The organism is Amycolatopsis orientalis DSM 43388 (assembly GCF_000411975.1).
Taxonomy (GTDB): Bacteria; Actinomycetota; Actinomycetes; order Mycobacteriales; family Pseudonocardiaceae; genus Amycolatopsis; species Amycolatopsis orientalis_D.
In genome coordinates, this window is sequence record NZ_ASXG01000071.1 from 1 (window position 1) to 55993 (window position 55993).

The following is a 55993-nucleotide window of genomic DNA, read 5'->3' on the forward strand; positions in this document are numbered from 1 at the left end:
AGCCTGACTGCGCCGATGGTACTGCAACCGAAGGGTTGTGGGAGAGTAGGACACCGCCGAACTCAACCTGAAAGTCTGGGCCCCGGTTGAGAACCCCCGCTGGTTCTCCCGGGGCCCAGACTCATGTCCAGGCCCGCACGCCCCGCCGCCACGGCGCGGGTGTGCGGGCCCTGTGTCGTGTTCGGGTCACCGCGGGAGCCCGCGGCCTCGCACGGGGGAGGAGAAGACCAGCGAGGTGGTCGTCTCGCCGTAGCGTTGGGCCTTTTCCACGAAGTGCTCCAGCTCCGCCGTCGTGCGGCAGTGCACGCGGAGCAGCCAGCACTCGTCGCCGGTGACGTGATCGGCGTCAGTGATCTCCGGCAGCGGCAGGATCGTCTCGCGGAAGCGCGGCCCGTCCAGGCTGCGAACCCGGACCCGCACCATCGCCTGGATCGGGCGGCCCAGCTTCTCCGGGTCGACGCACGCCGCGTAGCCCGTGATCACCCCACGCTGTTCCAGCCGGCGCACCCGCTCGGTCACCGCCGGCGCGGACAGCGAAACCCGGCGGCCGAGTTCCGAGAACGTCAGGCGGCCGTCGCTCTGGAGCAGCTCCAGCAGGTGCCGATCAACATCGTCCAGGTCCACTGCGGCACCCTCTCCGAAACTCCAAGCCACCACCCCGTCCAGACCAGGAAAACCCTGGCGAAGACAGCCGTACACCTGGATCTTCCCCTGTCCGGGACCAGCACCGGAACGGGAGGATCAACACCGTGAAACCTCGCATCCTCTCCCTTCCCCACGAACCCTCCAGCGCCGTCGACTACTTCGGGCGCGAACTCGCCTTCGAGGTCGACCCGGTCGACCTCGCCCAGGATCTCGTCGACGGACGCACCGACGGCTACGTCCTCGTCGAGACGCGCAGCCCAGGGGCGTACGCCGAAGCTCACCTGCCGGGCGCGATCTGCTTGCCGTACCGGGAAATCACCGAGGAAAGCACTCGCGACCTCGACCGGGACCTCGTCTACGTCTGCTACTGCGAGAGCATCTACTGCAACGCCGCCACCCAGGGCGCGTACCGGCTCGCGCGGCTCGGATTCACGGTGAAACGACTGTCCGGCGGCATCACGACCTGGCTCGCCCACGGCTATCCGACCGAGGCCGGGCAGCCCGTACCCTGGACGGCGTGACCCGTCTCCTCATCATCCAGCCCGATGCCAGCGATCCGATCGGCCCGCTCGGGGAGTGGCTCACCGAAGCCGGCGCCGAACTCGACGTGCGGCTGCCGCCGGAGCAGGAGCTGCCGTCGAGCCTCGACGGGTACGACGGGTTGGTCTGCCTCGGCGGCGGCATGGGTGCGCTCGACGACGCCAAGCACCCGTGGCTGGTCGACGTCCGGAAGCTGCTCGCCGCCGCGGCGGGGAAGGCCGTGCCGACGCTCGCGATCTGTCTCGGTGCGCAACTGCTCGCCGCGGCAACCGGCGGGCAGGTCGCGGAGGGCGAGTCCGGGCCCGAGGTCGGGCCGGGGCTCGTCTCCAAGAAGGACGCCGCGTGGGTCGATCCGCTCTTCGCGGACATGCCCTTCCTTCCGGACGTCCTGCAGTTCCACCGCGACGTGATCACCGTTCTGCCGCAGAGCGCCGAGCTGCTCGCGTCCACTCCGAAGTACCCGCACCAGGCGTACCGGATGAGCCGTTGTGTCTACGGTGTCCAGTTCCACATCGAGACCACGCCGGAAGTCGTCCGGGCTTGGGCACGAGCGGAGCCGGAAATGGCAGAACTCACCCGTCCGGGCGCGTTGGAGGACGAGACCCTGACCTCTGCGCACGCGGACATCGCCGAGACCTGGCGTCCGTTCGCGCGCCGGTTCGTCCAGTTGGCCGCCGGTCAGCTCGAGCCGGCTCCGGAAAGTCAACGTCAGTTGCCGTTGGCTTAACGGATGACGTCGGGATCACTTACGGCGCGTTAACGGTTCACCCAAACGGTCAGGTACCTTGCGAGAGGTATTTCCGTAGGGTTCGGAGGTCGGGGTGGACCCCTCGCTGCTCGTTGTCGTCGTGATCTGCACGGCGCTGGTTTTCGATTTCACCAACGGCTTCCACGACACGGCGAACGCGATGGCGACCTCGATCGCCACCGGAGCACTCCGGCCCCGCGTCGCCGTCGCGATCTCCGCGGTGCTGAACCTGGTCGGCGCGTTCCTGTCGGTCGAGGTCGCGAAAACGATTTCCAGCGGTCTCGTCGACGAGACGAGGATCGGGCCCGCCATCGTGTTCGGCGGGCTCATCGGGGCGATCGTCTGGAATCTCTTCACCTGGTACGTCGGCCTCCCGTCGAGTTCGTCGCACGCGCTGTTCGGCGGCCTGATCGGCGCGACCTGGGTGTCCGCGGGAGCGGACTCGGTGCACTTCGGCAAGATCGTGGACAAGGTGCTCGTGCCGGCCGCGGCGTCGCCGGTGATCGCGGGAGTGGCGGCGGCCGCGGTCACCTTCCTCGTTTACCGGTTCCTGGTGCGCAAGCGCGGCGGGCGCGGATTCCGAGTCGGACAAATCGTCTCCGCGTCGCTGGTATCGCTCGCACACGGCACCAACGACGCGCAGAAGACCATGGGTGTCATCACGCTGACACTCGTCGCGGCGGGCAGTCTCCCCGCCGGGTCCGCGCCGCCGGTCTGGGTGATCGTCAGTGCCGCGTCCGCGCTGGCGCTCGGCACGTACCTCGGCGGCTGGCGGATCACCCACACCCTCGGCAAGGGCCTCACCGACATCGAGGGCCCGCAGGGCTTTTCCGCGCAGACCAGCAGCGCGGTCGTGATCCTGCTGTCCTCGCACCTCGGCTTCCCGCTTTCCACCACGCACGTCTGCTCGGGCGGCATCATCGGCTCCGGCATCGGACGCCGCGAGGCTCCGGTGCGCTGGCGGATGGCCGGCCGGATGGTGCTCGCGTGGCTGTTCACGCTGCCCGCGGCGGCGATCGTCGGCGCGGTCGCGGGCAAGATCGCGTCGCTCGGCGATGCCGGGACCATCGGGGTCGGCGCCGCCGGCCTCCTCTTCGCCGGCGCGATTTACCTCCTGTCCCGGCGCAAGCCCGTCACCGCGCACAGCTTCCAGGTCCCCGAACCTTCTGCCGCGGACACCGAACCGGACCGCCTGGCTGCCTGAACCGGCCCGGGTCCGGCTACGGTGTGAGCGATGGCAGAACGCGCGCGGACCACAGCTTCGGCGGCCAGGTACGGCTTCACTGACACCCGGGCCGACGGTCAACTGCGCGCGGCGGGCTGGTGGACCGAAGGCGGACCCGCCGACGGTGCCACGGACGTCCTCCTCGCCCTTTCCCGTGCCGCGGATCCCGACCTCGCGCTGGCTGGGCTCGACCGCATCCGCGAGGCGGACGAACCCGGCTGGCTGGAGCTGGACCGCACGCTTCGCGAAAACCGCACCTTCCGCGGCCGGCTCCTGGGCGTGCTCGGCACCTCCACCGCGCTGGCGGATTTCCTCGTCGCCAACCCCGGCGAGTGGCGCTGCCTCGCCGACAACCGCTGCACCGACCCGGCGACGTTCGCCGACCGGCTGCTGGAGCGGGTTCGGCAGGACGACGGGACGTACCTCACCGGGACCGCGGCCGAGCAGGCGCTGCGCGGCGGGTACCGCGGGCTGCTGCTCGGCATCGCCGCCGCGGACCTCGGGCACCTCGTCGAGCCTGGGCTGGAACACCCGCAGTTCCGCGACGTAGCGAGCGAATTGACCACGCTCGCCGAGGCGGCGCTGCAGGCCGGGCTCGTCGTCGCCGAGCAGGAGGTCGGGGCGTCCGCCGAAGGCGCGCTCGCTGTGATCGCGATGGGCAAGACCGGCGGTCGCGAGCTGAACTACGTGAGCGACGTCGACGTCATCTTCGTCGGGGCCGGCGACCTTTCCGTCGCGACCCGGCTGGCCAGCACGATGATGCGGGTGGTCGGCAACGCGTGTTTCGAGGTCGACGCGGCACTGCGGCCGGAAGGCAAGAGCGGCGCGCTGGTGCGCACGCTCGAAGGGCACACCGCCTACTACCAGAAGTGGGCGAAGACCTGGGAGTTCCAGGCGTTGCTGAAGGCGCGTCCGGTGGCCGGCGACGCGGAGCTGGGCCGGCAGTACGCGGAGATGGTCGCGCCGATGGTGTGGTCGGCCGCGGACCGCGAGAACTTCGTGACCGAGGTCCAGCAGATGCGCCGGCGGGTGGAGGAACACGTCGCGTCGGAGCATCTCGAACGTGAACTTAAGCTCGGCCGCGGCGGGTTGCGTGACGTTGAATTCGCCGTGCAGCTGCTGCAACTCGTGCACGGCCGGGTCGATCCCGCACTGCGCTCACCGTCCACTTTGGAAGCTTTGGCGGCGCTCGGCGACGGCGGGTACGTCGGCCGAGCGGATGCCGCGGAGATGGGTTCGTCGTACGAGTTCCTGCGCACCGTCGAGCATCGGCTGCAGTTGCGCCGGTTGCGGCGGACACACCTGTTCCCGGCCGCGTCGGATACCGATGAACTGCGGATTCTCGCGCGTGCCTGCGGAATCCGGGCGGCTCGCGGGCGCAGCCAGGGCGAGGCGCTGTTGGCTGAGTTCCGTCGGCACGCGCAGGGGATCCGGCGACTGCACGAGAAGGTCTTCTACCGTCCGCTGCTGCAGTCGGTGGCGAATGTGCCGACAGAAGCGTTGAGGCTCACCACGAAGCAGGCCGCCAGCCGGCTGGCCGCGCTCGGGTATGCCGCGCCGGAAGGGGCGCTGCAGCACATCAAGGCGCTGACCTCCGGGGTGTCGCGGCGCGCGGCGATTCAGCAGGCGTTGCTGCCGGTGTTGCTCGATTGCCTCGCTGACACGCCAGATCCGGACGGCGGTCTGCTGTCGTATCGCAAGGTGTCGGAGGCGCTTCAGGACACGCCGTGGTACCTGCGGGTGCTGCGTGACGAGGGCACTGTCGTCGAGCGGCTGGCGTTCCTGCTCGGGACGTCGCATCTGGTTCCGGACCTGCTCGTCCGCGCGCCGGAAGTGTTGCAGCTGCTGGGAGATCCGGCCCGGCTGACCGGACGCACGCCCGCCGAAGTGGCGACCTCGCTTCGGGCCGCCGTACGCCGTCAGCCGGGGCTGAACGCTGCGGTCACTGCTGCTCGGTCGTTGCGTCGGCACGAGCTGCTTCGCGTCGCGTGCGCGGATTTGCTGGGCTTGCTGGACGTTCCGGCGGTCTGCGAAGCGCTGTCGAGCGTGTGGGTGGCGGTGTTGCAGGGAGCGTTGTCGGCGGCGTATCGGCAACGGCAGGCCGAACTGGGGCGTACTCCGGCGACGATCGCGGTCATCGGCATGGGGCGGCTCGGCGGGGCGGAACTGGGCTACGGCTCGGACGCCGATGTCCTCTTCGTCTGCGAGCCCGCCGAAGGGGTTTCGGACGGCGAGGCGGTGCGGTTCGCCTCGTCGGTCGCGGAGACGGTGCGGAAGATCCTCGGTGCGCCGAGTGCGGACCCGGCGCTGATCGTCGACGCGGATCTCCGGCCGGAAGGCCGCAGCGGGCCCCTGGTGCGGACGCTGGAGTCGTACCGGGCGTACTACCAGCGCTGGGGCGAGGTGTGGGAGTCGCAAGCGTTGCTGCGGGCCCGGTTCGTCGCCGGGGACGACGAGCTCGGCCAGCGGTTCATCGAGATGATCGACCCGCTGCGCTATCCGGAAGGCGGGCTCGACCCGACGGACGCGCGGGAGATCCGGCGGATCAAAGCCCGGGTGGAGACCGAACGGCTCCCGCGCGGAGCCGACCCGACGCGGCACACGAAGCTCGGCCGCGGCGGGCTCGCCGACGTCGAGTGGACCGTCCAGCTTCTGCAGTTGCAGCACGCGCACGAGGTGCCTGGCCTGCGGACGACATCGACGCTCGACGCGCTGAGTGCCTTGGCCGAGTCCGGTCTCGCCTCGGCGGAAGCCGCGGACTCGTTGCGGGAGGCCTGGCTGCTGGCGACACGCGTGCGCAACGCGACGATGCTGGTACGCGGCAAGGCAGCGGACGAGGTGCCCGGCAGCGGCCGCGACCTGGCCGCGGTGGCGCGCGTGTTCGGCTACTCAGTGGACGACGACCCCGGCGAGTTCCTCGACGCCTACCGCCGTGTGACGAGGCACGCGCACGCCGTGGTCGAGGAACTCTTCTACGACAATTAGCCTGGGCGTTGTGACCGACCGCGAACCGTTCCGCACCCGCATCAAGGTGCGTCACTACGAACTCGACACGTTAGGCCACCTGAACCACGCCGTGTACCACTCGTACGGCGAGGTTTCGCGGCTGGAAATCTTCGAAGCCGCAGGCGACGCGAACCTGCGCGAAGCGCGGCTCGCGCCGGTGCTGCTGGAATCGAACATCGTCTACCGGCGGGAACTGCGTGCCGGCGACGTGGTGGACGTGACCTGCGACGCCTCGTTCGGCGACGGCAAGGTGTTCTGGATGACCTCGCGCATCATCAAACTGGACGGGACGCTGTCGGCCGAGATCAAGTGCACGCTCGGGCTGATGGACCTCGAGAAGCGCAAGCTGGTGCCGGATCCGAAGGGGCACTTCGAGCGGGCCGGGATTGATCTGAAGGTGCTGTCCACTTCGGAGTGACTCTCAGACGCGAGCGGGCATCGGCGCCTCGTCCCGCAGGATCCGGTGGTAGAGAGTTCGCGAGGCCCGGCACGGCTCCACCCCGAGTTCGGAGCTCAGGACGCGTTTGGCTCGGTGGAACGTCTCAAGCGCCTCTGCCCGGCGGTGGATTCGGTGCAGCGCGCTCATCAGCTGCCGGTAGGAAGTCTCGTGCAGCGGGTACCGCCGGATCAGCTCGCGCAGCAACGGGATCGTCTCCCGCTCCCGGCCTTGCGCGTACCGGGCTTCCACGAACCGGGCTTCCACGAACATCTGCGCGCATTCCATGTGCAATTCGTCCAGCCAGCTGGTGTACACGTGACTCCTGGCACGGTGCTGGACGCGGTGCGGGCCTACCGGGAAGCGTTCCGGCCGTCCGAGGTGTTGTCGGAACCGTATGTCCTGGTCTCTGCCGACGTGGTCGTCGCCGCCGATGACGAGACTGCCCGCCGGTTGGCGTCGCCATACGGGCGCTGGGTGCTCAGCATCCGGTCGGGGCACGGCGCGATCCCGTTCCCCAGCCCGGACGAAGCCGCGGCGCACCGCTGGACTGATCAGGAACGGGAACTTGTCGCGGACCGCGTTTCGACCCAGTTCGCGGGCGTTCCGGAAGCGGTCGCGGAGAAGCTGGGCGCGCTCCGCCGCGCGACCGACGCGGACGAACTTCTGATCACCACGATCACGCACCGCCACGCCGACCGCGTCCGGAGCTACGAACTCCTGGCCCGCGCCTGGGAGAAGCAGGATTGGTGAAGCCGCGGCCGGCGTTTGGTGGAGGCGATGGCGAGCGAAGGCCGGTCAAACCGGCTGCGGCGCACCGCGCCCGACTGCGCGCAACAGCAGTTCCCGCAGGTGTTCCTGGTCGGCTGCAGTCAGTTCCCCGAGCGGTGACTCGAGAGACATCTCCTCCTGCAGGCGGGCGCGCTGTGCTTGCCCGTGGTCGGTGAGGACCAGCTGCTTCGCGCGCCGGTCGTGCGGGTGCGGGAGCCTTCGCACGAGGTCGAGCTTCTCCATTTTGTCGATCACGAACGTGATGTTCGACGGCTCGCACGACATCCGCTCGGCCAGCTGCCGCATCGTCAACGGCGCGCGCAGTTCGTGCAGCGCCATGGCCTGCGGTGCGGTCAAGCCGAGACTGGCGGCGCAGTCGTGCACATGGTCCTGGATTCGCCGGGACAGCTCGTTGACCAGCCCGCACAACTCGCGGGCGGAAAGCTCGGCGTTCGGTTCCCGGGTTCCCATGCGTCGAGTCTAACCCGGAACAACAGGCTTGAATACTTGCAGCTTTAAACATTCATGCTTTAACCTTATGCATCAGGATCTCCTCCTCGTTCTCACCTGAGAGGCATTGACCGATGACAGAAGGCCACGACACGGCCACGGCCGAGCCCGCCGCCGGTGCCGCCCCGCCCGGCGCCCCGCGGATGACGCCCCGGCAGCGGCTCATTCTGGCCGTATTGCTCGGGGCTCAGTTCATGATCGCCGTCGACTTCTCGATCCTCACCGTGTCTCTTCCGGTGATCGGCAACGAGCTGGGCTTCTCCCTCGGCGGGCTGCAGTGGATCTCCACCGCGTTCGCTCTCGCGTCGGCCGGGTTCATGCTGCTGTTCTCCCGGATCGGCGACCGCATCGGGCGCAGGCGGCTTTTCCTCGGCGGTCTCGCGCTGCTGACGCTCGGTTCGCTCGTCGGCGGGCTGGCGCCCAATCCGGCGATTCTCCTGGCCGCCCGCGTGTCGCAGGGTCTCGCCACGGCCGCGGTGATGCCGGCCGCGCTGGCGCTGCTCACCACGTCGTATCCGGAAGGCCCGCTGCGCAACCGCGCGCTGAGTTCCAACGGAGCGCTGCTGTCCCTTGGCTTCGCCGTCGGGGCTCTGCTGGGCGGTGTGCTCACTGATGTACTGAGCTGGCGCTGGAACTTTCTCGTCAACGTCCCGGTCGGCATCATCATCCTGATCTGCGCGCCGCTCGTCATCGCGCCGAGCCGCGGCGAGCAGGCGAAGCGGCTCGACCTGCCGGGCGCGATCACCGTTACGCTCGGCCTGCTCGCCTTGATCTACGGGCTGACCGGAGCGCAGACCAAGGGATGGGGCAGTGCGGAAACCCTGGTCACCCTGGCGATCGCGGCCGTGCTGCTGATCGGGTTCATTTTCATCGAACTGCGAGTCCCCGACCCGCTGGCCCCCTTGCGAGTGCTCACGCGGACGACGGTGAAGTGGGGCAACCTTGCCGGCCTGGTCACTTTGTCCATGCAAAGCGGGCTTTCCTTCCTGCTGACCCTGTACATGCAGGAAGTGCTGGGGCTCTCGGTCCTATCGACCGGCCTCGCGTTCGCGCTCGTCGGTCTCGGAGTGTTCTGCGGCGGCCTGCTGGCCCCCAAGGTGGTCGCGCGCTTCGGCCCTCGCGGCACGCTTCTGCTCGGCTTGGTCGTGCAGGGCATCGCGACCGGGGCGCTGTTCTTGATCGGCGAGCAAGCGGGCATCGGCATGACGATCCTGCTCGTCGGGTCAGCGATCGGCGGATTCGGTCACGTATGGGCAGTGGTGTCCTACACGATCACCGCGACGTCCGCGCTGCCTGACCGCGAGCAGGGGCTCGCCACCGCACTCACCTCGATGACGCAGCAGATCGGTTTCACCGTCGGCATTCCGGTCTTGAGCGCGATCGCGGCGGCACAGATCGGCGAGCCTTCCGCGGCGGAACGTCCGCACGCGATCCTCGGCGGCGTCACCTCCGCCATCCTCATCGACGGCCTGCTGTGCATCGCCGGCGCACTGTTGATCGGCTTCTTCCTGCGGGCCAAGCACATGGCGGCCGCGAAGTCCTGAACCCAGGCGATCCGATGCGGCCGTGCCTTTCCGGGCACGGCCGCGTCGTGTTGCCTCAGGCCCGCCGCATCCCGTGCCACACCAGGTCCACCACGCTCTCGGTCTCGGCCTTCCAATCTCCTTCCGGAGCAAGGAAAAACAGTCCGCCGAGGCCGCGCATCAGGGTTTCCGTTTTCAGGTCCGGGCGGATCGTGCCCGCTTCCGCGTTCGCCTCGCGCAGGGTGTCCAGCGCGGCGAGCATCCGCGCGTACGCCTGTGTCGGCAGTTCGCTCTGCGACGCGCGCAGCGCGTTGGCCAGCCCGCGTTTCGTCATCATGTAGTGCGCCAGGTAGTCCACGATCCAGACGCGCAACGCCTGATCGGGGGAATGGTTGGCGAGTAATTCGGGCACGATTTCGACGAGCTGGTTCACCTCGCGCTCGTAGACGGCCAGCACCAGCGACTCCGGCGTGGGGAAGTGCCGGTACACCGTGCCGACGCCGACGCCGGCTTCCTTGGCGACCGCGTTGAACGACACGTCTCCTGCCCGGCTCACGGTTTCGGCCGCCACCGCCAGGATCCGTTCGTGGTTGCGCCGGGTGTCCGCCCGTCGCGGGCTCACCGGCATCGCGCCTCCCGCGTTGCTTCGCCTGCCTGGCCTGGAGCTGCTCCAGCACCAGCTGGAGCAGCTCCACTTCGTTGCGTAGCGGATTCTAATCCGCTAGCCTCGGGCAAAGCGAGCCAAGCGGATGAATATCCGGTTTACCCCGGACGGCTCGCGTTCCCGAAGGGCCGTCACCACCACCATCACGCCGCAGGACGTCCGCCGCGGACGGACTGCGGGAAAGCGAACCCTACTGTGGACATTTCCCTTGAAGTCAATGGAAGAACCGAGCAGCTCAGCGTCGAACCGGGAGTGACCCTCCTGGACGCGCTGCGCGAGCGGCTGGGCATCACCGGCCCGAAGAAGGGCTGCGACCGCGGGCAGTGCGGTGCCTGCACCGTGCACGTCGACGGCAAGCCGGTGCTGTCCTGTCTCACTCTCGCGGCCGCCGTGCGCGGTCCCGTCACCACCGTCGAAGGACTGTCCACTGAGGACGAACTGCACCCGGTGCAGCGGGCGTTCGTGGACCAGGACGCGCTGCAGTGCGGGTTCTGCACGTCCGGGCAGGTGATGTCGGCGGTCGCCGCGGTGCGCGACGACGTCTCCGACGTCCGCGAGTTCATGTCCGGCAACCTGTGCCGGTGTTCGGCGTACCCGAACATCGTGCGCGCCGTGGAGCAGGCGAGGCAGGCCGATGCGACCGTTTGAGCTGACCGCACCCGCCACCGTCGAGGACGCGCTGGGCAGCGCCGGCACCTACCTGGCCGGCGGCACCACCCTGGTCGACCTGATGAAGCTCGACGTCCTCACGCCGCAACACGTGCTGGACATCAACGACCTGCCGCTGCGGGGCATCGACACCGCCGACGGCCTGCGTTTCGGCGCGCTGGAGCGGATGGGGGACATCGCGGCGCACCCGGGCGTGTACCCGGCGATCTCGCGCGCGCTGCTGCTCAGCGCGTCGCAGCAGCTGCGGAACATGGCCAGCATCGGCGGAAACCTGATGCAGCGCACGCGATGCTCGTACTTCCGCGATGTCGCGATGCCGTGCAACCGGCGCTCGCCGGGCAGCGGGTGTTCGGCGATCACCGGCGTCAACCGGATGCACGCGATCTTCGGCACCAGCGACTCCTGCGTGGCCACGCACGCCAGCGACGTCGCGGTCGCGCTGGTCGCGCTCGACGCGGAGGTCGTGCTGGCCGGGGCCGAGGGCACCCGGACGGTCGCGCTGGCCGACTTCTACCGGCAGCCGGGCGGCACCCCGGAAATCGAGCACGACCTGCGCCCCGGCGAGCTGATCACCGAGGTGCGCGTGCCGCGGCTCGACTGGGCGGAGAACTCGACGTACGTCAAGATCCGCGACCGGCAGTCGTACGAGTTCGCGCTGTGCTCGGCGGCGGTCGCGCTCGACGTGCGCGACGGAAAGATCGCCGACGCCCGCGTGGCGGCCGGCGGGGTCGGGACGGTGCCGTGGCGGCTGCCCGCCGTGGAAGAGGCGCTGCGCGGCGCGGAGCTGACCGAAGACGCTTTCGCCGCTGCCGCCGCGGTGGCCGCGGAAGGGGCGAAGCCGTTGTCCGGCAACGTGTTCAAGCCTTCGCTGCTGAAACGGACGATCGTCCGCGCGCTGCTCGAACTGACCGAAGGGAGCCGGGTATGAACGCGCGGCTGGACGCTCCGCGGAAAGTGACCGGCCAGGCCGATTACGCGCTGGACCGCACGTTCCCCGGCATGCTGTACGGGTACATCGTGCTCAGCACGATCGCGCACGGCGAGATCACCGCGATGGACGTGACCGCGGCGAAGAGCGCGCCCGGGGTCGTGAGCGTCTACAGCCCGTTCGACCCGCTCGAACTGCATCCGTTCAAGTCCCAGCTGATGGGGGACGTGTGGCTGCCGCTGCACGACCGGGACGTGGTGTTCTACGGGCAGCCGATCGGGCTGGTCGTCGCGGAGACGTTCGAGCAGGCCCGGGACGCGGCGGGGATGATCGAGGTCTCCTATCTGGAAAAGCCCGCGCTGACGTCGATGGAGGACGGGCTCGAGACCGCGGAGGACGCGCCGGAAAGCCGCGGCAGCGCGCCGTCGATCGAGGTGCTCGCCGACGGCGTCGAATCCATCGCGGACGCGTTGGCGCAGAGCCCGGTCGTCGTCTCGGAGACCTACCGCACCGCGACGCAGAACCACGCCGCGATGGAGCCGCATTCGGCGGTCGCGAAGTGGGACGGCGGCGAACTCACGCTGTACAGCGGAAACCAGGCCAGTTACCTGCAAGCCGTGGAAATGGCCGGGGTGCTGGGCATTGAGCCGTCGGCCGTGCACGCGGTGAACCCGTACGTGGGCGGGGCGTTCGGCGGCAAGGCGGGCACCTCGGCTCCGGCGATGCTGGCCTCGGCCGCCGCCCGGGCGCTCGACCGTCCGGTGAAATGCGCGCTCACCCGCGAGCAGGTGTTCACCGCGACCGCGAACCGGCCGGCGACGGTGCAGAAGATCGCGCTGGGGGCGGACCGCGACGGCACGCTGATCGCGGTGCAGCACGACTCCTGGTCGGCCACGTCGATGAGCCGGTCCTTCGTGGAGCCGACGTCGCACGGCACCTCCCGCGAGTGGTACGCGACGCAGAACCTGTCGATCAGCCAGAAGATGGTGCCGCTGCACATCCCGCCGGGCACGTTCATGCGCGCGCCGGGGGAGGCGTCGGGTTCGTTCGCGCTGGAAAGCGCCATCGACGAACTCGCGATCGCGCTCGACATGGACCCGATCGAACTGCGCAAGCGCAACAGCTCGCTCGCGCCTCCCGGCGTCGACCTGCAGTGGTCGAGCAAGCACCTCGACGAGTGCTACGAGATCGGGGCGCAGCGGTTCGGCTGGGCGAACCGGTCGCCGCGCGGGCACGTGGACGGCGACTGGCTCGTGGGCATGGGCACGGCGACCGCGATGTTCCCGGGGCTGCGCTTCCCGGCGACGGTCGAGCTCACGCTCAACGCGGACGGGACCGCGGACGTGTCCACCGGCGGGGCGGATCCGGGCACCGGGCTGCTCACCGTGCTGGCCACGATCGGGGCCGAATCGCTCGACATCGACCCGGAGCGCGTCACCCCGCATCTGGGCGACTCGCGGTTCGCGCCGGGCGGCATGTCCGGCGGTTCGACCGCGACCGCGAGCACCGGCACCGCGATCATGCTCGCGGCCACCGAACTGCTCGACGAACTGGTGGCGCTCGCCGCCGAGCCGGGCGCGCCGTTCGAGGGCGAGGTCGTCACGTATGCCGAGGGTTTGCTGCACGGCAACCACGGCACCATGCCGTTCGGCGAGCTGCTGCGCGCGATCGGCCGGGAATCCTTGTCCGCCAAGGGTTCCTCCGCCCCGGGCGAGGAGATGACGAAGCATTCGTTCAGCTCGTTCGGCGCGCAGTTCTGCGAGGTCCGGGTGCACCGGCTGACCCGCGAGGTCCGCGTGTCGAGGATGCTGGGCGTCTTCGACGGCGGCCGGATCATCAACCCGACGCAGGCGCGGAGCCAGTTGTCCGGCGGCATGATCTGGGGCGTGTCGGCGGCCCTGCACGAGGGGCTGGAAGTGGAGCCGAGCGGACGCCCGGCGAACGCGGACTTCGCGAGCTATCTGCTGCCGGTCAACGCCGACATCCCGGAGATCGACGTCCAGTTCGTCGAGTACCCGGACACGCTGCACAACGCGGTCGGAGCCCGCGGAGTCGGCGAGATCGGCGCGGTGGGCATGGCGGCCGCGGTGGCGAACGCCGTGTGCAACGCGACCGGGATCCGGGTGCGGAGCATTCCGATCATGATCGAGGATCTGCTGGTGGAGTGACCGGCCAGGGGGCGTCCGCGCGCGGACGCCCCCTGGCCGGGTCGCTCGGCGGGCGGTGGATCGGGCCCGCTAGACCTGTGCCGCGCCGCCGATGTCATCTCTGGTGCTGGCGAAGCCTCGCTTCACCGCACACCCCGGGCTGAACCGCCCGCAGCTGATGCGAACCCGTCGCGGGTTTCGGGAGCGGCTCAGCCGGGCAGCTGGGCCCCGTCCGGGAAGTCGGTGGACTGGCTCAGCTCGGCCCATTCCTGGATTTCCTTGTCGACCGCGGCGCGGCCGTTCGTGACGAGGCGGAGGGCGTCGGAACCGAGGACCAGGTGCGCGGGCGGGTTCGGCACGTCGAGGATGTGCAGCACCGCCTGCGCGGCCTTCTGCGGGTCGCCGAGCTGGTTGCCGTTGGCCGCGAGGCGGTGTTCGCGGATCGGGTTCATCACCTGGTCGTAGTCCGGCACGGAGCGTTCGGTGCGGACCATCGACCGGCCCGCCCAGTCGGTGCGGAACGAACCCGGCGCGACCGCGGTGACGTGCAGGCCGAACGGGGCGACCTCCTTGCCGACGGTTTCGAGAATGCCTTCGACGGCGTACTTGCTGCCTTGATAGAAGGACGTGCCCGGCACGGTGATCAGCCCGGCCATCGACGTGACGCCGAGGATGTGCCCGCGCCGCCGCTGCCGCAGATACGGCAGCACTGCCTTCACCGTCGCGACCACGCCGAATACGTTCACCTCGAACTGCGCGCGCAGCTCGGCCATTGTCGACTCTTCGAAGACGCCTTCGTGGCCGTAGCCGGCGTTGGCGATCACGACCTCGATCGGGCCCACCTCGGCCTCGATCTCGTCGACGGTCCGGAACACCGCGTCGTCGTCGGTGACATCAAGGATGCGCGCGAGGGATTTGCCGGGCTGGATCCGCTCGAACTCCGCGGCGTCGGCCTGCTTGCGCACGGTGCCGACGACGGTGTGACCTGCCTGGAGCGCGGCCTCGGCGAACGCCCGGCCGAGGCCCGAGCTGACGCCGGTGATCAGGAAGAGCTTGGTCATGCCCTGAACTCTACACCGTGTCGAGAAAAATCTGCACCGTGTCAAAAATAGTCGGAGTGATAGAACGTGCTGGTGGAAGACCGAGAACCCCGCCGCCGCCGGACGGCTCCGACCAAGGGCGACCTGCGTGAACGCGCGATTCTCGACGCGGCGGAGCAGCAGCTGAACACGACCGGCGGCGCGTGCATGACCGTCGCGACGATCGCGCAAGAGGCCGGGATCACCCGGGGTGCGCTCTACTTCTACTTCGGGTCCAAGAACGAGGTGCTCGCCGCGCTGGTCGAGCGAACGGTGACCAAGCTGCGCACCGAGGTCGACGCGGTGGACGCGGCCGCCGCGGTGCCCGGCGACGCCGTCCGGCAGGGGATCGAGCGGACCGCCCGGATGTGGCGTGCGCACGGAACGGTGATGCGCACGGCGGTCGAACTGTCGCCCTCGGTTCCGGCGATCGACCAGGCGTGGCGCTCGGCGGTCGTCGCACTCGCCGACACCATGAGCGGGGTGGCCGAGCGCGCCGGGCTGCCGTCCGAAACCGCGAAAGAGGTCGCCTCAGCGCTGGTCTGGATGACCGAACGCGTCTTTTATCAGGCGTTTGTCGCGGACAGTTCGCTGGACGACGCCGCCGCGACGCTGACTCGGGTGTGGCTGGCGGCGCTCGGCCTCCCGAGCTAGCCCGCGGCGGGGTTGCGGGGCCGGTCGAGGTCGTGCCCGTGCGGACCAGGCGGGGGCGACATTGGGGCAACGATGGCTCTCCGCCGAACTTCGGAGCAACGTCATTCTCTGCTTCGCGTCTTGGGGTTTAGAGATTCGCCAAAAGACACGGGGAGCAGGAAATGGGATTCACCGCGATGAAGTCGATGAAGCTGGTCATGGTCGGCGGGGCGGTCGCCGCGACCGCATTGCTTTCCGCGTGCAGCGGAAACAACGTCGACGGAAACGGTTCCGCGGCGAAGGGCATTTCCGAGGCAGCGGCGGTCAAGCCGAACCCGCAGGGCGGTTCGGCCGGTGCGGCGGCCACCTCGGCCACCTCGGACGGTGATGTCAACTGCAGCAAGCTCGGCGGACAGGTGGGTCCGGCGGGCGGCAAGCAAATGGATCTGATCGCGGTGCAAAGCGCCAACGGAAGCATTCCCGGCTGCGTCGAAGCGTTCAATGTGATGACGAAGTACTACGAATTGGCCCCGACACAGGGCGAAGGTCCCGGCCATCGCGTTCTCGGCATTGAAGGGCACTGGGATTGCGCATTGGGCGCGGAAGAAGAATTCGCGCAGGGTGTGGTGAACTGCGGCAAGGACGGCGGCACCGAATTCATGATCAAGACCGCACCGGCCTCCGGCGGCGCCGGTCAGCCCGCCGTCCCGACGCGCCGCTTCCCGAACACGACGCAGACCGTGCAGTTCACCGGCTTCGACCGCTCGGTCAACATGGCTCAGTTCCAGCTGATCACCTGGAAGAACGGCGGCCCGGACGACGGCAAGTTCGTTCCCGCCGACTCCAAGACCTACCGCCTCCCGGTGAGCAAGACCGCGCAGGTCTTCGGCGCGGCGGAACTGTGCCCGGCCGGCGAGGTCTCCCTCGACTCGCAGGGCCGCGGCACGAACCCGTGCACCGAGCAGGCGCTGATGGAGTCGCTGACCGGGCCGAGCCCGCTGCACGCCGAGATCCACGTCGACAAGAACGACACCATCGATGTCGTCAAGGAGCTTTACCGCCCCTGAGCGGACCAGTGACGCGAACCGGCGGCCAGGAACACCCCCCGGCCGCCGGTTCGCGTTACGCGTCGAGTTTCTTCTGCCCGGCGTCGTAACTTCGCAACGCAGCACCCACGGCCGCAGCGACCGTGATCTCGTAGACCTCGTCCTCCTGGTATTTCGTGGTCAGCTCGGCGAAATCGGCGTCGGTGAGCCGGTACGACGCGTCACGGACCTTCTCCGCGAACGGCTGCAACGGCGCGGGCAGGCCGTCCCCGGTCGCCGCTGCGCCGCGGAGCGCCTGGTCGGTCACCGCGGGCGCGGCGAACACCGAATACCGCATGTTCTCCACCGGATCCGCATGCGTGCCCGCCGGGCCGCCGGCGAGCAAGAAACCGGGGAACCGGTAGCCGAACCGGTGCAGGGCCCGGGTTCCGCTCTCCAGCTGGCCCTCGCGCAGCACGAAACCGAACGCGTTCGCGAGCCGGTTCACGATGTTCCACACCAGATTCACCCGCAGCGCTTCCCGGATCGCCGCGGACGGCAGATCCGGCACCACGATCTGGTCCGGATACAGGGTGACGGTCTCCAAGAACGCCCGAATCGTACGTACCTCGGGCCGTGCCTCGTCCGGCCGGGCCGGGTCGATCTCGCCGTGCCCGGCGATGCGGGTCAGCTCCGCGTGCGAGTCGATGCAGAACGGGCACTCGTGCAGCAACGCCGTGGACATGGCGAGGAATTCGCGTTCCCCGGCGGTCCAGTACGACGGCCCGCGCATCACCGGCGCGGTCAATTCCAGCAGTGGCCGGGTGAGAAAACCGGGCCGGTACAGCAGCATCTTCACGATGTCCGGCGGCTGTTTCGACGTGATCGACAGGAACAGCCGGGCCCGCAGGCGATGTCCGTTGTCGAGAATGGACAGTCTCATCAGGACTCCAAAGTGGCTAAGCGGCCAGCGAGGAAGCGCCGGTCGGCTGGGTTGACGGCGAGTTCGTGGGCGCGCCGGTACGCGGTCATCGCCTCGGTCGTACGGCCGAGACGGCGGAGCAGATCGGCGCGCGCGGCGTGCAGCAAGTGATACCGGTCAAGCCCTTCGATGCCGTCGATGAGCGCCAACCCTTCTTCCGGGCTCGTGGCCATGGCGACCGCGACGGCGTGGTTCAACGCGACCACCGGCGACGGATTCATTTCGCACAACCGTTGATACAGCGCGGCAATCGCGGCCCAATCCGTGTCCGCCGCCGAACGAGACTGCGCGTGCTGAACGGCAATGGCGGCTTGCAGTTGATACGGCCCAGGCGTCTCGAAGCGCAACGCGCGATCGAGCAGCCCGATCGCTTCGGTGATTTCGCCGTGGTCCCAACGACTTCGGTCCTGGTCCTCGAGCAGCACGACGGCACCGTCTGGCGTGTAGCGCGCGTCGGTCCGCGAATCGTGCACGAGCAGCAGCGAAACCAGGCCGAGCGCTTCCGGTTCGTCCGGCATGAGCGTCGCGACCAGCTTCGCCAACCGGATCGCTTCCTGTTGCAGCTCCCGGTGTTCCGGTGCGGTGTAGCCTTGGGTGAAGATCAAATACAGCACCGCCAAAACCCCGGACAGCCGCTCGGGCAGCAGATGATCGGCCGGGACGGCGAGACTGATCCCGGCGTCGCGGATCTTGCGTTTGGCCCGCACCAGCCGCTGCGCCAGCGTTGCCTCGCTCACCAGGAACGTCCGCGCGATCTGTCCCGCGGTCAGCCCGGCCACCGCCTGCAACGTCAACGCGACGCGGGCTTCCTCGGCGAGGGCGGGGTGACAGCAGGTGAAGATGAGGCTGAGCCGTTCGTCGCCGATCGCGAGCAGGCTGTCCTCGGACGGGTCCACCGCGGCCTCCGGCTGCTCCCCGAGCTGAGCGAGTTTCTCCATACCGCGGCGGGCGCGCCGGAGCCGGTCGATCGCGCTGTTGCGAGCGGCGGTCAGCAGCCATGCCACCGGGTCGTCCGGCGGCTGGTCGCCCCAGGCACGCAGGGCGAGCGCGCACGCGTCCTGAAGCGCGTCCTCGGCGAGTTCGAAGTCGCCGAGGACGCGGACCAGCGCCGCGAGCATCCGGGCGCGGTGCTCGCGGTAGGCCTCCCGCAGCAGCGCCGCCGTCATGCCTGGTGAGACAGTCCGGGCACCCCGGCGACCGGCCGCACCTCGATCGTGCCGACTTCGGCCATCGGGCACAGCGCGGCGAGTTCGAGGGCTTCGTCGAGATCGCGGCAGTCGAGGACGTAGACGCCCCCGAGATGCTCGTGGGTCTCCAGGAACGGCCCGTCGGTGATCAGCGTCTTCCCCTCGCGGACGCTGACCGTGGTCGCGGTGTGCTCGCCCTGCAGCGGGTGGCCGGACACGAACACTCCCCGCCGGCGGCATTCGTCGGCGAACGCGTTCACCCTGGCCAGCGCCTCCGGGAAGGCCGGATCGCCGGGTTCGGGACGGTCGCAGTTGTAGATCACCAGCAGGTACAGCATATGTCCTCCGAGGGCCGGTCCGGCGTCGTCGCAGTGGAAGACGAATGCGTCGACCGTAACTCGACAGCCCGGGCCGGGCTTCTCGGAAAATTCCCGGAGAACGGAGAACGGCGGGCCCGGGGGAGCCCGCCGTTCTCCTCAGGAGGGGATCAGCCCTTCTGCCACAACGCGGGCGCGTTGGGCGGCTCCCAGCCCGGCTGGGCGGTGTGGGCCTGCAGGCACACGTAGCCGACCCCGTTGAACGTGACCCGCGTGCCGGCGGGGTACGACGTGCCCGCCGCCCAGGACGTCCCGCCGGGCTGCCCGGTCGGCGTCGTCGTGGGACTGCCGGTCGGCGTCTGCTGGACGTTGAGCACGAAGTCGAACGCGGCCTCCTTGGCGTTGTTCGGGGCGTCGCGGACGGTCATCAGCAGCCGCGAGTCGAAGATCGTGTCGGTGTTGTTCCGCGGCTCGCCCGGGAAGTACAGCTGGGTCGTGAGGATCGGCTCCCCGGGCGCCTGCACCTTGACGTGGATGTGCCGGGTCCGGCCGGGGTAGAGGCCGGGCACGATCGTGGTCAGCTTGAACTCGCCGAGGTCGTTCGTGTACTGGTGACCGCGGAAGGTATAGCCGACGTTGTCGTACGCGCCGTTCACGTCCGCCTGCCAGAAGTCCAGCAGGGCGCGGCCGATCGGCTGGCAGGACAGCCCGAACACGTACCCGCTCACGGTGAGCCGCTGGCCCGGGGTGTTGTCGTCGACGAGCACGCTGCGCTCGGGGGAGTCCGGCTTGAAGTACGGGCCCTCGGTCTGGTCGATCGTCGGTTCGTCGCCGTCGTGGCAGTACGGGGTCGGCGCGACCTTCTGCCCGCCGGCGAAGTTCGTGCGGGCCAACGCCGGACCGCCGACGAGCGCGACCGGCGCGGCGACTCCGGCGGCGAGCGCGGCCTTCAGCACTGTCTTGCGGCTGAACTTTCTGTCTTCGTCCATGCCTGCTCCTCGGTGGGGGCTCGGGATTCCCCTCGACGGTAAGGAGAAGATCAGCCCGCAGCGATGGACGGAGTCCCGCAGTCGTGGTGAATCTTCGGGGCGGTGTCGCCGGTGCGGCGGAATCCGCCGGGGCTCAACCCGGTTTCGCGCCGGAAGAACCGGCAAAAGTAGGCTGGATCGGCGAATCCCACGCGGCTCGCCACCTGCCGCACGGACAGATTCGTCCGCAGCAGGAACCGTTTCGCCTCCTGCGTTCGGGCCTCGCGCACCAATTCCGCCGCGGTGCGCCCGGTCGCTGCCTTGACGGCCTCGGTGAGGTAGCCGGGCGTGACGCCGAGCCGTTCGGCATGCGCGCGCACCGACCACAGCCCCAGCTCCGATTTTTCCGCCTGCTGCGCGAATTCCGCCGCTACCGCGCGAGCGCGGGCAGGTGCCGGCGCGGAGGGAATCCCGGGCAGCCGTCCGGCGCGCACGATCAGCACGTGCAGCAGGGCGCGCAGCACCGATTCGGCGTCCTCGCCGCCGCGGCGGTACTCCTCTTCCAGCTCAGTGATCAGCCGCGCGGTCCGGTCGTGTTCGGCGCGGTCCAGCCGCAGCCAAGGCCGTTCGCGCAGCCGGCGCAGGGTTTCGCGGTCGGCCGGATGGTCGAAGAGGAAATCGTCGGTGAACAGCACGACCGATCCGGCGAGTTCGCTCGCCTCCCAGTGGTGCACCTGGCCCGGGGTGACGACGCCGAGGTGCGGCGGGCTCAGTTCCCACCGCGTCAGGTCGACCACGTGCGCGCCGGTCCCTCCGGTGACGAGCACGATTTCGTAAAACGTGTGCCGGTGCGGGAATTCCGCTCTCGACAACGGGCCGACCGCGTCGAAAGAGCCGACCGCGAACGGCACCGCGTCCGGTGCCGGCACCTCGAGCCGGTGCAGCGGAAGTTCCCCGGGCTTGACCGGTCGGCAGCACATTCCCGGGGGCACCGTCGTCCCTCGCATCAGTCCGTCCTTTTCGCCGGTTTCGGAACGAAAAGTCTAGACCAATTTCGCCGCGGGCACCTCCGCCGGAAGTATCAGTACCGTGCCGGATGGTTACTGATCCGACCGCCGTCACGGCCGATGACTTCGCCGCGACGGTCCCGGGCCTTCTTTTGGCCGGATCAGTAACTCGGCGGAGTGACGCTCACAAGGAAGCGGGCGGCGGTCCGGCCGTCGTTGCGGAAGCGGTGCGGAATGCTCGAATCGAAGTGGCAGCTGTCGCCGGTCTTGAGCACGTGCGTCTGCTCGCCGACCTGGACGGTCAGCCGTCCGGCGATCACCACCACGCATTCCTCGGACGGATGCGAGCGCAGTTCGTCGGACGAGACCCCGCCGGGTTCCAGCACGCCTTCGAGCACCTCGAGCTTCGCGCCGCCCGGCGACGCGCGGGTGTAGGTGATCGCGTGGTGCGGCGAGGAGATCCGGTACCGGTCTTCGTGCCGGATCACCGCGACGGTCTCCTCCTCCGGCTCCTGGAACAGGCTGAACAGCGGGATGTCGAGCACCTCGGCGATCCGCCGCATGGTTTCCAGGCTGGGGTCGGTGACGCCCCGCTCGACCTGGCTGATCAATCCGGTCGACACCCCCGCCTGGTCGGCGAGCTGGCGCACGGTCAGCCCGCGCAAGGTGCGGAACTCGCGGATCCTCGTCAAGGTCACCCGATCATTATCGTCGAACAGCGCTCCGGCGCAGGTCACCAACCTCGACGGGTTCCACTAGGCGGTCCCAGCGCTTTTTCGTTGCTGTGCGCGGCGAGGAGCACGGAAAACGCAGTGCGAACGAGAACGCCCACGTACATCGCAGTTGCCGGGCCGAATCGGTCCGCTCGTGGCGGAAGAGTCGCCGCGCCTCCCGCCCGCGTGAAGACCCGCTCGTCTCGTGATTGACTGGCCACCATGGCCGTGTTCCCGCATCCGTGTGCTCGGGGTCCGCTGTGACCTCCGAACCGGCTGCGGCCACCCGTCCGCGCAACCGCAAGCAGCTCATCGTCGAGGCGGCGGGCCGCGCCTTCAGCGAACGCGGGTATCACGCGGCGTCCATGGAGGAGATCGCCGCCGCCGTCGGGATCACCGCGGCGGCGCTGTACCGGCATTTCCCGAACAAGTACGCCCTGTTCACCGAGTGCGCGAACGTGATGGCAGACCGCCTCGTCGCCGCCCTCGACGCGGTGCCGCCGGACGCACCCGCCTCGGAGGTCCTCCGCCCGCTCGCCCGGGTCACGGTCGCCCACCGCGAGTCCGGCGGCCTGTACCGCTGGGAAGCGCGCTACCTCGAGCGAGCCGACCGGCGCGTCCTGAGTGCGAAATTCGCCCACGTCGTCTCGCGCGTGCGGGATGTGGTGCAGCCGGCTCGGGACGCGGACCTCCGTGCCGTGGCCGCACTCGGCGCGATCGGCTCGATCACCATGCACCGCACGTCGATCGCACATCACCGAGCCGAGAACCTGCTCACCGAATCCGCCCTGCGCCTCGCCACCTCGACGACCACCCCGGACGCGCCGGTCGTGGAGCTGCCCGCCCAACCGGTCCCGCGAACCCGCCGCGCGCAAATCCTCGCCGCCGCCGTGCCGTTGTTCGAACGCGACGGATTCGCCACCGTCACGAACGCCCGAATCGCCGAGGCCGTGGGTCTGGTGCCTTCGGCTCTCTACCGCCATTTTCCCAACAAAGCCGAAATCCTGGCCGCCGCGTGCCTGCAAGCCGCCGGGCTGCTGTCGCAAGCCGTGGAACAGAACCTGCACGGCATCACTGGCGCGCAAGCCCTTCCCGCACTCGCCGCGACCTATGTGGCGTACAGCTTCGAACACACCGCTTTGACCAACGTCGCCGCCGCCGAACTAGGCGGCTTGCCCGCTGCGTTGCAACGCCCGCTCATCCTCGCCCAACGCGAGCACATCGCGGTGTGGGAACAACAACTCCGCCTGGCCCGCCCAGACCTGGACGCGCACCAAGCCCGCGTACTGGTGCACGCGGGCTTCGGCGCGGTAGTCGAAACCGGTCGGCGGCTGCGGTGGGAGGACGCCCCCGGCCACCGCGCCGCCGTCACCGCTCTGCTGCTGAGCGCACTGGGATTTTAAGCGCCCGGCCGATTCGCGGTGGGGAGCGTGATCGGCGTCTGCGTCGGCGAGGTCCCGTTGTTGAGGTACAGCATCGAAATGCCGCGCACGAATTGGTCGAAGAGATAAAAACTGCCCGGCATGATCTTGGACGTCCCTTCGCGAAACGCCACATACGCGGGCCATTCGATCCGCACCAACGCCGCCTGTGCGTAGTCCCGGGGAAGTCCGAGCCAATCGCCGATCTGGTCATTGAGCAGATATCGCACCAATTCGTTGACGAACCCGGAATCGAGCCCGAGCGTCGGGTCCTCGATGTAGCCGAGCAACGTCTTCGCCAGGCTGACCCCTTCCTCGGTCCGCGCGAGCACCGGCCACAACATCTGCTGCGCCTGTGCTTCCGCGTCCGCCCACGTCCGCGGAATGAACTGTTCCTGCACCCCAAGCAGATACAGCGCGACCTGCCAGGCGTGCAGATCCGCGTCCTGCTCCGCGGCGGACAACGCGATGTGCCACTTGAGCATGTTGCTGCGCGCGAAGGTCGCCACGGAATGGAACGTACGCAGAATGTCGCCGTTGCTGATCGGCTTGGGCTGATCAGCACCCGACTGGTACTTCGCCGACGTCGGCAGCAAATTCCGCACCGCGGCGTGCACGAGTCGAGTCTTGTTGGCCGTGACGACGAAATGCCCGTCCGGTGCCCAGGCTTTGGAATTGTGCAGGTCGTATCCGAAGGTGAACGTCTTCGCCGCCCGCTGCTTCATGTCCGCGCCGCCAGCCGACCAGTAAACCGCCCGCGCCTCCCGCGGAATGACGGTGCTCATGATCCCGCTGCCGAGCGTCTCCGAGACGAACAGATAACTGCTCAACCGGGTATACAGCTTCTCCGACGCGGCCAGCTTGGCCGGATCCGCCCACGGCGGCAGCTTGTTGACCTGCTGCAGATACGCCACCAGGTAATCCGGCATGCCAGCGGGCAACGGCGCGTCGTTGTCGATCCAGCTCTCCCACGCCTGATTGACCGCCGGCACCTTGCCCTCGGCCAGCAACGCCTTGGCGACCGCGTCCGCCTTGTCGTCCCACACCTGGAACGGATCCGCTCCCGTGCCGCTTCCGGCGATGGACCCCCTGCTCGACCACGCCCACGCAGTGCCCGAGGAGCCCGCAACACCCGCGATGCCCAACGCCGCGCCGAGGGTCAGCACCTTCCTTCTGCTGAGATTCTCCATGTACTTGTCTGCCTCTCTGGTAGGCGTCGTTGCCATCCCATCACCGGCCAGGGGCTGCTCGCCGCCCCCTGTCGACAGTCTCGGAAGAAGTGATTTCTCATTAACATAACGGCACCGGATGCCTGGTGGCAAGAGGTGTCTCCGCTCCGGATGGGCGGGGTGGTCGATCGCCGTTCAGGCGCAACAACCTTCGGACTTCGCGAAGGTCGGCGAAGCCGCCTTGACCGTGTAAACCTCCCACGGCTCCCCGCCAGGCCCATGTACCCACACCTTGTCCTGCACGGCGTAGCAACAGGTCGTGTTGTCCTCGGTCAGCGTCTCCAGGCCCTCCCCGGTGAGACGTTCGCTGGCCTCGTTGACCTGATCTGTCGATTCGACCTCAACACCGAGGTGATCCAGGACAGTCGCCTGCCCGGGCTCGCCTTCCAGAAGGACGAGCTTGAGCGCGGGCTCGGCGACGGCGAAGTTGGCGTATCTCGGCCGGAGCTTGGCTGGCTCGACACCGAAGAGCTTTGCGTAGAAGTCGATCGAATCAGCCAGGTCTCCGACCCGAAGAGCGAGCTGAACTCGGGACATCCGTACTCCTTGAATAGATAGTTATCGAAACAAGAAGCATCTAGATTGCTGTCTAGGTAGATGACTGTCAAGATAGACGTATGTCGAAGCAACTCGCGCTGGCCGTGATCAGCGCATGCTGCACCCCGTTGACGCGCGAGCCGTTGAGCGAGGATCAGGCCGCGGAGCTGGCGAAGCTGTTCAAAGCGATGTCCGACCCGGTGCGGCTGCGCCTGCTGTCGCTGATCGCGTCTCACGCCGGCGGGGAAGCCTGCGTATGCGACTTGACCGACGCCTTCGATCTGACCGGCCCGACGATCTCCCATCACCTCAAGGTGCTGCGCGAATCCGGGCTGATCGCCGGGGAACGGCGTGGCACGTGGGTCTACTACCGCGTCTACCCGGAGGTCCTGGCCCGGCTCTCGGCCGTGCTGGTCCCCGGCAGTGCGGAGGCGCACGCGTGACGGCGGAAACCGGCGTGGTCGGCAAGCTGTCCACTGTGGACCGATTCCTTCCGGTGTGGATCGCCGCCGCGATGGTGCTCGGGCTGCTGGCCGGCCGGTGGATTCCCGGCCTGGGCGGAGTGCTGAACGCGGTTTCGGTCGACGGGATCTCGTTGCCGATCGCCCTCGGACTGCTCGTGATGATGTACCCGGTGCTGGCGAAAGTCCGCTACGACCGGCTCGGCGGCGTGACCGGCGACCGGCGGCTGCTGTGGCCCTCGCTGGTGCTGAACTGGCTGATCGGCCCGGCGCTGATGTTCGCGCTCGCCTGGCTGTTGCTGCCCGACCTGCCGGAGTACCGGACCGGGCTGGTCATCGTCGGGCTCGCCCGCTGCATCGCGATGGTGATCATCTGGAACGACCTGGCCCGCGGCGACCGGGAAGCCGCGGCCGTGCTGGTCGCGCTGAACTCGGTGTTCCAGGTCGTCATGTTCGGCGTCCTCGGCTGGTTCTACCTCTCCGTGCTGCCCGGCTGGCTCGGCCTGCCGCAGGCCGGGCTCACCGTTTCCGCGTGGCAGATCGCCAAGAGCGTGCTGGTGTTCCTGGGCGTCCCGCTGCTCGCCGGCTACCTTTCCCGCCGGCTGGGCGAACGCGCGAAGGGCCGCACCTGGTACGAATCCCGGCTCCTGCCCAAGATCGGCCCGATTGCGCTGTACGGGCTGCTGTTCACCATCGTGGTCCTGTTCGCCTTGCAGGGCGACCAGATCACCAGTCGCCCGCTCGACGTCGCCCGGATCGCCCTGCCGCTGCTGGTCTACTTCGGACTCATGTGGGCCGGTTCCTACGCGGTCGGCAAGGCGATCGGCCTGTCGTACGAGCGGACCACCACCCTGGCCTTCACCGCCGCGGGCAACAACTTCGAACTCGCCATCGCCGTCGCGATCGCCACCTTCGGTGCCACGAGCGGCCAAGCGCTCGCCGGAGTCGTCGGTCCGCTCATCGAAGTCCCAGTGCTCGTCGCCCTCGTCTACGTGTCCCTCGCGCTTCGGCACCGGTTCGTGACCGCTGGGGTCTCGCCATGACCATCCCCGAAGTGCTCTTCGTCTGCGTCCACAACGCCGGACGCTCGCAGATGGCGGCCGGACTGCTGCACCACCACGCGCGCGGCAGAGTACGGGTCCGCTCCGCCGGATCCGCACCAGCCGACACCATCAACCCCGCGGCCGTCGCAGTCATGGCCGAACTCGGCATCGACCTGTCTCGCGAATTCCCGAAACCCCTCACCGTTGAGGGAGTTCAAGCGGCCGACGTCGTGATCACCATGGGCTGCGGCGACGCCTGCCCGGTCTTCCCGGGCAAGCGCTACCTCGACTGGCAACTCGACGACCCAGCCGGCCTCCCGATCGAGCAGGTCCGCCCCATCCGCGACGAGATCGACCGACGGGTCCGCGCGCTGCTCGCCGAACTGGTCGGATGAGCCCGAAGAACGGCAAACGGCCGGCTCCGCACGAGAAGCGGAACCGGCCGTTTGAGGAGACCGGCCAGCAGACGGCCCGGAGCGGACCGAAAGCGGCATTTCACCAGGTCAAACCCGGCTCGGATCACACGGCGTAGGTCTGTCACCCCCGGCGCTGACCTGCGGTACGCCGCCCAGTTTTACCCCTTCTGACCTGCTGGCTAGCGGTTGTCGTCGGTCGTTCATGGTCAACCGTCGCCGACGTCTGACGGCCTGGAGGGTCCTTCCCACACCTGTCCGCTTGGCAGCGAGGTGAGGCTGGCCGTCTTCACGGACCAACTTCGGATTGCCCGCCGCGGTATTTCGCCGGTGCTGTCGCAGTCGGTGATCGGCCGGGGCGTCGAGTCAGGTAGATGTGCCAGTGGTATGCCGCGTTTGGGACGAGGAGCGCGATAAAGATCCATGAGGTCCAGTGGCCCACGAACACGGCCAGAGCCAGCCACATGAGAACGCCCCACGTGCAGGCGATAGCGCAAGCGAGAACCCACCTTCGATGCCATCGACTGAGCTGGGCTGGGTAGCCGCCTATCCATCGCCGTCGGTCCACTCGCGGAGTTTTCCACGTTGCCCGCCCGGAGCAAAGAGCCGCCGAGAAGGCCGTCCGCTGTGGTCGTTCGTGGACGGGGCGGCGTAACAGGACAGGGAGGGTGGGCGACTTGGCGTTGATGTCCGCGCTTTGCCGGTAGCGACCGTAGCCCGCGCACTCTACGAGCGGGTGTTCCGCCGGAAGGGTGCCGCGTGAGGCGGCTGGCGCGCAAAAAAAAGGACGGCGGTCGGGGAATCCCCTCGACCGCCGTCCTGTGTCTTGGTGGTCGTCACCGGCTGACCTTTGCCGGCCTGGTGACGGCCTGGCGGGCGCTTCGGCCAGTGAAATGCCTGGTCAAAGCGCCGCGCCGATCACACGTCGTAGTACAGCGAGAACTCGTACGGGTGCGGGCGAAGCCGCAGCGGGTCGATTTCGTTTTCGCGCTTGTACTGGATCCACGTCTCGATCACGTCCGGCGTGAAGACGCCGCCCTCGAGCAGGTAGTCGTGGTCCTGCTCCAGGGTGTCCAGCACGGTGCCCAGGTCGCCCGGGACCAGCTTGACGTTCTTGGCCTCCTCGGGCGGCAGCTCGTAGAGGTCCTTGTCGATCGGCTCCGGCGGCTCGATCTTGTTCTTGATGCCGTCGAGCCCGGCCATCATCATCGCGGAGAACGCCAGGTACGGGTTGCCCGACGAGTCCGGGCAGCGGAACTCGGCGCGCTTGGCCTTCGCGTTGTTGCCGGTGATCGGGATGCGGACGCAGGCGGAGCGGTTGCGCTGCGAGTACACCAGCGAAACCGGGGCCTCGAAGCCCGGCACCAGGCGGTGGTAGGAGTTCACCGTCGGGTTGGTGAAGGCCAGCAGGCTCGGCGCGTGCTTGAGCAGACCGCCGATGTAGTGCCGCGCCGTGTCGGACAGGCCCGCGTAGCCGGACTCGTCGTGGAACAGCGGCTGGCCGTCCTTCCACAGCGACTGGTGGCAGTGCATGCCCGAGCCGTTGTCGCCGGCGAGCGGCTTCGGCATGAACGTCGCGGTCTTGCCCGCGGCGAACACCGTGTTCTTCACGATGTACTTGAACAGCTGCAGGTCGTCAGCAGCGTGCAGCAGCGTGTTGAACTTGTAGTTGATCTCCGTCTGGCCGGCGGTGCCCACCTCGTGGTGCGCGCGCTCGATCTCGAAGCCGGAGTTCTGCAGCTGGCGGACGATGTCGTCGCGCAGGTCGGCGAAGTGGTCGACCGGCGGGACGGGGAAGTAGCCGCCCTTGAACCGGGTCTTGTAACCCTGGTTGCCGCCCTCGGTGTCGGCACCGGTGTTCCACCAGCCCTCGATCGAGTCGATTTCGTGGAACGACAGGTGCTCGGCGTCCTCGAAGCGGACCGAGTCGAAGATGTAGAACTCCGCCTCCGGGCCGAAGTACACGTTGTCGGCGACGCCGTACTCCGAGATGTACTGCTCGGCCTTGCGCGCGATGTTGCGCGGGTCGCGGCTGTAGGCCTCACGGGTGAACGGGTCGTGCACGAAGAAGTTCAGCGAGAGCGTCTTCGCCTTGCGGAACGGGTCGATCCGCGCCGTCTCGGGGTCCGGCAGCAGCAGCATGTCGGACTCGTGGATCGACTGGAAACCGCGCACCGAGGAGCCGTCGAAGGCGAGACCCTCTTCGTACGCCTCCAGGTCGAACGCCTTCGCGGGCACCGTGAAGTGCTGCATGACGCCCGGCAGGTCGCAGAACCTGACGTCGATGGACTCCACCTTCTCATCTGCGATGAGGCGCTGAATGTCGTCTGGAGTAGTGGGCACCCTCGGTGACTCCTTCTCGTTCGTTACCGGCGGCTGTACTCTCTTCGGCTCACGCTAAGAGGGCGGTGTTGCCCGACCGTCACCCGAATGTTTCGCCGGTGTTAACGGGTTGCCGTCGCCGCCCAGTCGACCAGGCCGGATGTGGTCCGCGCCACCGGCATACCCTGGACGGGTGGCGAGATGGACGGGTGAATGGCTGCCGGGCACGGGCGACGGCTCGACCGCGGCGGGTCCGCGCGAGGCCCCGAAGTGGCGCGGCGAGTCGCTGGGCCTGCCCGAATCCGGCGTGGGCGCGGTGGCCGGCGGCGGTCCGCGCTTCCTCGCGCTCGTGCTCGACCTGGTGCTCGCTTCCCTGATCACGGCCCTGTTCGTACGCTACGACCTGCAGAACGCCGCCGCGATGCAGACGTTCAACCTCTGGGCGGGCGCGGTCTGGGCGGTCATCACTGTCATCCCGGTCACGTTCTTCGGCTTCACCCCCGGCATGGCGGCCCTGGGCATCCGGGTGGCCCGCCTGGACGGGGCGGCGATGGTCGGCGCGTGGCGAGCGCTGGTGCGGATGGTGCTGACCGCGCTGCTGCTCCCGCCGCTCGTGCGCAACGCCGACGGCCGCAACTGGCTCGACCGTGCCACGAACACCGTCGTCATCCGGATGCGCTGACGACTCGCCGCGTTGATTCGAACGCAAAGAACCCCCGGCCGCGACCAGGCCGGGGGTTCTCGACGTTTCCGGCAGCGTCAGCGACGGCGGATGGTGCGCTGCACGTTCCGCATCTTCGCGCCCGCGGGCATCGGGCCCTTCGGCATCGCCGCGCCGCGCGAACCGAGGGCGGCCAGCTTCGCTTCGAGGGCGTCGACCTGGGCCGGCTTGAGGTTGCGCGGCAGCTTCGCCAGGTGCGACTGCAGCTTCTTGAGCGGAACCTGCTTTTCTTCGTGGCCGATCGTCACGTCGTAGATCGGGGTGTCGCCGACCAGCCGCGACACGCGCTTCTTCTCCTGCGCGAGCAGGCTCTTCACCCGGTGCGGGGCGCCTTCGGCCACGAGGATCACGCCGGGGTGGCCGAGCACGCGGTGGACGGCGTCGAGCTGGGTCGTCGCGGCGACGGTCGGCGTGACCTTCCACTTGCCGCGCATGTTCTCCAGCGCCCAGGCGCCGGCACCGGGCTGGCCGTCGGCCTTCCCGTAGACCGTGCGCTGCACGCGCCTGCCGAAGATGATCACAGCGAGCAGGATGCCGAGCACGATGCCCAGCGGCAGCAGCGTCCACTGGATGCCGAAGATGAACCCGATGCCGAACAGCACACCGGCGACCACCACGATCGAACCGACCATCCAGGGGATGAGCATCGGGTCTTCGCGGCGCTGCATCTTGAACGCTTCGAACAGCTGCCCGCGCCGGGCCTTGCTCGCCGCGCGCTTTTCCCGCTTGGCCTGCTTGGCCGCTTCCTTGTCCTGCTTGCCCGCCATATGACCAGGATACGGCCGCGTGCCCGGCCGGGAATCTGTCGGCCCCCTCTGCGAGGATCGCGGGGTGGCCATCGCATCGTCTCCCCAGAGCCGGCAGAGCCGCGCGAACCTGCTTGACGGGCTTGATCCCGAACAGCGCGCCGCCGCGGCGGCCCCCCGCGGCCCGGTGTGCGTCCTCGCCGGCGCGGGCACCGGAAAGACCCGCACGATCACGCACCGCATCGCCCACCTGGTCCGATCGGGCCACGTCGCGGCCGGGCAGGTGCTGGCCGTCACCTTCACCACGCGCGCGGCGGGGGAGATGCGCACTCGGCTGCGCGGCCTCGGGGTCGACGCGGCGCAGGCGCTGACCTTCCACGCCGCCGCCCGCCGTCAGCTCCGTTACTTCTGGCCGCGGGTCGTCGGCGACCGGCCGTGGGACCTGATCGACAACAAGTTCCGGCTCGTCGCCCAGGCCGCCCAGCGCGTCCGGTTGAGCACCGAGACCGAGGTGCTGCGCGACCTGGCGAGCGAGATCGAGTGGAGCAAGGCGTCGCTCGTCTCGCCGGACGACTACCCAGCGGTCGCCGCGAGGACGCAGCGCGACACTCCCGCGCCGGTCGCGCAGGTCGCCGAGGTCTACCGGTGGTACGAGGAGCTGAAGACGAACGCGCAGGTCCTCGACTTCGACGACCTGCTCCTGCAGACCACCGCGGTGCTCGAGAAGCACGAGGCGGTCGCGGCCGAGTTCCGCGACCGGTACCGCTGCTTCGTGGTCGACGAGTACCAGGACGTCACGCCGCTCCAGCAGCGGCTGCTCGACGCGTGGCTCGGCGGGCGCGACGACCTCACCGTCGTCGGCGACGCCAACCAGACCATCTACTCCTTCGGCGGCGCCTCGCCGAAGTCGCTGCTGGAGTTCACGCGGCGGTTCCCGGAGGCGACCGTCGTGCGCCTCGAACGCGACTACCGGTCCACGCCGCAGGTCGTCGCGCTCGCGAACCGCGTGATCGGCGCCGCGCGCGGGCGTCCGGCCGGGTCGCGGCTCAAGCTCATCGGCCAGCGTCCGGACGGTCCGGAGCCGCGGTTCGCCGAGTACGAGGACGAGGCCGCCGAAGCCAGCGCGGTCGCGCGGCGGGTCCGCGAACTGCTCGACGCGGACGTGCCGGCGAGCGAGATCGCGGTGTTGTTCCGGGTGAACGCGCAGTCGGAGGCGTACGAGCAGGCGCTCACCGAAGCCGGGATCCCGTACCTGGTCCGCGGCGGCGAGCGGTTCTTCCAGCGCACCGAGGTACGGCAGGCGATGGCGGCGCTGCGCACTGCGTCAATGGAACCCACCTCGCTGGAGCTGGTCACGGCGGTGCGTTCGGTGCTCGCGCGAGTCGGCCTGACCGAACAACCGCCGTCCGGCGGAGCGGCGAAGGAGCGATGGGACGCGCTGCTGGCGCTGGTCGAGTTGGCCGAGGAACTGGCGGCGTCGGTCCAAGACGCGGACCTGCCACGGTTCGTCGCGGAACTCGAACAGCGCGCGGCAGCGCAGCACCCGCCGACGGTCGAAGGTGTCACGCTCGCCTCGCTGCACGCGGCGAAGGGGCTGGAGTGGGACGCGGTGTTTCTCGTCGGGCTGTCCGAAGGAACGATGCCGATCCTGCACGCGGACGGCGACGACGCCGCGATCGAAGAGGAACGACGGCTGTTCTACGTCGGCGTCACGCGGGCCCGGGTGCACCTGTCACTGTCGTGGTCGCTCTCGCGCGGTCCGGGCCGGGGACGCAACCGGCGGCGGTCGCGGTTCCTGTACGGGCTGATCCCGGAGGACCACCCGGCCGCGCGCATCGCCCGCTCGCAGCAGGTGGCGAAGCCCGGGTCGAACGTCGCCCGCTGCCGGCTGTGCGGCGGTCCGCTGGTGCAGACCATGGAGGTCAAGCTGGGGCGGTGCGGGAAGTGCCCGTCCACAGTGGATGAGGAACTGCTGCAGAAGCTGAAGGCGTGGCGCGGGGAGCGTTCGCGGGAGTTGAAGGTCCCGGCGTTCGTCGTGTTCACTGACGCGACGCTGATGGCGATCGCCGAGCAGCGGCCGACCGACGACGGCGCGCTGGTGTCGATCTCCGGGATCGGCGCGACGAAGCTGGAGCGGTTCGGCGCGGAGGTGCTCGACGTCGTCCGGTCGTCGATGCGATCTTGACCGCGTCTTCGCGGTGATCGGTGCGGCGAACCTGCAGCTCGGAGGCGATCTTCAGCTTTTCGGCAGAGATTTGGGAAAATAAGTTGCCCCGGTTGCGCCGGGGCGCATAACCTGCGTAGGCACCCGGGCGAGAGCCCGGTCTGGGGATGAACACGACGGTTGCCGCTTCGAGCGGCGCAGTCCGACAGAAGAAAGGCGGTGCCGGTGAAATGATCAGCAATCTGAAACTCGCGTTCCCTGGCACCGGTCTGTCTCTGTGCATGACCGCCGACGCCCCGCGCCAGGGCACCGGTGTGTCCACGTTCGCGCACATCGACGGAACGCGTCGTCACATGGACGGACTGCGTCGCATCGAGCGCAACGGGGCCCCGGTCGGCATCACTCTCGCGAGCGCCGCCGTTGTTGCCGCGTACCCGCAGGTTGATGTCGATCTGCCGACCATCAAGCAGTTCCGTGTTCCGTTGTCGATACGGGAGCGAAGTTCCTGACCTGCGTCAGGACTCAAGGCTCACGAAGGCCGCGGAACCGGTAACCGGATCCGCGGCCTTCGTGTTTTTTTGGCTGCACAACGAGAAGGAACAAGTTGTCCAGTTCGATCGCCCACCGCCACACCACCACCGCACCGCAAAGGAGCACGGAAATGTCATCCGCCATCGCCCTCGCCGAGGGCCCCTTAGCCGAAGGGTTCGACATCGGCGACCTGCTCGAAGGGGTCGCCGAACCGGAACTCCCCTGCCGCTCGCGCGACGCGGACCTCTGGTTCGCCGAATCGCCCGCGGAACTCGAGCGGGCCAAGGCGTTCTGCGCCGGCTGCCCGGTCCGCGAGGCCTGCCTCGCGGGTGCACTCGCCCGGCGTGAGCCGTGGGGTGTCTGGGGAGGCGAAATCTTCGAGCGCGGCGCGGTGATCGCGCGCAAGCGGCCCCGTGGCCGTCCGCGCAAGAACGCCGCTCTCGAACCCGCCGCCGCGGCCCGGAGCGCAGCCGCATGACCGTCGACCTCATCACCACGCGCGATTTCGAGGCCCGCACCGGAAAACCGGTCCGCGTACAGCCGAAACCCAAGCAGAACAAGCTTCAGGAGACCACGAAGATGTTGCTTCACGAAGAACTGTCCCGAGCGCGAATACGGGACCTGATATCCGAACACGAAGCCCAACGCCCGTGGCGCAAGGCGCGAGCCGCGCGCCGCTGGTCACGGGTAGCCCGCTGGGCGGCCAGCCGAGCGGAGCGATACCAGCCACCGAACTAATCGCGGAACCGGCAGGCCCGGGGTTCCTCCCGAGCTCTTGCCTGACCGGCCGCTTCGTCCGGCAGCCGTTGCCTGCGACCAAGATTGCCTCCAGTCCTGGCCGGCAGGTACCGGCTGCCCGGGCTCGGCTCCCTGCCCCGATTCCGCGCGGCCCGGGTTGCGCGGCATCGAGGCAGCTCGGGTCGCCTGTCGGCGCGACCGGGTCCGTCGAGAGCACGACTTCGCTGGAACGAGCCTGGAAGGTCCGTCGGGGGACAGCCCAGGCTCGTTCTCGTGCGTGAACCGTGGGCAGGTGTTCAATGAGCCCGTGTCCGGACATACGCACGACCACATCGACTGGGCTGACCGGCTGGCTCTCCTCCGCGCAGCCGACACCCTCGACGCTCCCGCCCACGCCGCCATCGCCGCACGCCTGGCCGCGAAACTCCCCGCCAACCCGACGGTGCTCGACCTAGGCTGCGGAGCCGGCGGCATGAGCACCCACTTCGCCCGCGCCTTGGCCGCCCAAAACGGCGGCACCATCGTCCTGGTCGACGCGACACCCGAACTCCTGCACGAGGCCGAGCGCACCGTACGCGCCGCCGCGCATCCGGGTAACGGCCATGCTGCGCTGCCTGGTGGCCATCCCGCGGCAGCCGACGCGATGGTCGAAGTCCGCGCGATCGTCGCCGACCTCGCCGACCAGGCTTTGCCCGACCTGCTGCCCGCCGCGGATCTCGTATGGGCATCACGCGTCGTGCATCACCTTCCGGATCAACAGGCCGCGATTGGCGCGCTTACCGCGATCGTGCGGCCGGGCGGCGTCGTCGCACTCGCCGAGGGCGGGTTGTCGTTTTCTTGCCTCCCTTGGGATCTGGGACTCGGCCGACCCGGCTTGGAGGACCGGTTGCAAGCCGCGCAGGCGGAATGGTTCGTCGGGATGCGAGAGGGCATCGACGGCGCCGTGCCGATGCCTTACGGCTGGCCAGTCGCGCTGGAACGCGCCGGTCTCGCCGAGGTCAGCTCCTTCAGCGCACTCGTGGACCACCCCGCGCCGGGCCCAGACGGGCTCGCTGACTACGTGCACCACCACCTTTCCCGTCTCGCCACCCACGGCGCAGACCATCTCTCGGACGAAGACCGCGCGACACTGGCCGCCCTGCTGGACCCGGGCAGCCCCCACTACCTCGGCAACCGCCGAGACCTCTTCCTGCTCGGCGCGCGCACCGTCCACCACGGACGCCGACCATGACCGAGCCCGCCCCCACCTGCTCCCGGTGCGGCCGAGCACGCGCCACCGAAACCGACCCGCTCGCGGCCCTGGCCTGGGTAAGCACCAAGGAAAACGGCGACCAGCGCTGGCTCTGCCCAGACTGCGCGCGCAACCACGTTAGGGACATCGAAGGCAAGCTGCCCGACGAGTACTGGTAGCCAGTCCGCGTCGCGTACGTAGGGAAACCCAGCACTGCGCCGCTCGATGATCCCCGCGACGCAGTGCTGGGTTTGCCCAGCTGCGCACTGAGATGGCTGCACCACGACGAGAAGCCCCTCTACGGCCCGCGAGCGGAACCGGCGCTGCCCCGCGAATGGAACCGGTGCTGTCTTGCGAGCGGAACCGGTGCTGCCCCGCGAGCGGAACCGGTGCTGCCTCGCGAGCGGAACCGGTGCTGCCTCGCGAATGGAACGGTGCTGCCTCGCGAGCGGAACCGGCGCGGCCTCGCGAATGGAACGGTGCTGCCTCGCGAGCGGAACCGGCGCGGCCTCGCGAACGAGGCCCGCCGCAGTCTGCGATCGGAGTTGGCCGGGCCAGTGCCAGTAGCTACTCGCCGGATGCCGACGACTGCGCCACTCCTCGGAAGCGCGTAACCACTCTCCGGCCACGACTCCGTGGCGTGCGGTTCAAGACGCCCCTCGCGACCATTCGTGCGATGACATCCTGATGCATGGCGACGCTTTCCCCGCAGAGCCCGATGAGAGCCCGGTTTCCGCAGCGCCTTTCCTCAGATTCGGATCATGCGGCATTCCCTGTCTTGTAGACCGCGCGCACTTTGGGGCGGGGTGTGCGCGCCGCGTGGCGGTAGGCGTTCAGGAGTTCTGTGCTCATCTCCTCCGGAGATTCCCGGAGTTGGCGTGGGGTGCACCGAAACAGCACGGTGCCGGTCGCGGCCAAGGCCAGGTGGCTGAAATCTTCGGGGCCTGCTGAGGTGCGGTAGCGCCAGGCCAGGCCGATTTCGTCCCACCACGCGTCCGCGGTGCCTAGCCGGCGGCCGCGGCGGTCGCAGACTGCGACGTTCCATTGCGGGGTGGGCAGCGGGGTTCGCTGGAGGACCCGGAGGGCTTGTCCGTGCGCGAAGGTTTCTTGGTCGTCGAGGTTGCGCAGGACTGTCCGTACGGCTGCCGAGCCGCGCTGGTTGCCGGTGTTCAGTACGGTCGTCAGCTCGGCGCGGTCCGCTAATCCCCAATACAGCGGCAGCGAAACCAGTCTTGCGATCTCGTCCGGATCGTTTTCCCGCCGGGCAAGGTCCAAGGCGGCGCGGGCGGCGCTGGCGTAGGGCAGGCCGTCGATCAGGATCGCTTTGGGCATTCGGGCGGTGCGGTAGGTAATGACGCTCGGTTCGTTGGCCGGCCTTCGGTTGTGCGGCACCAGAAGATGGATCTCCGGAGTCCGCGGATGGCTGATTCCGTGCGCGCACAACGCATCCGTGCCCGTGATGACGGTTCCGGGACCGAACCGGGCAACGGCTGCGTGCAGGAGTTCTTCTCGGCTCGGAGGTTTGTCGTGCACGAGGTACACGCCGGAGTACACCTGTCGCCACGGTCCGCCCGGGCCGGAGAGCTGGGCGGCTCTTCGGTCGGAGATTCCGGCGACGCGCAGGTGCCGGCGATGGAGTACGCCGTGCGAAACGTAGTCACCGAAAGCGAGCGAGTCAGTGCTTGTGGTAGTCGTCATGTCTTGAGAATGACGCCTTGATCAACTGCGCGGAACGACCCCGCGCAATCTGTGGACAACTCCGCGTTGTTGTCCTTCCTTGTGGATAACTCAGGCGGCGAACCCGGGCTGCCAGCGTTCCACGATGCCGCGAGCGGGGATTTCGGCGTCGAGTTGGCAGAGAATGCCCGTCGAGCCCGCCGTGACCCGGTGGATCATCAGGTACTCCGGCGGCAGGTTCAGCGAGCGGCCGACGTGGAAGTCGTTGCTGCGCGAATCGCCGACGCGGCCCGCCTGTCGTTGCATCCAGCGGCGCGTGAAGTGGAACGTCGGCTCGGCCAGCGGCTCGGTGAACGGCGCGAGATAGGCCAGCACCTCGTCCGCTTCCAGCGGAGAATCTGCCCGCACGAAACGGTTTTCGCGCAACAACCGCATCAGTTCCTCGGAGTGGCCGTCCAGGGCGAGCCGAGTGATCTCGCCCAAATGCCGCGGGATTCCGTGCGGCAGCTTCGCGACACCGCCGAAGTCGATCACGCACAGCCTGCCGTCGCTGGTGAGCATGAAGTTGCCGGGATGCGGGTCGGAGTGCAGCAGGTGCGCCCGCGCCGGAGACGAGTAGTGGAACTCCGCGAGCAGCCGGCCGCAGAGGTTGCGGGTGGCCGGATCGCCGTCCGAGATGATCTTGGCCAGCGGGGTTCCGGTGGCCCATTCGCTGACCACGACCTTCGGTGCGCTCGCCACGACGCGCGGGATCAGGAACTCGGGGTCGCCCTCGAACGCTTTCGCGAACGCGCGCTGGTTGTCGGCTTCGGCGAGGTAGTCGAGTTCCTCGTCCATCCGCTCGGCCAGCTCCGCGAGCAGCGGTTTCACGTCGGTTCCGGGCACGAACGCCTGGAACAGCCTGCTGAAGCGCTGCAACTGGCGCAGGTCGCTGCGCAGCGCCTCGTCCGCGCCCGGGTACTGGACCTTGACCGCGACTTCGCGACCGTCGTGCCAGGTCGCGCGGTGCACCTGGCCGATGCTCGCCGAGGCGGCCGGCTCGTCGTCGAAGTGCGCGAACCGTCCGACCCAGGATCGGCCCAGCTGCTCAGCGAGGACGCGGTGGGTCTGGCGGGCAGGCATCGGCGGCGCGGCCGACTGCAGCTTCGTGAGCGCCTCTCGGTACGGCTGTGCCATGTCATCCGGCACGGCGGCCTCGAACACGCTCAGTGCCTGGCCGAACTTCATCGCGCCGCCCTTGAGCGTGCCCAGCACCTCGAACAGCTGCTCCGCGGCCTTGGCCGAGAGCGTCGCGCTCACCTGCTCAGCGCTCTGCCCCGCCAGCCGCTTGCCCCAGCCGCCCACGGCTCGTCCAGCGATCCCGAGCGGAAGGCTGGCCAGCTTCGCCGTACGGGCGGCACCGCGGCGGGGCATGGCGGAATCGCGGTCTCCGGTGCGGTCGCGAAAGTCGGTCACTCTCCGATTCTGCCTTGGCGAGCGCGACGCCCGCAGCCTGCTGACGGCACCCAGGTGTGTCCTACGTCTCCTGCAGCACCTCCTCGGGAGCCTCTTCCGGACCTTCCTCGACGGGGACCGGTGCTCCGCAGCCGCAGTCCGGGTGCGGTTCCCAGTCCCGGCGGTGCACTTTCCCGTCGAAGTTGTCGATCTCCAGCGTCGCGTTCCAGGTCGGCGGCGGCGTTTCGCTCGGAGACAGCAGCCGCATCGCCTGCGCGACGGCGAGCGAGGCGCACGCGTGCACCGCGCCGAGATCAGCCCGCGGAATCCGGCCGACCAGCTGCGTCGCGATCCGTGGCCACGACAGATCCTCGTCGGTCCGGTGCAGGTCACAGCAGCGGAGGCAGGCGCTGCGGCCAGGCACCACGAGCGGCCCGACGATGCCCGTGCCCTCGCACACCCGGACCGGCAGGTGCGAGGTGGCCGAGTCGACCAGTTCGGCCACCTCTTCGGGTGGCGGGACGAGGGTGTCGGTGAGCAGCACGAGGTCGGGGAGGCGGCGCTGGTTGCGGGCGGTGATGACGTCCGGCGCGACTCGAGCGACGACGGTCCGGATCGCGCGCTGCCTGGGCTGGCCCAGCTCCGCGGGGGTGAACCCGGAACCGAGATCGGCTTCGGTGACGGTGCCGGACGCGCGGATGTCGAGGTGCCCGACTCCGGACGTCGCGAGTAGCGCGGCGACGGCCACGGCGATCCGCCCGCTGCCGTGGACCGCGATGAGGCTTTGGGCACGACGATCGGTGAGCGCTGGCTGATAGTGCCGGGCACGCAGCGACCACAAGCCGGTCTCAACCCGTTTCGCGTTCTTCTTCGCCGCTTCGGTGACCAAACCGAGCGCGGCCAGTTGTTTGAGCAGCAGATGGAACTGGTCGCGGTGTTCGCCTACAGCGAGCAGGACATCCTCGAGCCCGCGCCGGCCGTCGAGCCTGCGGACGTTGTCGACGATCGCCGGCGGCAGGCCGTTGGCGATGATGCCGTGACGGGGGTCGAGGCCGAACTGGATCTCGTTGTCGTCGCGTTCGAGCACGTGGATGCCCGGAAGCAACGTCGGGTACGCCGGGAGGAGCACGTCCGGCGGCGGAACACTGGACAGGGTCATGCGGTCAGCTTGGCAGCTCCGGAACTCCACTCATGGGTGAGAAGCTGAGTTGTCCACAGGGAAATCTTGTTGTGGACAAGTCTGGGCTGTGACCTTTCGGCGCTCCAAGTTGTCGGTGCTGAGCCTTACCGTTGTCGAGTGGTCGAAGCACGGATGCCCTCCCTGAGAGGCAGGGGCGAGAAAGCCCCGTCGGACACTTCTCAACACAAGGTCGAGGTGCGGCGCAGCCAGCGCAGGCACCGGACGGTCACCGCGTACTGGAATGACGACACCCTGGTCGTCCTCATCCCGGCACGGATGACGCGCGAAGAAGAGAAACACTGGGTCGCGGAGATGGAGCGCAGGCTGCTGCGCTCAGGAGGACGGAAGACAGCGCCGCCCAAGGCGTCGGACGCGGCGTTGCTGGCGCGCTGTGCCGTGCTCGGGGCGAAGTACCTGGACGGCAAAGCGTTGCCGGCCAGCGTGCGATGGGTGCCGCCGATGCGGACCAGGTGGGCGTCGTGCACGCCGGTGGACGCGACCATCCGGGTCAGCGACCGGCTCCAGCGGGTGCCGCAATGGGTGCTGGACTACGTGCTGGTCCACGAGCTGGCGCACCTGCGGGAGCCGGGGCACGACGCGGCGTTCTGGGCGCTGGTGAACCGGTATCCGAAGACGGAACGGGCGATCGGGTACCTGGAAGGGCTTTCGGCGGCGGCTGGGTGGGGGATTTCGGAGGAGGACTGAGTTGGTGGCCTGCCCGGCTGCCTCGGGGAGGGGTGGCTGGGGGAGTGGGGTCTGCTGGGCGGGTGAGGAGAAGCGGGGGATGGGCTGGCGGCTGTGGTGGGTTTCGCCGTGGGAGGGAGCTGGTGGGCAGGCCGGGGGCCACTTGAGGAGGGGCGCGTGGGCGGTCGCGGCTGGGAGGAGCCGCGTGCGGGCCTGGTGGGGCAAGCCGCGGAAGGTAGCTGCTCGTGGGGTGTGGTCGAGGGTCGTGGCTGGGAGGAGCCGCGTGGGGTGCTGGTGGGAGAAGCTGCGGAAAGGTAGTTGCTCGCGAGGTGCGGTGGACGGGCGTGGCAGCGAGGAGCCGCGAGAGGTGCGGGTGGGAGAAGCCGCGCAAGGTAGCTGCTCGCGAGGTGTGGTGAAGGACCGTGGTGGGGCGAGGTCGTGGCTGGGAGGAGCTGCGTCAGGTCGTAATGAGAGACGTCGCGGAAGGTAGCCGCTCGCGAGGTGCGGGTGGAGGCCGTGGGTGGAGTCGTGCGGAGGCAGTGGCTGGGAAGAGCTGCGGGAGGCAGGGGCGGATGGACCGTGTGGAAGGAACCTGCGTGGGGAGCGCGGGCAGTGAGTCCTGGGCGGATGTTGGCTGCACAAACGCCGCGCGGACCGGCTCAACCAGGTGAGACGGTCCGCGCGGGGATCTAGACGGGCGGGGTGGGAGACGACCAGGCGGTCTTAGGAAGGCGAGTTGCCTTCGTCCTTCTTCCCCTCGTCCTCCGGAGCCTTGTCGGACGAGGAACCGGCGTCCCCGGAGTCCTTGGCCTCCCTAGCCTCCCGCTCGGCCTTCTCCGTGCGTTCCAGCTCCGCGATCGGGTCGAGGTCGGCGTCGAGAGCCGCCGGTTCGGAGATCCGGTCGGCGAAGTCCAGAGGCTCGTCCAGGTCCTCGGCGGTCGGCATCAGGTCCGGGTGGGACCAGAGGCTGTCGCGCTTTTCCAGGCCGTGGCGGTCTCCGACGAGCTTCCAGAGGGACGACGCGGCGCGCATCCGGCGCGGGCGCAGTTCGAGGCCCACCAGGGTCGCGAAGGTCTGCTCGGCCGGGCCGCCGGTCGCGCGGCGGCGGCGGAGGGTTTCGCGCAGCGCCTCGGCTCCGGGCAGACGGTCGCCGATGGCCTCGGCCACCACGACGTCCACCCAGCCTTCCACCAGGGCCAGCAGGGTTTCCAGGCGCTTCAGCGCGGCCTGCTGCTCCGGCGTGGTCTGCGGTTCCAGCAGGCCGGACGACATCGCTTCCTCGATGCTCGCCGGGTTCGCCGGGTCGATGCTTCCGGCCAGCGACTCCAGCGCGGAGGTGTCGACGGTGATCCCGCGGGCGAACTCCTCGACCGTCGCGAGCAGGCGCTGCCGCAGCCACGGCACGTGTGCGAACAGCCGCTGGTGCGCGGCCTCGCGCGCGGCCAGGAACACCAGCACCTCGCTGGCCGGCAGCTCCAGGCCCTCGGTGAACTTCTCGATGTTCGCCGGCAGCAGCGCCGACGTCGTGGCCGGGCCGAGCGGCAAGCCGACCTCGGTCGACGTGAGCACTTCCTGCGCGAGCTGCGCCAGGGCGTTGCCGAGCTGGGAGCCGAACGCCATCCCGCCCATCTGGCCCATCATCGACAGCAGCGGGCCCGCCGCCTGCTTGGCCTCCTCGGGCAGCGCCTGCATCCACGCCCCGGACACCTGCTGCGCCACCGGATCGCACAGCCGCTGCCAAGTCGGCAGCGTCTTCTCGACCCAGGTGCGCGCCGACCACGACACCGTCGAGGTCGCGCCCGCGGGAAGGATCGTCGCCGCGTCGAGCCACAGTTCCGCCAGGTGGGCGGCGTCGCGGACGGCGGTGGCGGAGTCGCCGCCGCTCTCGGACGTGAAGCCGATCTTGGCGTCGTCCCGTCCGCTCAGGTTCTGGAGTGCGATCTGCTTCGCCAGGTCGTAGTTGACCGGCCCGCTCGACGAGCCCGCCTGGCTCAGCATCTGGCCCAGCTGGCTCAGCATCTGCCCGAGCTGGTTGAACGCCTCGGCTCCGCCGGGCTGGCCCGGGTTCGAGGGGTCGTTGTCGCCTCGCTTGTCGGGATCGGGCGGTCCGAAGCCGAACGGGGGATTGCTCATAGCTCCACCGTACGCGGGTACGACCCGCCTCAGCGCGTCAACCGTGGCCTTCACCGGGAAGCGAACACAGTCACCGTACGCTGTCGCTCGTGACAAAACCGGACGAGGACACCGCGAACCAGTCCCGCCGCGCCGAACCGTCGCGCGCGCCGGCCCGCAGCGACCGGCGGATGACCCGCCGCGGATGGACGATGCTGGTCAGCGGCGTGCTGTTCCTGGTGTTCGTCGTGGCCGGGTTCCTGGTGCAGGTGCCGTACGTCGCGATCAGCCCCGGACCCACCTACGACACCCTCGGCCGCGACGCCGCGGGCAACCCGGTGATCCAGGTCAAGGGACAGCAGACCTACGGCACCAGCGGCGAACTGCGGATGACCACCGTCTCGCTCAACGACGGCATCAACCTCTTCACCGCGCTCGGCCTCTGGGCCAGCGGGCGCTACGCGCTCGCGCCGCGCGAGGAGTACTACAAGCCCGGCGAGACGAACGAGCAGGTCAAGCAGGAGAACATCCAGCAGCTGCAGAACTCGCAGAGCAACGCCCAGGTCGCCGCGCTGCGCCACCTCGGCTACCCGGTGCAGGTCGTCGCGAAGCAGATCGTGTCCGGCAGCCCGGCCGACCACATCCTCGCCCCGGGCGACAAGCTCGTCGCGGTCAACGGCAAGCAGGTGCACGAGGCGGGCGAGGTCGCCGCGTCGATCGCCAACACCAAGCCGGGCGACACCGTCCAGGTCACCTTCCAGCATCTCGGCCAGCCGGAACGCACCGTGCCGGTCACGCTCGCCCAGCGCGACGACCGCACCCAGGGCTTCCTCGGCCTGACCGCCGTCGACCGCGCGGTCGCGCCGTTCTCCGTCGACATCTCGCTGCAGGACGTCGGCGGACCGTCGGCCGGGCTGATGTTCACCCTCGCGATCATCGACCGGCTCACCCCGCCCGGGAAACCGGGCAGCGACCTCGCGGGCGGCAGGCACATCGCGGGCACCGGAGAGATCAGCGAAACCGGTCAGGTCGGGCCGATCGGCGGGATCTCGTTCAAGGTCGTCGGGGCGAAGGAAGCGGGTGCGACCGACTTCCTCGTCCCCGAGCACAACTGCGCCGAGGCGAAGTCGGCCGCGCCGGAAGGGCTCAACCTGATCAAGGTGTCCACCCTGGACGACGCGCTCCAGCAGCTGGACAACCTGAAGGCCGGTCGCCCGACGGCGCACTGCTGACCTGGTCAGCCGAACTCGCTGGTCACCGCGAGGCCGACGCGCCGCAGGACGTCGACGATGCTCGCCGTGGTGCCGGGGGAACCGGCGGCGAGCCAGCGACGCAGCACCTCGGTGGTCCCCGCGACCACGAGCACGAACGCCGTCCGGGCGTCCGGATCGTCCTCGTGCCCGGGGAGCAGGAGGCTGACGAGAAGATCGGCGAACTCGGTGTAGGCCTCGCCGCGGCGTTGTTCCAAGACCGGCTGGTGGTTCGCTTCCACCCACAACCGGCTCACCCGGGGATCGGTCGCGATGGCCTCCACGGTGGCGGTGACCAGCCGGGTCATCCGCTCCTCCGCGGACGCGGGAGCATCCTCCAGAGCCGTCTCCAATGCTGCCCGGACGGCCTCGAAAACCCCGGTCAGCACTGCGGTCAAGAGCGTCTCGCGGTCCGCGAAGCTCTCGTAGAAATAGCGCTTCGACAGGCCTGCCCGCCGGCAGACGAGGTCCACCGTCGTTTCGGCGACCCCGACCTCGCCGACCACGTCGAGCCCTGCCTCCAGGAGCTGGTTCCGGCGCTGGCGGCGGCGGTCTTCGGCACTGACGCCGCGGTAGGGGCGGACTACTTCAGGCACCGGGCCATCTTGACACACGCGCGTTCCTAGTTGATAGTCGGCAGAATCAGGAACGCTGACGTTCTTACTTAGTCCGGAGGCATCATGAGCGGACTTGCCGGCGGGCGCGGCCTCGCCGCGGCCATCGCCGCCCTCGACCCGGTACGGGACAACGAGGCGATCACCCACCTCAGCCTGGGCGTCCGGTACGGCGACGCGATGTTCGTGCACGGTGCCTACACGGTCGCGTTCGCCCGCCAGGTCGCTTCGCCGTCGATCGCGCGGATCGTCTACCGCACGGGCACCGGCGACATGATGCGGAACGTCCGGCGGCGCAACGACCACACGCTCGTCTTCTTCGGCGAGATGATCCGGCACGGGCACAGCAGCGAAGCCGGCCGCCGGGTGATCGACCGGATGGAGGAGATCCACGCCCGGTTCGGGATCACCGGCGAGGACAAGCTGTTCACGCTCGGGTCGCTGATCTTCGAGCCGGGCCGGATCCTCGGCGAGCTGGGACTGGAGGTCTTCACCGAGGCCGAGGACCTGGCGCATTACTGCTTCTGGCGGGGCGTCGGCGAGTACCTGGGCCTGGACATCCCGCCCAGTCGGCAGGAGTTCCTGAACTGGATCCACGGCTACGAAGAGCGGCTCGGCTTCACCGACGGCGGCCGCGCCCTCGTCGAGCAGCTGTTCGTCGACTGGCGTCGCTGGTTTCCCGGACCCGCGCGCCGGCTCGCCGCGCCGAGTCTGCTGCTCCTCATGGGCAGGCAGCTGCGCGAGATCCATCGGTTGCCCGAGCCGCCCGCCACGGTGCGGCGAGCCGGGCCGCGCCTGGTGTCGGCGTACCTCGGCTTCCAAGGGAGCCGTCCGCACCGCACCGGCAGATCATGGTCCGACCACTTCGTCGACCCGCACGCGGGCGTGGTCGACATCGCCCGCTACGGGCATCGGCCGCTTCGGAAACCTCGCCCGGTTTCCGAAGCGGCGGAATGAACCGCCGCCTCGGTCCGCCGCTCAGGGCTGCAAGGTCGTCTTCAGCGCTTCCACCAGATTCGGCGCGAGATCCGGGCTTTCCACCAGTTCGTCGACCGCGTCCTCGTTCTCGTCGCCCGGCTGGACGCCGCGCAGCCGCATGACGCAGGCCGCGTCGCCTTCGCGCAGGACGGCGGCGACCAGCCGGGCCTCGGTGCGGCGCGGGTGGTCCGCGGCGGCGCGGCGGAGGCTTTCGGCGTCCGCTTCGGCGATTCCTTCGAGTTCCGCCTCCGCGTCCGGCGGCAGCACGATGATCTCCTGCGCCAGCGCGCAGCCGACCACGATCTCCGGCCACGCGATCCGGCCAAGCGATTCGGCGAGATCGCCCTCCGGCAGCGCCTCCTGGGCCACCGGCGTCAGCGGGTTCGCCCGGTCGAGCTGACCGGCCAGCTCGGGCTGTTCGTCCAGCAGCGCCGCGGTCGGCACCAGCGCGAACAACTGCGGCGGCTGGTTCCAGCCCGCGGCCGCGACGAACTCTTCGACTTCCCGGGCCAGCCCGGCGACAGGGTGGGCGGCAGACGGCTCACTCGGTGGCATGGCGACCATCGTGTCAGGCGTCCCCGCGACGCGCCGCGCGTGCCCGGTTTGGGCGGTCCCGGGAACTCGCGACACCATCCGTAGAGTTAGAGGTCACGGGGGACACCGCTGCCCCCCGGAGAACGTGTTCACGAAGACAGGAGCGTTGCCGTGGCGACTCGGCCCCCGGTGAGCCTGAAGCTGTCCCGGCGCAGCCGGATCCTTCTCATCATCGCCGCGGTGATCGTGCTGGCCCTGCTGGCCGGCGTCCGGTTGCTCGACACCTACGTGGACTGGCTGTGGTTCGGCGAACTGCAGGCCCGCTCGGTCTTCACCACGGAGCTGGTCACTCGCGTCGTGCTCTTCCTCGCGGTCGGGCTGCTGGTCGGCGGGGCGCTCGCGGTCAGCCTGCTGATCGCCTACCGGACCCGCCCGGTGTTCGTGCCGGTGTCCGGCCGCGACGATCCGCTGTCGCGCTACCGCTCGGTGATCGTCAGCCGGATCCGGCTGTTCGGCATCGGCATCCCGGTGCTCACCGGCGTCATCTCCGGCGCGTCGGCGACCGGGGACTGGCAGACGATCCAGCTGTTCCTCAACGGCACCTCGTTCGGGCAGAAAGACCCCGAGTTCGGCATCGACCTCGGCTTCTACGCGTTCTCCCTGCCGTTCGTGAACTGGCTGCTCGGCTGGCTGTTCGTCGCTGTCGTCGTCTCGTTCTTCGGCGCGCTGATCGCGCACTACATCTTCGGCGGCATCCGGCTCGCCGGCCGCGGCGGCCAGCTGGCCGGCCCGACGCGCGCGCAGCTCGCGATCACCGTCGGGATCTTCGTGCTGCTGAAGGCGGTCGAGTACTTCTTCGACCGGTACAACCTGCTGCTGTCCGACCGGAACATGCCGCTGTTCAACGGCGCCACCTACACCGACCTCAACGCGGTGCTCCCGGCGAAGCTGATCCTGCTGTGCATTTCGGTGATCTGCGCGATCGCGTTCTTCGCCGGCGCGTTCCTGCGGAATCTGCAGCTGCCGGCGATTTCGCTGGTCCTGCTGATCCTCTCCGGCGTGCTCGTCGGCGTCGCCTGGCCGGCGATTCTCGACCAGTTCTCGGTCAAGCCGAACGCCAACGAAAAGGAAGCGACGTCGATCCAGCGCAACATGGACGCGACGCGCGCGGCGTACGGCCTCGCCAACGTGAAATACGAGCAGTACCCGGGCAAGACCGACACCACCGCGGACGCGGTGAAGGCCGACACCGGCACGGTCTCCAACATCCGGCTGCTCGACCCGAACATCCTCAGCGACACCTTCACTCAGCGCGTCGGCCGCGAGAACTTCTACGGCTTCCCGTCCAAGCTGGACATCGACCGGTACACCATCGGCGGCACCACGCAGGACTACATCGTGGCCGCCAAGGAAATGAAGACCGACGGGCTCACCGGCAACCAGAACAACTGGATCAACAAGCACATGGTCTACACGCACGGCAACGGCTTCGTGGCCGCGCCGGCGAACACGATCGACCGTGCGGTGAAGGATTCCAACTCCGACGGCGGCTACCCGATCGCCACCACGAGCGACACCACCAACCCCACCGGAGCCGGCTCGATCAACGGCCAGCCGGGCATCAAGGTCGACCAGCCGCGGATCTACTACGGCGAGCTGACCAACCAGTCCGACTACGCGATCGTCGGCGGCACCCCGGGCAAGGCCCCGGGCGAGTACGACACCGACGCCCAGCGCGGCTACCTCTACCAGGGCAAGGGCGGCGTCTCGCTCGACAACTGGTTCAACCGGCTGATGTTCGCCGCCGAATACCGCGAACCGAAAATCCTCTTCTCCGACGCCATCGGCGACGGCTCGAAGATCATGTACAACCGCGAACCGCGCGACCGCGTCGCGAAGGTGGCCCCGTGGCTCACCCTCGACGGCGACCCGTACCCCGCGGTGGTCAACGGCCGCATCCAGTGGATCGTCGACGGCTACACCACGCTCGACAACTACCCGTACGCCCAGCAGACGCAGCTCGGCGAAGCGACCAACGACTCGCTCAACGGCGTCACCAAACAGGCGAACAACTCGATCAATTACATCCGCAACTCGGTGAAGGCGACCGTCGACGCGTTCGACGGCACCGTCACGCTGTATTCGATCGACGACAACGAACCCGTCCTCAAGGCATGGGAGAAGGTCTTCCCGGGCATGGTGAAACCCAGCTCGGCGATCTCGCCGGAACTGCGCTCGCACTTCCGCTACCCCGAGGACCTGTTCAAAGTCCAGCGCGAACTGCTCGCCCGCTACCACGTCGACAGCCCGCAGGAATTCTATGCGCAGCAGGCGTTCTGGAGCGTCCCGCAGGACCCGACCGAGGACGGCAGCTCCACCACCGCCGGATCGAACGTCGCCAACCAGCCCGGGTACTACGTCCTCGCCGACGCGGCGGGCGAAGGCAGGCCGACCTTCCAGCTGACCAGCGCCCTCACCGGCCTGCAACGGCAATACCTTTCCGCCTGGATGTCCGTTTCCTCGGATCCGCAGGACTACGGCACCATCCGCGTCCTGAAACTGCCCCCGGCCAGCGGAGCGAACCAGGTCGACGGACCCGTCCAGGTGCAAAACCGGTTCCAGAGCGACCCCCGCGTCGCCCAAGACCGGACCTTGCTGAACAACCCCAACGTCATCCCCATCTACGGCAACCTGATCACCCTGCCGGTCGCGGACGGATTCCTGTACGTCGAACCCGTCTACATCCGCCAGCGCAACCAGCTCAGCTATCCGCAGCTGGCGCGCGTGCTCGTCTCCTACGGAGCCAAGATCGGCTTCGCGTCCACCCTCAACGAGGCACTCGACCAAGTCTTCGGCAAGGGCACCGGCGCGGCCGCCACCACCCCGAAGGAAGGCGAACCCGGCACCACGACCACCACCCCGCCGACCACCAGCACCACCGCGCCGCCGCCCAGCACGGGCGGCAGCAACCCGGCCATGGACAAGGCAGTCGCCGACATCCAAGCCGCGCTCGCCAAGCTCAAAGCGGCACAACAGTCAGGCAACTTCGCCGACCAAGGCGCGGCGCTCCAAGCCCTCGACGCCGCCACCAAGGAGTACAACTCCGCCAAACCGACCACCCCGCCGCCCAGCAGCGGACCGCAATCCCAGCCCGGCGGGTGACCTCGGTTACGTAACCGGCACCTGCTTTGCGCCCGCTGGAAACCCAGGCGTAAAATAGGTGCCACGACGCGGGGTGGAGCAGCTCGGTAGCTCGCTGGGCTCATAACCCAGAGGTCGCAGGTTCAAATCCTGTCCCCGCTACGCAGATACAAAGCCGGGGCTCGTGCGGATGCACGGGCCCCGGCTTTTTTGTGCGCCATTCGGCCGTCGCTCGGGTGGTGGTTGCGGCGCGGTGATCGTTTCGGCAGTGGTTGCGGAGCGTGGCAGAGTCTACTGTGGACATACCTGCGGACTGGGCTGTTAGAGGGGTTGCCGCTGGCCACAATGGACTGATTCGTGACCACTGTGGACACAGCGGCGGATAAGTGGGACCGTAGAGGGGTGTCCGAATTGAATGCAACCGCCGCCGCTCTGCTCGGTCTGCTCCACGACGGCCCCGCCACCGGCGGGCAGCTCGTCTCGGGCGCCGACGAGCGCTTCGGCGCCTTCTTCAGCGTCACCCGCAGCCAGGTCTACCGCGAGCTCCCGGCGCTCTCGAAAGAGGGCCTCGTCCGGCTCGGCAAGCAGGGACCCCGTTCGAGCCAGCAGTACGTGCTCACCGCGGCAGGCAAGAAGGCCTTCAAGACGTGGCTCACGTCCGAGGCCGGACCCGACCACCTGCGCAGCCCGCTCATCCTGCGGCTCGTGCACGCCGGCTCCCTGACCGCCAAACAGCGCGGCGCCCTGCTCGACAGCGCCCGCGCCACCTACCAGGCGCAGCTCGAGGAGGCCAAGAACGCCACCAAGGCCGCCGACGGCCCCTACGCCAAGGCGGTCGCCGAGTTCGCCCAGGCGCAGGCCAAGGCCGCCCTGAAGCTGCTCGACTCGATCCCGCAGGCCTGAGCGCCGCCCCGGCCCCACGACCGGTTCGCGACCGGTCGTGGGTTTTGCCGTAACCTTGTCCGACGTGAGCGATGAGTTCGATGCGGCACTGAAGGACCTGACCGGCAAGCTGACGCAGATCGAGTCGGTGATGGACCTCGAAGCGCTGCGTGCGCAGGTCGCCGAGCTCGAGGAGCAGGCGTCCAGCCCCACCCTCTGGGACAACGTCGAGGAAGCCCAGAAGGTCACCAGCCAGCTGTCCCACCGGCAGGCCGAGCTGCGCCGCGTCTCCGAACTGCGCCAGCGCCTCGACGACCTCGGCGTCCTGTACGAGCTCGCCGCCGACGAAGGCGACACCAGCAGCATGACCGAGGCCGAGGGCGACCTCGCCGACCTCGCCAAGGACATCGACGCGCTCGAAGTCCGCACCCTGCTGTCCGGCGAATACGACGACCGCAACGCCGTCGTCAACATCCGCTCCGAAGCCGGCGGCGTCGACGCGGCCGACTTCGCCGAAATGCTGCTCCGGATGTACCTGCGCTGGGCGGAACGCCACGGCTACCCGACCGACGTCTTCGACATCTCCTACGCCGAAGAAGCCGGCATCAAGTCCGCCACCTTCAAGGTGACCGCCCCGTACGTCTACGGCACCCTCTCGGTCGAACAAGGCACCCACCGCCTCGTCCGGATCTCGCCGTTCGACAACCAGAGCCGCCGGCAGACGTCCTTCGCGCACGTCGAGGTGCTGCCCGAGGTCGAGGAAGTCGACCACGTCGACATCCCGGAAAAAGACATCCGCGTCGACGTGTACCGCTCGTCCGGCCCCGGCGGCCAGAGCGTCAACACGACCGACTCCGCGGTCCGCCTCACCCACATCCCCACCGGCATCGTCGTCTCCTGCCAGAACGAGAAATCGCAGCTGCAGAACAAGGCGGCCGCGATGAAGGTCCTCCAGGCGCGCCTCCTTCAGCGCAAAAAAGAGGAGGAACGGGCCGAAATGGACGCGCTCAAGGACGGCGGCTCCAGCTGGGGCAACCAGATGCGCTCCTACGTGCTGCACCCGTACCAGATGGTGAAGGACCTGCGGACCGAGTTCGAGGTCGGCAACCCGAGCGCGGTGCTCGACGGCGACATCGACGGCTTCCTCGAGGCCGGGATCCGCTGGCGCAAGCAGGCGAACGCGGCCTGACCTCCCCCGGGCGGCGGCGGAACGAGGCGAGGGTCACCCAAGGCACCGGCAACCCGGGCTTAACGGGGCCCATGGGTAGTATGCCGAACCGTGATCCGGCTCGAAGAGGTTTCCAAGGTCTACAAGACCTCGACCCGTCCCGCCCTCGAACGGGTGTCGGTCGAGATCGACAAGGGTGAGTTCGTCTTCCTCATCGGCCCGTCCGGTTCCGGGAAGTCGACGTTCCTGCGGCTGCTGCTGCGCGAGGAAGTGCCCTCCAAGGGACGGGTCATGGTGTCGAACTTCGACGTCGCCAAGCTCGCCCGGCGCAGGGTCCCCCGCCTGCGCCAGACCATCGGTTGCGTGTTCCAGGACTTCCGGCTGCTGGCCAACAAAACCGTCGCGGAAAACGTCGCGTTCGCCCTCGAGGTCATCGGGAAACCGCGGCCCACGATCCGCAAGGTCGTGCCCGAGGTGCTCGAGCTCGTCGGCCTCGAAGGCAAGGCCGACCGGCTGCCCAACGAGCTCTCCGGCGGCGAGCAGCAACGCGTCGCGATCGCCCGCGCGTTCGTGAACCGCCCGCTCGTCCTGCTCGCCGACGAGCCCACCGGGAACCTCGACCCGGACACCAGCCAGGACATCATGCTGCTGCTGGAGCGCATCAACCGCACCGGCACCACCGTGCTGATGGCCACGCACGACCATTCCATCGTGGACTCGATGCGGCGGCGGGTCGTCGAACTGCAGCTCGGTCGCGTGATCCGCGACGACGCCCGGGGCGTCTACGGCATCGGCCGCTGACGCCCACCGCCCCCGCCCCTTCCCGCCCCGAACCAAGGAATCACCAGAGCGATGCGTGCCAGTTTCGTCTTCAGCGAGGTCGTCACCGGTTTGCGCCGGAACGTCACGATGACCATCGCGATGATCCTCACCACCGCGGTCTCGCTCGCCATGCTCGGCGGCGGTCTGCTCGCCGTGCGCACGATCGACAAGATGAAGGCGAACTTCCTCGCCGAAGTCGAGGTTTCGGTCTCGCTGGTCGACGACGTGAGCGCGAACGACAAGAACTGCACGCAGGCGCTCTGCAACGGGCTCCGCCAGTCGCTGCAGAACAACCCCGGCGTCGAATCGGTCGTCTACGAGAACCGCGACCAGGCCTACGACCGGTTCAAGAAGATCTTCGCGAGCCAGCCCGAGCTGCTCGAGCTGACCGGTCCCGAGGCGCTGCCCGCGTCGCTGCAGGTGAAGCTGAAGGACCCGGACCGGTCCGACGCGATCATCAAGCAGTACACCGGCCAGCCCGGCGTCAAGAAGGTCGACGACCAGAAGAAATTCCTCGACCGCGTCTTCAACGTCTTCAACGGCGTCCGGAACATCGCGTTCGTGATGGCGCTCATCATGGCCGTCGCCGCCCTCCTGCTGATCGCGAACACCATTCAGGTCTCGGCGTTCACGAGGCGGACGGAAGTCGGCATCATGCGCCTGGTGGGCGCGACACGCTGGTATACCCAGCTGCCGTTCCTCTTGGAGGCGGTGGTCGCCGGCACGGTCGGCGCCGTGCTCGGGGTGGTGTTCCTGCTGCTGACGAAGCTGTCCTTCCTCGACACGGTCTTCACCGGCGAAGTGTTCCCGCAGATCACCACGCTCGAGGTGCTGTTCCCGGTCGCGCCGATCTTGCTCGCGGTGTCGATCGTGATCTCGGCGATCACCGGATACGTCACGCTGCGGCTGTACGTGCGCCACTAGCCGCTCTTCTTCGCACCCCGAACCGCCCGGTGAACCTCTTCGCCGGGCGGTTCGTGCGTTTCAGCCGCCTTCGCCCAGCACCTTGACCGCGCGCGCCAAGAGCGCACGCAGCCGCTCTTCCTCTTCCGGCTCGAACTCCGCGGACAACCGCGCCTCGACCGCGAGCGCGGCTTCGTTCGCCTTGCGGAAGACGGCGTGCCCCGACCGCGTCAAGCGAGCGATGAGCACCTGTGCGTGCACCTCCGACGGGGTGCGCTCGACCAGGTTCTTCGACTCCAAAGTGGACAACAGGGACGTCATGCTCTGCGGCGTCACGCAGCACACCCGGGCCAGCTGCGCCCCGGACAGCGGCGCGACCGACAACGCGTGCATCGCCGCGTACTGCGGAACCGACAGGCCGAACGGCTTGAGCACGCGGCCTTTCTCCGCCATCAAGGCCACTTCGGCGCGCTTGAGGTGAGTGCCGAGCCGCGGGTCCAGCTTCTCCGCGATCCGCTCTTCGACGCCCATTGCGACCTCCTAGCTCGTCTCCAAACTATCAGCCTTCGAACATGGCCTCGGCCCCTGCGACTTGACATCAGGGTGCGAACGCTGCTTCGATCTTTGGTGTATATCAGACTTCGAATGGTTTGAGTGGGGAGTCCATGGGGGTCATCGCCGCGCCGCGGCGGGTCAAGCCCGGTCTCACGTTGTTCGCGGTATGCGCGGCGATCGTGCTGGTCCCGGTCACCGCGACCGGTGCGTCGCTCGCGCTGCCCGACATCAGCGGCAGCCTCGCCACCAGCCTCTCGTCCGCGCAGTGGGTGGTGAACGCGTTCTTCCTGACCTTCGCCAGCTTCATGGCGATCACCGGTTCGCTGGCCGATCTCACCGGTCGGCGGAGGATGTTCGCCGCCGGCATCGGGCTGTTCTGCGCCGCGATGCTGGTGGCGGCGTGCGCGCCGTCGATCGGGGTGCTGATTGCCGCCAGGGTCGTCGCCGGGATCGGTGCGGCCTGCGTGATCACCGGCGGCAGCGCGCTGCTCGCGCACACCTTCGAGGGAGCCGCGCGGGCGCGGGCGTTCGGCCTGTTCGGCACGGCGATCGGGCTCGGTCTGGCATTCGGTCCGCTGGCCGCCGGGGTGCTGGTGACCTCGCTGGGCGGGTGGCGGATGTTCTTCGGCGTCGCCGCGGTGGTGCTGCTGCCGTTGCTGGGGGTGGTGCCGAAGCTGGCCGAATCGAAGGACGCGCATCCGGCCGGTCCGGACTGGCCGGGTGCGCTCGCCTTCACTCTTGGGCTGTCGTTGTTCGTGCTCGCGCTGGTCGAAGGCCCGGAACTCGGCTGGGACAGTCCGCTGGTGCTGGGCTCCTTCGCCGGGTTCGCGGTCCTGCTGGCCGGGTTCGTGGCGCTCGAACGGCGCGCGGAACACCCGATGATCGACGTGTCGCTGTTCGCTCAGCCGCGATTCCTGGCGATTTGCGCGATGCCGGTGCTGCTGGCCTTCGGGTTCGTAGCGCTGCTGATCGCGCTTCCGGCGTACTTCATGGCGGTCGACGGAATGAGCGCGCTCTCCGCCGGTCTGCTGCTGATGCTGCTCACCGGGCCGACGCTGGTCGTGCCCGTCGTGGTGAGCTCGATCGCGCACTGGGTGTCGCAGCGGCTGCTGCTGGTGGCGACCCTGCTGCTCGTCGCGGTCGGAGCGTCCTGGCTGACCGTGGTGCACCCGGGCGCGGAAACCGGGGAGATCGCCGGACCGCTGCTGTGCATCGGGGCCGGGTTCGGCGTTTCGCTGGCGATTCTCGACGGGGCCGCGGTGTCGTCGGTGGAACCGGCTCGGGCCGGGATGGCGGCGGGCGTGTTCAACACGATGCGGCTGGGCGGGGAATCCGTGTCGATCGCCGTGCTGGGCTCGCTGCTCGCCGCGGTGACCCAGTCCCGGCTCGGGTCCGGGCTGGGTCCGGACCGGGCGGGCGCGATCACCGCGAAGCTGCTGCAAGGGGAACAAATCGGCGGTGCACCGGCGGCTGCTGCGTACACGAGCGCACTGCACGTCGGGCTTTGGACCATCGCCGCGATATCGACGCTCGGCGCGATCGCGGTCGGGCTGCTTACCAAGGATGGGGAAACGGCATGAGTGCACGGGTTTGGCTGATCACGGGGGCTTCGTCGGGGTTCGGCCGGGAGCTGGCGGTCGCCGCGCTGGCGGCCGGGGACACCGTGGCGGCGGCGGTACGGCGTCCGGAATCGGTCGCTGACCTGGTCGCGAGCGCACCGGACCGGATCTCGGCAGTGCGGCTCGACGTGACCGACGAGGCGCGGATCGAGCCGGCGGTGGCCGAGGTGCTCGACCGGTACGGCCGGATCGACGTGCTGGTCAACAACGCGGGCCGGGGACTCATCGGAGCGGCCGAGGAAGTCGCTGCGGCCGAGCTGCGGGCCTTGATGGACCTCAACTTCTTCGGCCCGGTCGCGCTGACCAAGGCCGTGCAGCCGCACCTGCGGGAGCGGGGCAGCGGCGCGATCGTGCAGATGAGCAGCCAGGCCGGGCGCTTCGCGTTCGGCGGCGTCAGCGCGTACGCCTCGACCAAGTTCGCGCTCGAAGGCTGGTCGGAGGCGCTGGCGGAGGAACTCGCGCCGTGGGGCGTCCACGTGCTGATCGTCGAGCCGGGCGCCTTCCGCACGGCGTTCAACGAGCCGGGAGTGCTGCTGTTCACCGAGGAGGGCGGGGCATACCGCGAGCAGCTCGGGCCGATCCGCACCCAGCTGGCCGAGGTGGCCGGCCGGCAGCCGGGCGACCCGGTCAAGGCCGCCGAAGCGATCCTCGCCGCGCTGGCCGCCGAACGTCCTCCGCTGCGGCTCGCGCTGGGCACGGACGCGGCGGACAACGTCGCGGCCAGTTACGAGCGCGGGCAGGCCGAGCTCGCGGCGTGGGAAAAGGTCGCCCGGAGCACTGACTTCGCCGGGTGACCGGCCGGAAACCGGCGTGCTTGATCACCTGGGCGCCACGTAAACTGGCGGGTATGCCCAAGGAACGTGGACAGAAGGTCATCGCGTCGAACCGCAAGGCTCGGCACGACTACTCCATCCTGGACACCTATGAGGCCGGGATGGTGCTGCAGGGCACGGAGGTCAAAAGCCTCCGGGCCGGCAAAGCCTCCCTTGTGGACGCGTTCGCGACGGTGGACGACGGCGAGGTGTGGCTGCGCAACGTCCACATCCCCGAGTACACGCAGGGCACCTGGACCAACCACATGCCGCGGCGCACGCGGAAGCTGCTGCTGCACCGGCGGGAGATCGAACGGCTCATCGGCAAGACCAAGGAAAGCGGTCTCT

General features: G+C 68.8%; 55 protein-coding genes and 1 tRNA gene (1 of these 56 cut by a window edge). 34 read left to right on the top strand and 22 right to left on the bottom strand.

The genetic code is table 11. From position 1 onward, the window contains the following. Window positions 1–186: 186 nt before the first annotated feature. On the bottom strand, window positions 187–624 hold the full coding sequence (locus tag L942_RS11870) for an Lrp/AsnC family transcriptional regulator (protein WP_037358933.1): 438 nt from the start codon (window positions 622–624) through the stop codon (window positions 187–189). 125 nt (window positions 625–749) lie between these two features. Here L942_RS11870 and L942_RS11875 point away from each other — a divergent pair, with 125 nt between their 5' ends. From L942_RS11875 to L942_RS11895, 5 genes are all read left to right on the top strand, one after another. Then, a complete protein-coding gene (locus tag L942_RS11875) occupies window positions 750–1166 on the top strand; it encodes a rhodanese-like domain-containing protein (RefSeq protein ID WP_037358934.1) in 417 nt (138 codons plus the stop codon). Further along, on the top strand, window positions 1163–1912 hold the full coding sequence (locus L942_RS11880; RefSeq protein ID WP_037358936.1) for a type 1 glutamine amidotransferase: 750 nt from the start codon (window positions 1163–1165) through the stop codon (window positions 1910–1912). Before L942_RS11875 ends, L942_RS11880 begins: the two co-directional genes overlap by 4 nt. 94 nt (window positions 1913–2006) lie before the next feature. Continuing rightward, window positions 2007–3137, top strand: a complete 1131-nt coding sequence (locus tag L942_RS11885; protein ID WP_037358938.1) for an inorganic phosphate transporter — start codon at window positions 2007–2009, stop codon at window positions 3135–3137. Window positions 3138–3167: 30 nt separating this feature from the next. Next, window positions 3168–6143, top strand: coding sequence for a bifunctional [glutamine synthetase] adenylyltransferase/[glutamine synthetase]-adenylyl-L-tyrosine phosphorylase (locus L942_RS11890; RefSeq protein WP_037358940.1), 2976 nt, complete (start codon window positions 3168–3170; stop codon window positions 6141–6143). Between the two features lie 10 nt (window positions 6144–6153). After that, window positions 6154–6582, top strand: a complete 429-nt coding sequence (locus L942_RS11895) for an acyl-CoA thioesterase (protein ID WP_037358942.1) — start codon at window positions 6154–6156, stop codon at window positions 6580–6582. Window positions 6583–6585: 3 nt separating this feature from the next. Here L942_RS11895 and L942_RS44875 read toward each other — a convergent pair whose 3' ends face one another. Further along, window positions 6586–6918, bottom strand: coding sequence for a BTAD domain-containing putative transcriptional regulator (locus L942_RS44875; RefSeq protein WP_235079057.1), 333 nt, complete (start codon window positions 6916–6918; stop codon window positions 6586–6588). Between L942_RS44875 and L942_RS43710 the strand changes: the two genes are divergently transcribed. Then, window positions 6919–7353 (top strand): LLM class flavin-dependent oxidoreductase, encoded by a 435-nt coding sequence (locus tag L942_RS43710; protein WP_235079062.1) that lies wholly within the window; start codon window positions 6919–6921, stop codon window positions 7351–7353. A 45-nt stretch (window positions 7354–7398) separates the two neighbouring features. Here L942_RS43710 and L942_RS11910 read toward each other — a convergent pair whose 3' ends face one another. After that, window positions 7399–7842, bottom strand: a complete 444-nt coding sequence (locus tag L942_RS11910) for a MarR family winged helix-turn-helix transcriptional regulator (RefSeq protein ID WP_037358944.1) — start codon at window positions 7840–7842, stop codon at window positions 7399–7401. Between the two features lie 113 nt (window positions 7843–7955). Between L942_RS11910 and L942_RS11915 the strand changes: the two genes are divergently transcribed. Then, window positions 7956–9425: an MFS transporter gene (locus L942_RS11915; protein ID WP_037358945.1), complete on the top strand. Its 1470-nt coding sequence runs from the start codon at window positions 7956–7958 to the stop codon at window positions 9423–9425. A gap of 55 nt (window positions 9426–9480) precedes the next feature. Here L942_RS11915 and L942_RS11920 read toward each other — a convergent pair whose 3' ends face one another. Then, window positions 9481–10032, bottom strand: coding sequence for a TetR/AcrR family transcriptional regulator (locus L942_RS11920; protein WP_037358947.1), 552 nt, complete (start codon window positions 10030–10032; stop codon window positions 9481–9483). Between the two features lie 231 nt (window positions 10033–10263). On the opposite strand from L942_RS11920, the gene L942_RS11925 reads away from it, so the two are divergent. From L942_RS11925 to L942_RS11935, 3 genes are read left to right on the top strand one after another with little or no spacing between them, the layout of a single operon-like run. Further along, the gene (locus L942_RS11925; protein WP_037358949.1) at window positions 10264–10716 is read left to right on the top strand and encodes a (2Fe-2S)-binding protein; all 453 of its coding nucleotides are present in this window, start codon (window positions 10264–10266) and stop codon (window positions 10714–10716) included. After that, window positions 10703–11665 (top strand): FAD binding domain-containing protein, encoded by a 963-nt coding sequence (locus tag L942_RS11930; RefSeq protein WP_037358952.1) that lies wholly within the window; start codon window positions 10703–10705, stop codon window positions 11663–11665. The genes L942_RS11925 and L942_RS11930 overlap by 14 nt, the downstream gene beginning before the upstream one ends. Beyond that, window positions 11662–13833 carry a xanthine dehydrogenase family protein molybdopterin-binding subunit gene (locus tag L942_RS11935; RefSeq protein ID WP_037358956.1) on the top strand — a complete coding sequence of 724 codons (2172 nt, stop codon included), beginning with the start codon at window positions 11662–11664 and terminating at the stop codon, window positions 13831–13833. Before L942_RS11930 ends, L942_RS11935 begins: the two co-directional genes overlap by 4 nt. A gap of 188 nt (window positions 13834–14021) precedes the next feature. Here the strand turns inward: L942_RS11935 and L942_RS11940 are convergent, their stop codons facing one another. Beyond that, window positions 14022–14873 (bottom strand): oxidoreductase, encoded by an 852-nt coding sequence (locus L942_RS11940; RefSeq protein WP_037358957.1) that lies wholly within the window; start codon window positions 14871–14873, stop codon window positions 14022–14024. Window positions 14874–14945: 72 nt separating this feature from the next. On the opposite strand from L942_RS11940, the gene L942_RS11945 reads away from it, so the two are divergent. Both L942_RS11945 and L942_RS11950 read left to right on the top strand, forming a co-directional pair. Then, the gene (locus L942_RS11945; RefSeq protein WP_037359081.1) at window positions 14946–15545 is read left to right on the top strand and encodes a TetR/AcrR family transcriptional regulator; all 600 of its coding nucleotides are present in this window, start codon (window positions 14946–14948) and stop codon (window positions 15543–15545) included. 161 nt (window positions 15546–15706) lie between these two features. Then, a complete protein-coding gene (locus L942_RS11950) occupies window positions 15707–16591 on the top strand; it encodes a hypothetical protein (RefSeq protein ID WP_037358960.1) in 885 nt (294 codons plus the stop codon). Between the two features lie 55 nt (window positions 16592–16646). On the opposite strand, the gene L942_RS11955 is transcribed toward L942_RS11950, so the two are convergent. The 6 genes from L942_RS11955 to L942_RS11980 form a co-directional block, all read right to left on the bottom strand. Next, on the bottom strand, window positions 16647–17492 hold the full coding sequence (locus L942_RS11955) for a hypothetical protein (RefSeq protein ID WP_037358963.1): 846 nt from the start codon (window positions 17490–17492) through the stop codon (window positions 16647–16649). Then, a complete protein-coding gene (locus tag L942_RS11960; RefSeq protein ID WP_037358966.1) occupies window positions 17492–18697 on the bottom strand; it encodes an RNA polymerase sigma factor in 1206 nt (401 codons plus the stop codon). The genes L942_RS11955 and L942_RS11960 overlap by 1 nt, the downstream gene beginning before the upstream one ends. Beyond that, complete coding sequence (locus L942_RS11965; RefSeq protein WP_037358970.1) at window positions 18694–19056, bottom strand: YciI family protein; 363 nt, start codon at window positions 19054–19056, stop codon at window positions 18694–18696. The genes L942_RS11960 and L942_RS11965 overlap by 4 nt, the downstream gene beginning before the upstream one ends. Before the next feature lie 149 nt (window positions 19057–19205). Further along, complete coding sequence (locus tag L942_RS11970; protein WP_037358973.1) at window positions 19206–20024, bottom strand: dioxygenase family protein; 819 nt, start codon at window positions 20022–20024, stop codon at window positions 19206–19208. Between the two features lie 50 nt (window positions 20025–20074). Next, window positions 20075–21010, bottom strand: coding sequence for a helix-turn-helix transcriptional regulator (locus tag L942_RS11975; protein WP_037358976.1), 936 nt, complete (start codon window positions 21008–21010; stop codon window positions 20075–20077). 161 nt (window positions 21011–21171) lie between these two features. Then, window positions 21172–21708, bottom strand: coding sequence for a helix-turn-helix domain-containing protein (locus L942_RS11980; RefSeq protein WP_037359084.1), 537 nt, complete (start codon window positions 21706–21708; stop codon window positions 21172–21174). Between the two features lie 275 nt (window positions 21709–21983). Between L942_RS11980 and L942_RS11985 the strand changes: the two genes are divergently transcribed. Next, the gene (locus tag L942_RS11985; protein ID WP_037358979.1) at window positions 21984–23126 is read left to right on the top strand and encodes a TetR/AcrR family transcriptional regulator; all 1143 of its coding nucleotides are present in this window, start codon (window positions 21984–21986) and stop codon (window positions 23124–23126) included. Here L942_RS11985 and L942_RS11990 read toward each other — a convergent pair. Together L942_RS11990 and L942_RS11995 are read right to left on the bottom strand one after the other, a co-directional pair. After that, window positions 23123–24334, bottom strand: coding sequence for an oxygenase MpaB family protein (locus tag L942_RS11990; protein ID WP_037358982.1), 1212 nt, complete (start codon window positions 24332–24334; stop codon window positions 23123–23125). The genes L942_RS11985 and L942_RS11990 overlap by 4 nt on opposite strands. A gap of 174 nt (window positions 24335–24508) precedes the next feature. Further along, window positions 24509–24910, bottom strand: a complete 402-nt coding sequence (locus L942_RS11995; protein ID WP_037358984.1) for an ArsI/CadI family heavy metal resistance metalloenzyme — start codon at window positions 24908–24910, stop codon at window positions 24509–24511. Window positions 24911–24990: 80 nt separating this feature from the next. Between L942_RS11995 and L942_RS12000 the strand changes: the two genes are divergently transcribed. Genes L942_RS12000 through L942_RS12010 form a run of 3 tightly spaced genes read left to right on the top strand, consistent with a single transcriptional unit; the run spans window position 24991 to window position 26809 of the window. Next, a complete protein-coding gene (locus L942_RS12000; RefSeq protein WP_037358987.1) occupies window positions 24991–25353 on the top strand; it encodes an ArsR/SmtB family transcription factor in 363 nt (120 codons plus the stop codon). After that, window positions 25350–26414, top strand: a complete 1065-nt coding sequence (gene arsB, locus L942_RS12005; RefSeq protein WP_037358990.1) for an ACR3 family arsenite efflux transporter — start codon at window positions 25350–25352, stop codon at window positions 26412–26414. Before L942_RS12000 ends, arsB begins: the two co-directional genes overlap by 4 nt. Further along, window positions 26411–26809, top strand: a complete 399-nt coding sequence (locus tag L942_RS12010; protein WP_037358993.1) for an arsenate reductase ArsC — start codon at window positions 26411–26413, stop codon at window positions 26807–26809. The genes arsB and L942_RS12010 overlap by 4 nt, the downstream gene beginning before the upstream one ends. A gap of 936 nt (window positions 26810–27745) precedes the next feature. Here L942_RS12010 and glnA read toward each other — a convergent pair. Further along, window positions 27746–29170, bottom strand: coding sequence for a type I glutamate--ammonia ligase (glnA, locus tag L942_RS12015; protein ID WP_037358996.1), 1425 nt, complete (start codon window positions 29168–29170; stop codon window positions 27746–27748). A gap of 172 nt (window positions 29171–29342) precedes the next feature. Here glnA and L942_RS12020 point away from each other — a divergent pair, with 172 nt between their 5' ends. Continuing rightward, window positions 29343–29831, top strand: coding sequence for an RDD family protein (locus L942_RS12020; RefSeq protein WP_037358999.1), 489 nt, complete (start codon window positions 29343–29345; stop codon window positions 29829–29831). A gap of 77 nt (window positions 29832–29908) precedes the next feature. On the opposite strand, the gene L942_RS12025 is transcribed toward L942_RS12020, so the two are convergent. Beyond that, a complete protein-coding gene (locus L942_RS12025; protein WP_037359002.1) occupies window positions 29909–30637 on the bottom strand; it encodes a DUF4191 domain-containing protein in 729 nt (242 codons plus the stop codon). A 64-nt stretch (window positions 30638–30701) separates the two neighbouring features. Here L942_RS12025 and L942_RS12030 point away from each other — a divergent pair, with 64 nt between their 5' ends. From L942_RS12030 to L942_RS42835, 5 genes are all read left to right on the top strand, one after another. Beyond that, on the top strand, window positions 30702–32801 hold the full coding sequence (locus tag L942_RS12030; protein WP_037359005.1) for an ATP-dependent DNA helicase UvrD2: 2100 nt from the start codon (window positions 30702–30704) through the stop codon (window positions 32799–32801). 146 nt (window positions 32802–32947) lie between these two features. Continuing rightward, window positions 32948–33289, top strand: a complete 342-nt coding sequence (locus L942_RS12035) for a hypothetical protein (RefSeq protein WP_235079063.1) — start codon at window positions 32948–32950, stop codon at window positions 33287–33289. A 152-nt stretch (window positions 33290–33441) separates the two neighbouring features. Further along, on the top strand, window positions 33442–33789 hold the full coding sequence (locus L942_RS12040) for a WhiB family transcriptional regulator (RefSeq protein ID WP_037359010.1): 348 nt from the start codon (window positions 33442–33444) through the stop codon (window positions 33787–33789). Between the two features lie 567 nt (window positions 33790–34356). After that, the gene (locus tag L942_RS12050; protein ID WP_106964875.1) at window positions 34357–35280 is read left to right on the top strand and encodes a class I SAM-dependent methyltransferase; all 924 of its coding nucleotides are present in this window, start codon (window positions 34357–34359) and stop codon (window positions 35278–35280) included. Next, on the top strand, window positions 35277–35459 hold the full coding sequence (locus L942_RS42835; protein WP_081655034.1) for a hypothetical protein: 183 nt from the start codon (window positions 35277–35279) through the stop codon (window positions 35457–35459). Before L942_RS12050 ends, L942_RS42835 begins: the two co-directional genes overlap by 4 nt. 580 nt (window positions 35460–36039) lie before the next feature. Here the strand turns inward: L942_RS42835 and L942_RS12055 are convergent. The 3 genes from L942_RS12055 to L942_RS12065 all read right to left on the bottom strand — a co-directional run bounded on the left by L942_RS12055 (window position 36040) and on the right by L942_RS12065 (window position 39550). Next, window positions 36040–36822: a hypothetical protein gene (locus tag L942_RS12055; protein ID WP_440201309.1), complete on the bottom strand. Its 783-nt coding sequence runs from the start codon at window positions 36820–36822 to the stop codon at window positions 36040–36042. A gap of 246 nt (window positions 36823–37068) precedes the next feature. Further along, entirely contained in the window at window positions 37069–38370 is a 1302-nt protein-coding gene (locus L942_RS12060) for an ABC1 kinase family protein (RefSeq protein ID WP_440201310.1), read from the bottom strand. Between the two features lie 103 nt (window positions 38371–38473). Further along, window positions 38474–39550, bottom strand: coding sequence for a ThiF family adenylyltransferase (locus tag L942_RS12065; RefSeq protein ID WP_037359022.1), 1077 nt, complete (start codon window positions 39548–39550; stop codon window positions 38474–38476). Between the two features lie 216 nt (window positions 39551–39766). Here L942_RS12065 and L942_RS12070 point away from each other — a divergent pair, with 216 nt between their 5' ends. Then, window positions 39767–40276 (top strand): M48 metallopeptidase family protein, encoded by a 510-nt coding sequence (locus tag L942_RS12070; protein ID WP_037359024.1) that lies wholly within the window; start codon window positions 39767–39769, stop codon window positions 40274–40276. A gap of 702 nt (window positions 40277–40978) precedes the next feature. Here the strand turns inward: L942_RS12070 and L942_RS12075 are convergent. After that, window positions 40979–42388 carry a zinc-dependent metalloprotease gene (locus L942_RS12075; RefSeq protein ID WP_037359027.1) on the bottom strand — a complete coding sequence of 470 codons (1410 nt, stop codon included), beginning with the start codon at window positions 42386–42388 and terminating at the stop codon, window positions 40979–40981. Between the two features lie 191 nt (window positions 42389–42579). Here L942_RS12075 and L942_RS12080 point away from each other — a divergent pair, with 191 nt between their 5' ends. Then, window positions 42580–43599, top strand: coding sequence for a YlbL family protein (locus L942_RS12080; protein ID WP_106964878.1), 1020 nt, complete (start codon window positions 42580–42582; stop codon window positions 43597–43599). A 5-nt stretch (window positions 43600–43604) separates the two neighbouring features. Here L942_RS12080 and L942_RS12085 read toward each other — a convergent pair whose 3' ends face one another. Then, on the bottom strand, window positions 43605–44213 hold the full coding sequence (locus L942_RS12085) for a TetR/AcrR family transcriptional regulator (protein ID WP_051165894.1): 609 nt from the start codon (window positions 44211–44213) through the stop codon (window positions 43605–43607). 84 nt (window positions 44214–44297) lie between these two features. Here L942_RS12085 and L942_RS12090 point away from each other — a divergent pair, with 84 nt between their 5' ends. Then, complete coding sequence (locus tag L942_RS12090) at window positions 44298–45188, top strand: oxygenase MpaB family protein (protein WP_051165895.1); 891 nt, start codon at window positions 44298–44300, stop codon at window positions 45186–45188. A gap of 21 nt (window positions 45189–45209) precedes the next feature. Here L942_RS12090 and L942_RS12095 read toward each other — a convergent pair whose 3' ends face one another. Further along, entirely contained in the window at window positions 45210–45764 is a 555-nt protein-coding gene (locus L942_RS12095; RefSeq protein WP_037359097.1) for a PPA1309 family protein, read from the bottom strand. A gap of 168 nt (window positions 45765–45932) precedes the next feature. Here L942_RS12095 and L942_RS12100 point away from each other — a divergent pair, with 168 nt between their 5' ends. The 6 genes from L942_RS12100 to ftsX all read left to right on the top strand — a co-directional run bounded on the left by L942_RS12100 (window position 45933) and on the right by ftsX (window position 52680). Then, a complete protein-coding gene (locus L942_RS12100; RefSeq protein ID WP_200862787.1) occupies window positions 45933–48905 on the top strand; it encodes a UPF0182 family protein in 2973 nt (990 codons plus the stop codon). A gap of 67 nt (window positions 48906–48972) precedes the next feature. Next, window positions 48973–49046: transfer RNA gene (locus tag L942_RS12105), tRNA-Met, on the top strand. A 240-nt stretch (window positions 49047–49286) separates the two neighbouring features. Beyond that, the gene (locus tag L942_RS12110; RefSeq protein WP_037359035.1) at window positions 49287–49787 is read left to right on the top strand and encodes a PadR family transcriptional regulator; all 501 of its coding nucleotides are present in this window, start codon (window positions 49287–49289) and stop codon (window positions 49785–49787) included. A 64-nt stretch (window positions 49788–49851) separates the two neighbouring features. Further along, the gene (prfB, locus tag L942_RS12115; RefSeq protein ID WP_037359037.1) at window positions 49852–50955 is read left to right on the top strand and encodes a peptide chain release factor 2; all 1104 of its coding nucleotides are present in this window, start codon (window positions 49852–49854) and stop codon (window positions 50953–50955) included. A gap of 90 nt (window positions 50956–51045) precedes the next feature. Then, window positions 51046–51735 carry a cell division ATP-binding protein FtsE gene (gene ftsE / locus L942_RS12120; RefSeq protein WP_037359040.1) on the top strand — a complete coding sequence of 230 codons (690 nt, stop codon included), beginning with the start codon at window positions 51046–51048 and terminating at the stop codon, window positions 51733–51735. Between the two features lie 51 nt (window positions 51736–51786). Further along, complete coding sequence (gene ftsX, locus L942_RS12125; RefSeq protein WP_037359041.1) at window positions 51787–52680, top strand: permease-like cell division protein FtsX; 894 nt, start codon at window positions 51787–51789, stop codon at window positions 52678–52680. Between the two features lie 60 nt (window positions 52681–52740). Here ftsX and L942_RS12130 read toward each other — a convergent pair whose 3' ends face one another. Then, window positions 52741–53190: a MarR family winged helix-turn-helix transcriptional regulator gene (locus L942_RS12130; RefSeq protein WP_037359045.1), complete on the bottom strand. Its 450-nt coding sequence runs from the start codon at window positions 53188–53190 to the stop codon at window positions 52741–52743. A 134-nt stretch (window positions 53191–53324) separates the two neighbouring features. Between L942_RS12130 and L942_RS12135 the strand changes: the two genes are divergently transcribed. The 3 genes in view from L942_RS12135 to smpB are tightly spaced (at most 53 nt apart) and all read left to right on the top strand, a layout consistent with a single transcriptional unit that may run on beyond the window. Next, a complete protein-coding gene (locus tag L942_RS12135; protein WP_037359048.1) occupies window positions 53325–54794 on the top strand; it encodes an MFS transporter in 1470 nt (489 codons plus the stop codon). Further along, window positions 54791–55627, top strand: coding sequence for an oxidoreductase (locus tag L942_RS12140; protein WP_037359052.1), 837 nt, complete (start codon window positions 54791–54793; stop codon window positions 55625–55627). The genes L942_RS12135 and L942_RS12140 overlap by 4 nt, the downstream gene beginning before the upstream one ends. 53 nt (window positions 55628–55680) lie before the next feature. Further along, window positions 55681–55993 carry the 5' portion of an SsrA-binding protein SmpB gene (smpB, locus tag L942_RS12145; RefSeq protein ID WP_037359055.1) on the top strand. It continues 170 nt past the right edge of the window, so 313 of the gene's 483 nt are visible here — the first part of the coding sequence; it begins with the start codon at window positions 55681–55683; its stop codon lies beyond the right edge, outside the window.

What these genes read in the sequence shown, in the direction of transcription:
- L942_RS11890 (WP_037358940.1), top strand. Translation starts at nt 3,168, where the DNA reads ATGGCAGAACGCGCGCGGACCACAGCTTCGGCGGCCAGGTACGGCTTC.
- L942_RS11910 (WP_037358944.1), bottom strand. Translation starts at nt 7,842, where the DNA reads ATGGGAACCCGGGAACCGAACGCCGAGCTTTCCGCCCGCGAGTTGTGC.
- L942_RS11915 (WP_037358945.1), top strand. Translation starts at nt 7,956, where the DNA reads ATGACAGAAGGCCACGACACGGCCACGGCCGAGCCCGCCGCCGGTGCC.
- L942_RS11920 (WP_037358947.1), bottom strand. Translation starts at nt 10,032, where the DNA reads ATGCCGGTGAGCCCGCGACGGGCGGACACCCGGCGCAACCACGAACGG.
- L942_RS11930 (WP_037358952.1), top strand. Translation starts at nt 10,703, where the DNA reads ATGCGACCGTTTGAGCTGACCGCACCCGCCACCGTCGAGGACGCGCTG.
- L942_RS11935 (WP_037358956.1), top strand. Translation starts at nt 11,662, where the DNA reads ATGAACGCGCGGCTGGACGCTCCGCGGAAAGTGACCGGCCAGGCCGAT.
- L942_RS11940 (WP_037358957.1), bottom strand. Translation starts at nt 14,873, where the DNA reads ATGACCAAGCTCTTCCTGATCACCGGCGTCAGCTCGGGCCTCGGCCGG.
- L942_RS11950 (WP_037358960.1), top strand. Translation starts at nt 15,707, where the DNA reads ATGGGATTCACCGCGATGAAGTCGATGAAGCTGGTCATGGTCGGCGGG.
- L942_RS11955 (WP_037358963.1), bottom strand. Translation starts at nt 17,492, where the DNA reads ATGAGACTGTCCATTCTCGACAACGGACATCGCCTGCGGGCCCGGCTG.
- L942_RS11960 (WP_037358966.1), bottom strand. Translation starts at nt 18,697, where the DNA reads ATGACGGCGGCGCTGCTGCGGGAGGCCTACCGCGAGCACCGCGCCCGG.
- L942_RS11965 (WP_037358970.1), bottom strand. Translation starts at nt 19,056, where the DNA reads ATGCTGTACCTGCTGGTGATCTACAACTGCGACCGTCCCGAACCCGGC.
- L942_RS11970 (WP_037358973.1), bottom strand. Translation starts at nt 20,024, where the DNA reads ATGGACGAAGACAGAAAGTTCAGCCGCAAGACAGTGCTGAAGGCCGCG.
- L942_RS11975 (WP_037358976.1), bottom strand. Translation starts at nt 21,010, where the DNA reads ATGCGAGGGACGACGGTGCCCCCGGGAATGTGCTGCCGACCGGTCAAG.
- L942_RS11990 (WP_037358982.1), bottom strand. Translation starts at nt 24,334, where the DNA reads ATGGAGAATCTCAGCAGAAGGAAGGTGCTGACCCTCGGCGCGGCGTTG.
- L942_RS11995 (WP_037358984.1), bottom strand. Translation starts at nt 24,910, where the DNA reads ATGTCCCGAGTTCAGCTCGCTCTTCGGGTCGGAGACCTGGCTGATTCG.
- L942_RS12000 (WP_037358987.1), top strand. Translation starts at nt 24,991, where the DNA reads ATGTCGAAGCAACTCGCGCTGGCCGTGATCAGCGCATGCTGCACCCCG.
- L942_RS12010 (WP_037358993.1), top strand. Translation starts at nt 26,411, where the DNA reads ATGACCATCCCCGAAGTGCTCTTCGTCTGCGTCCACAACGCCGGACGC.
- L942_RS12025 (WP_037359002.1), bottom strand. Translation starts at nt 30,637, where the DNA reads ATGGCGGGCAAGCAGGACAAGGAAGCGGCCAAGCAGGCCAAGCGGGAA.
- L942_RS12035 (WP_235079063.1), top strand. Translation starts at nt 32,948, where the DNA reads ATGAACACGACGGTTGCCGCTTCGAGCGGCGCAGTCCGACAGAAGAAA.
- L942_RS12040 (WP_037359010.1), top strand. Translation starts at nt 33,442, where the DNA reads ATGTCATCCGCCATCGCCCTCGCCGAGGGCCCCTTAGCCGAAGGGTTC.
- L942_RS42835 (WP_081655034.1), top strand. Translation starts at nt 35,277, where the DNA reads ATGACCGAGCCCGCCCCCACCTGCTCCCGGTGCGGCCGAGCACGCGCC.
- L942_RS12060 (WP_440201310.1), bottom strand. Translation starts at nt 38,370, where the DNA reads ATGCCCCGCCGCGGTGCCGCCCGTACGGCGAAGCTGGCCAGCCTTCCG.
- L942_RS12065 (WP_037359022.1), bottom strand. Translation starts at nt 39,550, where the DNA reads ATGACCCTGTCCAGTGTTCCGCCGCCGGACGTGCTCCTCCCGGCGTAC.
- L942_RS12075 (WP_037359027.1), bottom strand. Translation starts at nt 42,388, where the DNA reads ATGAGCAATCCCCCGTTCGGCTTCGGACCGCCCGATCCCGACAAGCGA.
- L942_RS12080 (WP_106964878.1), top strand. Translation starts at nt 42,580, where the DNA reads ATGCTGGTCAGCGGCGTGCTGTTCCTGGTGTTCGTCGTGGCCGGGTTC.
- L942_RS12090 (WP_051165895.1), top strand. Translation starts at nt 44,298, where the DNA reads ATGAGCGGACTTGCCGGCGGGCGCGGCCTCGCCGCGGCCATCGCCGCC.
- L942_RS12095 (WP_037359097.1), bottom strand. Translation starts at nt 45,764, where the DNA reads ATGCCACCGAGTGAGCCGTCTGCCGCCCACCCTGTCGCCGGGCTGGCC.
- ftsX (WP_037359041.1), top strand. Translation starts at nt 51,787, where the DNA reads ATGCGTGCCAGTTTCGTCTTCAGCGAGGTCGTCACCGGTTTGCGCCGG.
- L942_RS12130 (WP_037359045.1), bottom strand. Translation starts at nt 53,190, where the DNA reads ATGGGCGTCGAAGAGCGGATCGCGGAGAAGCTGGACCCGCGGCTCGGC.
- L942_RS12135 (WP_037359048.1), top strand. Translation starts at nt 53,325, where the DNA reads ATGGGGGTCATCGCCGCGCCGCGGCGGGTCAAGCCCGGTCTCACGTTG.
- L942_RS12140 (WP_037359052.1), top strand. Translation starts at nt 54,791, where the DNA reads ATGAGTGCACGGGTTTGGCTGATCACGGGGGCTTCGTCGGGGTTCGGC.